Origin of the sequence: Dactylosporangium darangshiense (genome assembly GCF_039537565.1) — a bacterium.
GTDB classification, from domain to species: domain Bacteria; phylum Actinomycetota; class Actinomycetes; order Mycobacteriales; family Micromonosporaceae; genus Dactylosporangium; species Dactylosporangium darangshiense.
The window spans coordinates 170,659-227,558 of sequence record NZ_BAABAT010000012.1; the positions used below are offsets into that span (position 1 = coordinate 170,659).

Consider the following 56,900-nt stretch of genomic DNA (forward strand, 5'->3'; position numbering starts at 1 on the left):
GCTCGCCGTCGGGGTAGGGCTCGGTGGTGAGCAGGAGGCAGAGCGCGAGCCGGTCGTCGGCGCGGTTCGCGTAGAGGTCGCGGTAGGCGCGGAAGATCTCGCGGGCCCGCTCGAACGGCCAGGCGATGACGCCGCCCACGACCGTCTTCGGCAGCGGGTTGAGCCGGTACGTCAGGCTCGTCACCACCCCGAACCCGGCCCCGCCGGCGCCGCGCAGGGCCCAGAACAGGTCCGGGTGCTCGGTCTCGCTCGCGCGCAGCAGCCGTCCGTCGGCGTCGACCATCTCGGCGGCGAGCAGGTGGTCGCAGCCGAGGCCGAACGTGCGCCCGAGCGGGCCGTAGCCGCCGCCGAGCGTGTAGCCGGCGTTGCTCACCGTCGGGCACTCGCCGCCGGGCCCGGCCAGCCCGTACTCCAGCCCGTCGGGCCCGGTGAAGGAGTGCTCCGCGTAGGTCACCCGGTCGACGTCGCGCCAGCCGATGCCGGGGCCGACTGTTGCGGTACCGCTGGCCGGATCGAACACGACGTCGCGCATGCCGCCGACGTCGACGACGACGCCACCCTCCACAAGGGACAGCCCGCTGGCGTGGTGCCCGCCGCCGCGCACCGACAGCGGCAGCTCCTGCTCGCGGGCGAACCGGATCGCCGCGGCCACGTCGCCGGCGTCGGCGCAGCGCGCGATGAGCGCCGGCCGGGTGCGCACGCGGGTGTTGAACAGCACGCGCGCGCCCTCGTAGTCGGGGTCGTAGGGGGTGATCAGCGAGCCGCGGAAGGACGACGAAAGCGCCGAAAGGTCAAGCCGCACCGGCTGATCTTGTCACCGCCATGGGTCGACGGCAAGCGCCGCTCACCGGCCTTCCGGCCGGTCTTCCGGTCGGTCTTCTGGTTGGACGGCGAGCGCCGTTCACCGGTCTTGTTGTTGGACGGTGAGCGCCTGGAACTCGGTCACGAGCCGCCGCAGTCGTACCACCACCGGGCGCTCGCCCAGCCGGCTTTCCACGACGCCGAGCACCCCGCGGTAGTTCCACAGCAGCTCATCGGCACTGCGCACCGAGCGTTCGAACAGCGAGGGCCCGAACCGGTGCAGGTCGTCCACAAGGGACTGCAGGCTGCACACCTTGTCGGCGGCGATGACCAGCAGCGACTCGGCGCCGGCCTCGGTGCTCATCCGCCCGAGGTGCTCGCGCTTGCGCTCCAACCAGGTCAGCTGCCGCCGCTGCACGGAGTCGGCGTCGGTGCAGTCGTGCACGATGCGGTACACGTCCTCGCCGAACGCGTCGCGCAGCGCCCCGCGCCCGGTCGGCTGGTCCTCGAGCACGTCGTGCAGCAGCGCCCCGATCGCGGCCGTCTCGCCGCCGCCCTCCTCGAGCACGATCGCGCACGTCGCCAGCAGGTGCGACACGTAGGGCGTGCCGGTGTTGTGCCTGGTCTGCGCGCCGTGCTGCCGCGCCGCGAACGCGAGCGCCTCCTCGAACCGCGGCGACAGCACGTTGCCTCGCGCCTCCTCGTGGCTCTTCAGGCGATCATGGCCGCTATGTCCTCGAGCTGGCGCACCACCTCGGCGCGGTCGAGGCGGCGCCCGAGCTGCAGCCCGCCCCGCGGCGGTGGCTCGTCGGGCCGGTAGTACACCCGTGACCGGAGCCGTTCCCGCGGCCCGCGCAGCACCAGTGTGGCGCACGCCTGCCGCCGGTCGGTGACGGCCTGGTGCACGATCGTGGACGTTGTGACGTACTGCCCTTGCAGGGGCGCCCGCTCGACGACGCGCATCGGGTCGAGCGCGACGGTTCCGGAATAGGCGACATGGGCGATGCGCCCGCCCGCGTAGGGCCGGTAGCTGAACCGCCGCCAGTTCGCGGCCCGGCCTTCGCCCTCCTCGAGCTCGACGAAGTGCTGCCGCCCGCCGAGCAGCACCGAGCGGAACGGAAACCGATGATCGTGCGGCCGCGACACGTGCTCCCCGCCGAGCGGGCCCGCCGGCCAGTAGTGCAGCGTGAGCCGGCTCCCGTCCGGGTACTCCGCCGCCACGATCTTGGTGAACCCGTTGACGTGCCGGTAGGGCATGCCCGCAGGCAGCCGCCCGGCCCGCACGTCCGCGGCCAGCCGGTCGATGACTCCACCGATGTCAAGGCGTTGCAGGAGCAGCGTGTCAGGCACGGCGCGTCCTTCGGATGTCTGTTGGAGCTACATATACATCCTGCGCCCGACACCCACGGTTGCGGGGTATGACACCCGGATGAACGTGATCCCGTCGTTCGGCTACGAACGGGCGCGCCGCGTGAACCGCTCGGCGGCGTCGAGCACCCTCTTGACGGTGTCCTCGGTGGCCTCGCGCAGCATCCGCGCCGGCGACCGCCCCGCCATCCCGGCCGCCCCGACCTCGCGCAGCCACCCGGCCGCGGCCCCGAGCCGGTTGGCCCGCGCGAACGCGTCGGCGACCTCGACGGCCCCGCGCAGCCTCCCACCCATCTCCGCGACCCGCCCGCGGTCGGCCCGCCAGCGGTGGAACTCGGTCACGGATGCGGCGCCGGCGATGTAGGCGGTCAGGTCTTCGCCCAGGAGCGCCACGCAGCGGTCGATGCCGCTCGTCGACAGGACCCCCACGCTCATACCGCAAACGCTACCTGTCGGCGGCCACCCCGGCGACCCACCGAACGTGCCGAAGCCATCACGCCCCCTCTTTACACCCACCGCACACTTTCCGACAAGTCGGGCGCTCCGCGCCACGACTTGTCGGATTTATCCCCTGTCAGGCGAAAAAACAGCGCCACGGGGGGCTACGGCAGGTAGAACGCTGAGATGTCCTCGGCCAGCAGGTCCAGGACGGGGGCGCCGCTGTCCAGTGCTGCCGCGAAAGCCGCCCAAGAGTCCAACCGGTAGCCGCCCGCCTCCGGGAAGTCCGACCCCGTCAGGTACCGGGGCATCAGGAAGGCGTTCTGGACCAGCCAGTGGACGTAGCCGCCCTCCTCGCCCCACCCGGGCAGGGAACGCGTCGACGTCAGGTAGGCGCGCAGCTCCGCCGGGCTCGTCCAGCGGACCATGCGGGACTCGTTGGTGAGGTGCTTGATGTACGGGTTGTAGAGCAGCGTGCCGCCCAGGCCGAAGTGCTCGCGGAACTGCTCCCACAGCAGGCGCTCGTCGCTGCCGGCGTAGGCCATCACCTCGGCCGCCGGCTCGGTCTCCAGCAGGTGGTGCAGGTAGGACCAGGTGGTCAGCGGGGTGAGCAGGCGGTTGGCGTCCTTGCTCAGCAACGTCTGCACGATCGCGCCGGCGTTGCGCTCCATGTCGTGCAGGGCGAGGTGCGGGACGACCTTGATCGCGGCCAGGACGCTGTACAGCGACGGGTTGCGCTCGCCGTAGAAGATGCGCGCCACGGACCACGGGTCGGTCGGGCGCAGCAGGGACTCCGCGCTGCGGGCCGGCGCGTTGGCCACGTAGTCCTGCAGGGAGACCACCTGCGGGTCGGCGGACGGGTGGACGCGGCGCATCCAGCGGCGCAGGTCGTCGGCGAAGGCGGCGGCCAGCTCGTCGCGGCCGGTGACGCCGAAGTCGTCGAGGCAGATGATGACGCGCACGCTGCGGGCGGAGAGGGCGGCCGCGGTGAGGGACTGCACGGCGTTGATGAGTGAGGCGCGGGCGCGCAGGCGGACCGGCCAGAAGAGCACGCGCGGGCGCTGCGGCTCGCCGGCCCAGTCCACGCCCCAGCCGTAGCGGCGCTCCAGCTGGCGCAGCAGGGGGAGTACACCTTCCGGGGCGGTGTTGCCGGGCTGCGAGAACAGCTCGCGCTCCCATTCGAGGTGCCGCACGCGCCGTCGGGGGTCGACCCGCGGGCCGGCGGCGGGGACCTCGAGGCGGTCGGCGAGGGCGGTGAACAGGCGGTCGCCGTCGATGTCGGTGAAGAAGGTGACGAGGCCCTCGAGGCGCTCGGGCAGGCGCAGCGGGGCGGCGTCGTGCAGCGCCCACAGCACGCGGACCGGGCGGGACGCGCCGACCGCGCGCAGGGCGCCGGTGACGACGTCGTCCCAGCCGCTGTACCCCACGACGAGCACCACGTCGCCCCCGATGAGCTCGGCGAGGGCCCGCGAGGTGGTCTCGGGCGCGGTGGCGTCCGGCGCCGGGTCGTGCAGCAGCGGCGAGCGCGTCTCCTCGCTCACCGGGCGCCAGAAGCCGTGGAGGTGGAACACCTGCACCGCGCCCTCGCCCTCGGGGCGGCGGTCGGGCCGGCCGTCGGGGGTGACCGGGATGCTGACCGCCTGGCGGCCGGTGTGGCGGACCGCGACCTCGAAGAGCGGGTCGAAGTTCGTGGTGAGCAGGCCGTTGCCGAACTCGTCGGGGCGCCCGGCGAGCAGGCGGCCGACGGCGCGTACCCCGGCCGGCAGCTCCCACCAGTCCAGGCTGTTCTCGACGCGTTCGCCGAGGCGCAGGTCGACCCGCTGCCAGATGCCGTGCGTGGCGAGCGGGGACGAGGCCAGGTCCGGCGCCCGGTAGCCGGCCAGGACCGCCTGCTGCGCCACGACGTCGAACTCGCCGGGGGAGCGGCGGGCGGTGAAGACGCGCCGGTACGCGAGGTACACCTCGATGGGCAGCGCGTGCGGCCCGAGGGCGGCGCGGGCCTGGTGCAGCGCCTGGGTGAGCTCCCCGTCGTCGCCGAGCCCGGCCGCGTAGCGCTCCGCGAGCTCGATCAGCTCGTCGAGGCCGGGCACGGCCGGCATGGTCATCCCGGCGCCGAGGATGAGGGTGACCGTCCCGCCGTGCCGGATGGCGGAGACGATCTCGTCGATGAGGCGGCCCTCCACCTAGTCTCCTTCCGCCCGGGCGTGCAGGGTGGTCCACAGGTCGCGCGGGCGGCTGGACAGCGCCTCGCGCTCCGGTGCGTCGCTGAGCAGCAGCAGGCCGCCGTCGATGTCGGCCTCGAGCTGGTCGGGGCCCCAGCCGATGTACCCGGAGAACAGCCGCAGCCCGGCGATCACCGGGGCCAGCGGCGCGGGGTCGGCGGACAGGGCGATCACGCCGAGCCGGTCGCGCACGGCGCGGAAGCGCAGCGGCGGCTCGACGTCGGGGCGCAGCCGGGCGACGGCGATGAAGCCCTCGTACCGGCTCAGCGGACCCGCGTCGAACAGCACCGCCGGCGTGGTCAGCAGCCGCCGCCAGCCCTGCGGGATGTCGGCCGGCAGCGGGTCGGCGGTGGGCCGGTTGATCCGCACGCCGACGGCGCCGCGGCCGCGCTCGTGGCGCAGGATGAGCACCGCGGCCTGGCGCAGGTCGCGGTCCTCGACGGCGGCGGTGGCGACCACGATCCGCCCGACGAGGTCGCGGTGGTGGCGGGCGGCGTTGTGCACCAGCGGCAGTTCGTCGCCGGCGGAGCGCAGCTCGGGCAGCTCGAAGCCGCGCTCGCGCAGCCGCAGCGTGACCTCCCGCCAGACGGTGCGCACGTCGAGCACGGCGGGCGCGTCCGGCTTGCCGCCGCGCAGCACGCGCAGCAGCTCGCCGGTGAACGCTGTGTAGGGCTCGCCGGGCGGGGCCTGCGCGGTGCGGTTGCGCGGCGCCGAGACGAGCAGGCAGGTCTCGTCGGTGCCGGCCTGGTCGGCGACGGCCTGGGTGCCGGACTCGCCGGCGGCGAGGTGGCCGGCGGCGCGCCCGGCGTAGCAGCAATCGAGGATCACCAGCCGGCGGCGGGCCCGGCTGCCGGCCACCGCCCGGCGGATGTGTTCGAAGGGCAGACCGGCCTCATACGGTACCGCGGGATCCGTGTCCCGCAGCCCCAGCACCAGGCTGCCGTCGACCGGGTCGACCAGGCCGTGCCCGGCGTAGTAGACGACGAGCATCCCCTCCGGCGCCGTCTCGTCGGCGGCGCGCCGCAGCACCCGGCTGACCTCCCGGGAGTCGTCGGGGTCGGCCAGCACCGCGCAGTGCTCCGGCGCCAGCCCCCACAGGCTCGGGTCCTGCAGGACACCGGCGAGCCCGTTGAGATTGCGGGTGATCGCCGGTACCTCGGGCAGCGACGCATACCGCGATCCGCCCACGAGCACCGCCCGCGACGCGCGCGGGTCCGACAGGTCCGGCACCGCTCAGCCGTCGAGCGCGCGCGCCGCGGCGGCGACGGCGGCCGGGTCGGACGACTCGATGCGCACCGACACGCCGTCGGGGTCGATCCGGGTCAGCACGACCGCCGGGGCGACGGGCCGGGTGCGCCGCCAGTTGGACACGGCCAGCAGCAGCTGCCCGACCGACAGCCCGGTGCCGAGCACCAGGCTGATGATCTCGACGGCGGCGCCCAGCTCGCCGGGGCTCGGCGTGGCGGTGGACAGCCCGATCTCCGACTGCACGACATCGGGCTCGCCAACCAGCCAGCGCTGCAGGCTGAGCAGGGTGTCGACGTCGGGGGCCGCAGCGTCGCCGACGGCTTCGAGGTGGATCTGCAGCTGCACTGGTCAAACCCCGGGTGAGGAGGGAGCGGACTTCGAACCCTATCGAACCCGCGCACCTCCTGTCACCCGGCGCTCACTCGAAGCTCAATCGATGCTCACTGGCAGCTCATCCGAACAGCTTCTTGCCCGCCTTCCGGGCCCGCTTGCTGGTCGCCGGCAGCTCGGCCAGGGCCTGCCGGCCGTGCTCGTCGGTGCGGGCGTGCAGCAGCCCGTACGTGAACGCGTTCTCGCCGGCCTCGTGCGCGCCCGCCGCGTAGCCGAGCAGCAGGTCGCAGGTGACGAGGGCGTCCTGGTGCGCGCCGAGCACGTCCTGCAGGGCGGTGAGCCGCTCGGTGAGGCGCTCCGCGCGGGCGCTCTTCTTCAGCGGGGTGACCAGCTCGACGGCGTAGCGGGCCCGCTTGTACGCCTTGCGCGCCTCGTGCAGCCGCTCGTCGGTGCGCTTGCCCGGCTTGCGCTTGCGGGCGTCGGCGAGGCGGGCGTCGGCGCGCTCGAGGGCCTTGCGGGCGCGGCGCGTGAGCCGGCGGCTCGGGATGTTGTCGGGCTGCGCGGCCCGGTACACCAGCGCGTCGATGTCGTTGAGCAGCGTGGTGTACCGCTCGCTGTTGAGGCCCTCGGTGAGCTCGGCCCGCGCCGCGGCGGCACGCTGCCCGAGCAGCGTGGTGATCCGCGCCGCGACCGGCCCGACGACGAGGGCCGGCGGCTCGGCGGCGATCAGGCCGGCGAGGCGCTCGGCCATGACGTCGCAGTCGCGGACCGCGCCGAGCAGCCTGGTGACCCACCTGACCTCGTCGTGCAGCGCGCCGACGTTGCCGGACAGCACGGGCGCGAACGAGCGCAGGGTCGAGCGCAGGCGGCGGGTCGCCACGCGCATCTTGTGCACCGCCTCGGCGTCGCCGTCGCGCACCTGGGGGTCTTGCTCGATGAGCGCGTTGCGCTGGGCGGCGAGGTAGGCGGCGAGCGCCTTGCGGGCCTTGGAGCCGCGCAGCCGCAGGCCCGTGGGCGTGGGGTAGTCCTCGCCGAGCGCCTGTGCGAGCTTCGAGGGGCTGCTGGCCGGGCGGGCGCCGGCCCTGCGCAGCACGCGGTCGAGGCGGGCGAGGGCGCCGTCGGCGCCGTCGACGAGCTCGATCTCCAGCTCGTGCCACTCGCGTGCGGACCCGCCGCGGCGCAGCGACTCGGTGCTGACCAGGTCGTCGGCGAGCAGGGCGACGGTGCGCCCGTCGGCGCTGCGCAGCGCCCGCTCGACGCGGTGGGTGCGGATGCGGGCCACGGGGGTGAGTGCCTCGCCGCGGGACAGCGCGCGGATCTGGTCGGTCACCGCGGGCGGCGGGGTGCGGCGGCCGGTCGCCGGGATCTGCAGCTCGCTGCGCTCTCCCGCGCTGGGGCGCTTGAGGTGCCATCCGGCGTCGTGCCCGCCGCTGCGGCGGCGCAGGGTGACGCGGCCGCGGGCCAGGTGCAGGCCCTCCGTGTCGTAGTAGACGGCGTCGAGCCGTTGGTCGTCGGGCTCGCCGATGGTGGCGACCCCGCCGATCCCGGTCAGGTCCGGCAGCGCGAAGCCGTCCGGGACCTCGTATTTGCGTTCCACCTCAAGCTTTCCGGCCATGGATGCCATTCTCGCAGTGAACCGGCCGTCAAGCGAAGATGAACATGGGATAAACAGAGGGTGCACCAAGACCTGTTGTTGCTGCTCGACCTCCACCTGGCCGAGCTCACCGCTCTCCGCCACGTTCTGGCCGCGCCGCGCCCCGTCCATCCGGGTGAGCGCCGGGCGGCGGCCGAGCAGACACTGCGATCGGCGCAGCGGTACCTGCAGGAGGTGGGCGAGCTGATGGACCCTCCGCCCGTGCTGACGGCGCTGCGATCCGGGTCACCCCCACCGGTTATCGGGTGAGCGAGGCCACGGGCCGTAATCTTGCCACGTGGGGGTCGTCAGGCAGCGGGTGCGCTTCGCGATCCGGCTGCTGCGCGACTGGCGGCTCACGGTCGCCTGGGCCAAGTCGCTGCTGCGCTCGGGCCTGACCAGCTTCGTCGTCCTCGCCGTCACGTTCTGGCTGCTGCCGGGCGTGCGGGCCAGCGGAGGGCCGGCCGCCCTGGTCGAGCTCACGATCCTGCTCGCCCTCGTCGGCACCCTGATGCGCCTGGCGCTGCTGGGCATCGCGGTCGTCGTCGGCGGCATCGGCGTGCTCGCCCTCGGCGTCGTCATCCAGGCCGTCGTCATGTTCACCGCGCTGCGCCTTGCCAAGGGCGTCAGCGTCGACACGTTCGCCGACGCCTGGATCGCCAGCTGGCTCGCCGCCGCCCTCGCCGCGCTGGTGAACTGGCTCGCCGACGCCGGGAGCGAGGACGTGTTCCTCGGCCAGGCGCTGCGGCAGATGGCGCGCCAGCACCGCGGCACGCCGGCGACCGAGCCCGGCGTGCTCATCGTCCAGCTCGACGGCCTCTCCGCGCCGCTGCTGTCCTGGGCGGTGAAGGCCGGCAACCTGCCCAACCTCGGCAAGTGGGTGCGCACCGGCACGCACGCGATGGTCCCCTGGCACACCGGCCTGCCGGCCACGACCCCGGCGAGCCAGGCGGGCATCCTGCACGGCGACTTCTCGCAGATTCCCGCCTTCCGCTGGTACGAGAAGGACGCCGGCCGCCTCGTGGTCACCAACCGGCCACGGGACGCGGCCGACGTCGAGGCCCGCATCTCCACCGGCCGCGGCCTGCTGGCCGACGACGGCGTCAGCATCAGCAACGTCTTCTCCGGCGATGCGCCGACCAGCCTGCTCACCTTCAGCAATGCGGCCCTGCCCGGGCGGTCCGCCCGCGGCTACCTGGCGTTCGTGGCCAGCCCCTACGGCTTTGCGCGCGCGGTCGTGCTCTCGATCGGCGAGATGCTCAAGGAGATCCAGCAGGGCCGCCGGCAGCGGTTCCGCAACGTGTACCCCAGGGTGCCCCGCACGGCCGCGTACGTCGCGCTGCGCGCCGTCACCAACGTGCTCCTGCGCGACCTCAACGTCTCGCTGATCGCCGAGCAGATGAGCCGCGGCGCCCCCGTGATCTTCTGCGACTTCGTCGACTACGACGAGGTCGCGCACCACGCCGGCCCGCTGCGCCCGGAGGCGATGCAGACCCTGGAGGGCCTCGACCGGGTCCTGGGCACCCTGCACCGGCTCGCCCGGGTGGCCGGGCGCGACTACCGCATCGTCGTGCTCTCCGACCACGGCCAGAGCCAGGGCGCCACGTTCAGCCAGCGCCACGGCGTGACCCTGGAGCGGCTCATCGGCGACCTCGCCGGCGACGGGCACGAGCCGGCCACCGGCGGCCCGGACGAGGAGGACTGGGGCCGCGCCAACACCCTGCTCGCCGGGGTGTCGCACCAGACCCGCTCGTGCGGCCCGGTCACGGAGCGCCCGCGCGGGAAGGTGGTCACGGTCGCCTCCGGCAACCTCGCGATGCTGTACCTCACCGAGGTGCCCGGCCGCGCCGACCTCGACACCGTCGAGGCGCTGCGCCCCGGCCTCGTCGGCGGCCTGGCCAAGCACCCCGGCATCGGCCTGGTCGTGGCCGGCACCGCCGACGGCCCGCTCGCGATCGGCCCGTCCGGCCGGCACCGGCTGCGCGACGGGACCGTCGAGGGTGACGACCCGCTGCTGCCGTACGGCCCGAGGGCCGCCGACGACCTGCTCGCGCACCAGGCGATGACACACGTCGGCGACCTGGTCGTGCTCAGCCGGGTCGACCCCGGCACCGACGAGGTCGCCGCCTTCGAGGAGCTCGTCGGCTCGCACGGCGGCATCGGCGGCTGGCAGAGCGAGGCCGTGCTGGTCCACCCCGCCGACTGGCCGGTGCTCACGCCCGAGCCGCGCGGCCCGGTCGCCGTGCACCGCCAGCTCGTCGCCTGGCTCGACGACCTGGGGCTGCGCGCGCCGATGCCGGTGCCGCCGCCGCGCGACGAGGACGCTCCCTTGTCCGCCAGAGTTCGAGGTGTTTGAATCAGTCGAACTCTCGATCCCTTATCCCGCAAGGAGCCGACGACATGGCAGCTGACGCGTTACGGCCCTGGAACTGGGAGGACCCGCAGGAGCTCGCTGCGACGGTCGACCTGTTCACCGAGGACCTTGCCCGCGTCGAGAAGCTGTCGCCGGAGCTGAGCGCGGCCGTGCTGGACCGCTCGCACTTCGACCGGCTGGGGCTCAACGGCATCGAGTTCGCCGCGTTCAAGACCGCGCACCCGCGGGCCCTGGGCACCGACCTCGTCTCGCTGACCGCGGCGGACGGCTCGCGTACCGAAGCGGGGCACGTCTACCGCGTCGACGACGCCGCCTACTTCGCCGAGATGGACATCACCGGGCCGCTGCCGGTGGCCGACGCGACCGTCGACTGGGTCTACGCCGAGCACCTCGTCGAGCACGTGACGCTGCGGGCCGGCATCGCCTGGCTCACGGAGGTGCGCCGCATCCTGCGCCCCGGCGGCGTGGTCCGGCTCACCACGCCCGACCTGCGCGTCTACGCCGAGAGCTACGTCAACGGCGACGGCTTCTTCGGCAAGCACCGCCGCCGCATGAACCGTGCCCTGACCGGGGTCGCGCCCGCGATGCCCGCGCGCGGGGCGTTCATGTTCAATCAGCTCTTCTACGTGTACGGCCACCGCTGGCTCTACGACGAGACCGAGCTGCGCCACGCGCTGACGTCGGCGGGCTTCGCCGAGGACGCGATCACGGTGCGCTCCTTCCGCGAGGGCGCCATCCCGGACGTCGCCGACCTCGACCAGGTGCTCCGCAACGACGAGACCATTTATGTGGAGGCATCGGCCTGACCGTAAGCGCCCGCAGGGCTACGGCCTGACGTCGGCGTTGGGCTCGGCCACCCGGGACTGACGGCGGCGCTCCACCCAGCCGGCGACCTGACCGGCTCCGAGGACGATCAGGATCGCGCAGACCACGCCCTGCCACGGCTGCGGGAAAACGTTGCGGCTGAGCAGGCCGATCGCGGAGTACGTGGTCGCCCACAGCGCGCAGGCGGCGATGTTGGACACGATGAACGTCCGCCACGACAGCCCCACGATCGCCGCCGTGAGCAGCACCGGGATCCGCCCGCCGGGCACCAGCCGGGACACCAGCAGCGCCGTCACGGGCCGCCGGTGCAGCCGCTCGCGCACCGTCCCGGCGAGCCGCCACGGCTGGCGCAGCAGCCGCAGCCGCCGGGTCAGCGCCTCGCCGCCGGCCCGGCAGATGGCGAACGTGACGGCGTCGCCGATGTACGCGCCGAGCCCGCCCACCGCCACCACCACCGGCAGCGCGACGGGGCTGTAGTGCGCGGCCAGCACCGCCGTCGCGCTCACCGCCGCGCCGGTGGGCAGCACCGGCACCGTCGAGCCGACCGCCACCACCCCGAACATGACCGCCAGGGCGGCCACCAACCCCCCGAAGGTGACGATCACGAAACGGTCAGACTCTCGCCGGGCGCGAGCACGCGCACGTCGGTCGCGGGTGCCGTGGTGCGGGTGTGCGCCGCGAACTCGTCGCCGGGCCGGGTGAACCGGTCCGGCCGGACCCGCCAGCAGCCGATCGGCCACAGGGTGCCCCAGTGGATCGGCACCGCCTGCGCCGGGCCGGCCAGGCGCATCGCCTCGGCCGCGCCGGCCGGGTCGAGGTGGCCGGGGCCGAGCGTCCAGCCCCAGCCCCAGACGGGCACCAGCGCCAGGTCGACCGGGCCGATCTCCTTCATCTCGTCGAACAGCCCGGTGTCGCCGCCGAACCACGCCGACCGGTCGCCGGTGACCACATAGCCGAGCGCCACCGCGCGGATGCGCGACTTGGGTGTCCGGCCGCCGTCGTGCGCGGCCGGCACCGCCCTTACCGTCACGTCGCCGACCGCGGTCTCCTGCCCGGCCCGCAGCTCCGTGAAGTCACGCTCGCCTAGCCGGGAGCGCAGGAACGACGCGGCGCCGTGCGGCACGATCAGCCGGGTGGAGCGCGGCAGCGCCCGCAGCGACGGCAGGTCGCAGTGGTCGGAGTGCAGGTGCGACACGACGACCGCGTCCGGGACGTGCGACAGCACCGGCCTGGGTCCGCGCCGCCGGTACAGGTGGGCCAGCCGGTTGCGCAGCACCGGATCGGTCAGGATCGTGACGCCGCGGTCGCGGATCGCCACGGTCGCGTGCCCCCACCAGGTGACTTCCATGCAGCCATCTTGCCCCGCGGCGGGCGCGGGCGGCATACGGGCCGTCAGAAGGTGCGGATCCGCGGGTCCACGGCGGCCTCGACGACGAAGTCCTCCATCTCCTGCAGCAGCCGCCGCGCGTCCGCCGCCGGCAGGTACGCGGTGTCGACCTCCATGGTGATCTGGATCACGTCGGGCAGCTCGTCGATGTTGACCATGAGCTTCTCGTTGAAGAAGACCATCGGCGTCTCGCGGACGAACTCGGTCTCCGCCCGGGCGGCCCGGATCGCCGCCTCGTCCGGCGGGTTCTGCGGCGGCCGCAGCCCGGTGCGCCGCTCGTTGTAGAACACGGCCAGGTCCATCGGCTCGCCGCGCTCCTTGCCGATGCGGTCGATGAGCGCCAGGCGCGTGTCGGGGTCGTAGTAGGCGTACTTCGACGCGCTCATCGACGCCTGCCGCGCCCGGGCCACCGCCTCGGCGGCGCTCACCCCGGCGGCGTCGAAGACGACCAGGCCGTTCTGGGCCAGCGGCGAGACGACCTCGGCCAGGCCCGGCCGGAACCGGTTGCCGACGATCACCTGCGAGGCGAACGGCCCGGTGCGGCCGGTGGCGCGGCCGAAGGCGACGCCGTAGGCGGCCAGCAGCACCGGCCCGGCGTCGATCGACAGCAGCGCGGCGAGGCGCTCGCTCGCCGCGAACAGGGCGGTGGAGCGCCACTGGAACTGGCGGAACCGCTCGCCTTCGGGCTCGGCGTAGCCGGCGAAGCGCTGCGGCTCGATCGCGCGCAGCTGCGTCTCCCAGTACCGCATCGCGTTGTCGGTCGTGCGGCCGCCCGCGCGCTGCGCCTCGGCGACCTCGAAGTGCCCCGCCGCGGGCGCCGGGCCGAGGGTGTCACGCTGCGCGAGATCGCGGATCATGATGCCGAGGCCGCCGCCGTCCGCGGCGATGTGGCAGACCATGACGACCACGTGGGTGACGGCGCCACCGGCGCGCACGACGGCCATCCTGATGGGCCATTCGCGGGTGTACTCGAAGTTGCGCGCCTTCCAGCCCGCGTGCACGTCGGCGGCGAGGGCCGCGGCGTCCTCGGCGGACGGGGCGTCGTGCACCTCCAGGAAGGCCTCGCCCTCGGCGAAGACCTCCTGCGTCGTGGCGCCGCCGGGCGCGATGCGCAGCAGGGTGCGCATCGCCGGGTACCGGCTCATGAAGAAGCGCAGCTCCTGCGCGAAATCCTCGACGGTGCGCCCGTCGGCGACCGGCACCACGCCGCCCATGCTCATCGACGTGTTGACCTCGATCATGGCCCGCCACACCTGCTGCTGGCCCCAGGTCAGTCCGCCGGTGCCGGCGCCGTCGCCCGCGAAGGGCACGCTGATGCGTTCCATGGCAAAGGATCGTGGACCGACACATCGACAAAGGCAAGAAGACGAATGGCTCATGCCGAGTGCTGGACGGCCATACCGGCGAGTTCGGGCACCGCCGGTGTGCGAGCATTGAGTCATGATCGACAGAATCGAGCCCGCCGTCCGCTCGTGACGGCCCTCTTCGAGCACGCGCTGCTCCTGCACCGGCAGCACCCCGACGGCCCCCTGCCCCGCGACGGGGAGCCTTACCCGGACCAGGCGCGCCGCGGCCGGTCGCCGTCGTCGGATCGGGACCGACGGCGCGACGGCGCCGATGCCGCCGCCATCCTCGACGCCCACTTCGCCCGCCCCGACGCGCCGCCGAGCGATCTCGCCGCCGCGTTCGACGACGTCTACGTCCCGATCCACCGCAACGACCACATCGCCGCCGCCGCGCTGCGTGCCGACCGCGAGCGCGTGCGCCGGACGGGCCGCTGGCTGGTGCGGCACGGCACGCACCGCAACGCCGTCGTCGTCGGCCTCGGCCTGCTCGCCACGAACTGGGACGACGGCGACGTCCCGCTGATCCAGACGATCGGCCTGCTCTCGGACACCTTCGGTGCGCTGGCCGCCGAGGCGCTCCAGCGCCGCCGCCATGGCGCGCAGGCGCTGGTGTGGCTGGCCGAGCGGGTCGCCGGCTGGGGGAGGGTCTACGTCGTCGAGGCGCTCTGCCGCCGCGGCTCCACCGAGGCGCGCGAATGGCTGCTGCGGCATGCGTGCGACGGCGACTACCTCAACGGCTACTTCGCCGGCGAGGTCGCCACCGTCACCCACCTGCACGCGGCGATCCTGGCCCCGGACGCCGACGACGACCTCGTCGACCACACCGGCCGCCTCCTGCTGGTCATGACCTACTGCGGTGGCATGGGCATGACGCTGCAGACCTACCCGCCCGCGCTCGCCGTCCTTGCCGCGCACGCCGGCCACCTGGCCCGTCAGGCGCCGACGGCGCCGCGCCACCGGACGGCCGGCGCCATCGCCGAGAACCTGGCGAAGCACGACCGGTGGAACGACATCGTGCGCCGGTACCGTGCCGTGCTCGACCGGCCGGAATGGGAGATTCGCGCATAACCGAAATGTCGGATATGTCCGTCGCGGAGCGGCGGACATATCCGCGGACATATCCGGGGCCGTGAACCTCGTGACAGGTGCTGGCAACATGTGGCGCGTGGTGCATGTGCTGGTCGTCGAGGATGACGAGCCGATCGCGGCCTCGCTGCGGCGGGTGCTCGCCTACGAGGGGTACCGGGTCGACGTCGCCGGTGATGGGGGAGCGGCGCTCGAGGCCGTCGACCGCAGCGAGCCCGACGTCGTCGTGCTCGACCGGATGCTGCCGGGGCTCGACGGGATCGCGGTGTGCCGGCGGCTGCGGGCGCGGCCCGGCGGCGGGCCGCTCGTGCTCATGCTCACCGCCCGCGACGCCACCGCCGACCGCATCGCCGGGCTCGACGCCGGCGCGGACGACTACCTCGTCAAGCCGTTCGACTACGACGAGCTGCTCGCCCGGGTGCGGGCCCTGCTGCGCCGCGCCCGGCCGGAGCCGTCCGGGCTGTCCGAGTTCGAGGACCTGGTGCTCGACGCGCGGGCGCACGAGGTGCGCCGCGGCGGGCGGGACATAGCGCTGACCGCGCAGGAGTTCGCGCTGCTCGAGCACTTCCTGCGCCACCCGCGGCAGGTGTTCACCCGCGCGCAGCTGCGCGCCGCGGTGTGGGGGATCGACTTCGACAGTGCCAGCAACGTCGTGGACGTGTACGTCGGCTACCTGCGCGCCAAGCTCGGCGAGCCGCGGCTGCTGCACACCGTCCGCGGCGTCGGCTACATCCTGCGGCGGGCCTGATGTCCATCCGCGCCCGCATCACGCTGTTCGGCCTCGCCGTCGTCACGCCGGTGCTCGGGCTGTTCTGCGCCGCCGTCTTCCTGCTGCTCGCCGCCGGCGCCGGCACCGGGCAGGACACCGCCCTCGCGGCGCGGGCCGACGCCGCCGCCGGGTCGCTCACCGCGCTGCCCGAAGCGTCCGGCGGGCCGGCGCCGGCCGCGGCCGACCTGCGGGTCAGCGACGAGATCGCGATCGTGGTGTACGACGCGGCGGGGCGGCCGCTCTACGCCACCGGGCGGGTCGGCGGCACCGTGCCGCTCGTCGCCCGGGACCGCGACAAGTCGACGGTCGCCGTCGACGGCGTCGCGCTGCGGGTCGCGGTCCGCCCTGCCGCCGGCGGCTACGTCGCGGCGGTGCAGAGCACCCGCAAGGTCCGCTCCGACCGGGCCGGGCTGTTCGTCCTCGTCGCCGTCTACGCGGTGCTGGGCTTCTTCGCCGCGGCCGGCGCCATCTGGCTGGTGAGCCGGCGCGCGCTGCGGCCCCTGCGCGAGCTCACCGCGCTCGTCAACGCGCAGGACCTGAGCCGGCGGCTGCCGCCGGCGCGGGCCGATGACGAGCTGGGGCGGCTGACGGCGGCGTACAACGCCATGATGGACCGCCTCGAGGGCGGCATCGCCGCGCAGCGCCGGTTCGTCGCCGACGCCTCGCACGAGCTGCGCACACCGTTGACGACCGTCCGCAACAACGCCGGGTTCCTGCTGCGCCATCCGGATGCCGACGCCGAGGACCGGGCTGCGGCGGTGCGCGACATCGACGGGGAGAGCGCCCGGATGAGCCGCCTCGTCGAGCAGCTGCTGACCCTCGCCCGCGCCGACGCCGGCCGGCCCCTGGCCACCGCGCCCGTCGACCTCGGCGCGCTGGTCGAGGACGTGTGCCGCCAGGCCGGCGCGCAGCACCCGGGCAAGCGGGTGCACTGCGCGCTCACCCCGGCCCGCCCGGTCGCCGGCGACGCCGACGCGCTCGCGCAGCTGGTGTGGATCCTCGTCGACAACGCCGTCAAGTACTCCCCGCCCGAGGGCAACGTCTGGGTCACCGTCACCCAGCGCGGCGAGCGCACCCAGCTCGCCGTCGCCGACGACGGGCCCGGCATCCCGCCGGGGCAGCAGCAGCGCATCTTCGAGCGCTTCCACCGCGGCGACGAGGCGCGCAGCGGGCGCGGCGCCGGGCTCGGGCTCGCCATCGCGCTGACGATCGCGCGCGAGCACCGGGGCGGGATCGAGGCGGCCAACAACGCCACCGGGGGCGCCTCGTTCGTCGTGGACCTGCCGGCGGTACCGGCGAACTCATCCGCTTCTTAAAAAGGCCTCATTGTCGCCTCACGGCGGCGGCAGACGATGCGGGGCATGGAACGCGTCGCCCGGTCGCTGCTGACGATGCAGGCCGCCCTCGAGCTGACCGCCACGCTCGGGCTGGCGCTGCTCAGCGGCCCGCTGGCCACCATCGGGCCGCTGCTGCACGCCGCCTTCCTGCTCGTGCTCGCGGCGAAGGTGCACCGCCGCTGGGCGCAGTACGCCGTCATCGCCGCCGAGGGCCTCGCGCTGGCCGGCTTCGAGCTGCAGCAGCTGCTCGGCCTGCTGCCCCAGCTGGACGCCACCGTCAACCTCGCCGGCCTGCTCACCACCCTGGCGCTGCCGGCCGTGCTGGCGGTGCTGGCCGTGCGGCTGCTGGTGCATCGATGAGCGACTTCTGGCTCGGCATCGCGCCCGAGCACCGCATCCCCCTCGCGGCGGCCCTGTTCGCACCGCTGCTGCTGTGGCAGCTGCGCCGGGCTCTCGCCGGGCACGGTCGCGTCATGCAAGCCGAGCCGGCCGCCCGCTGGGCCGTGCAGCTGCTCGCCCCGGTCGCCGTCTACCACGCGCTGCTCAACCCCCTCGCCCTCGCCGGGGCGATCGCGGCCGGCTGGGTCGCCGTCCGCGCCGCCGCCGGCCGCCGCTGGCGGCTGCGGGCCGCGCTCGTCGCCGGGGCGCTGCTCGGGTTCGCCATCGTGGACACCGACCAGGCGGCGATGGCGGTGGCCCTGCTCGAGCTGGCGGTGCTCGCCCTGGCCGCGCCGCGGACCGTCAACGTCGCGGTCACCGTCGTCTTCGGCGCCGTGACCTGGATCGGCGGCTTCGTCCGGCACGACCACGAGGGCATCGACCGCCTGCAGGCGGGCACGATCCAACGCGGCAGCCCGGTCACGGTCGCCGGCATCGACGGCCCGGCCCTCGCCGAGCGCACCCGCCAGGCCACCCTGCGCTACCGCGACCCGGCGGCGGCCCGCGCCGCCGGCTACGCACCCGCCGGGCGCCCCGAGGGCCTACAGGTCCACTTCGACAACAAACGGAACCAGGCCGACGGGCGCACCCTCGACCCGGAGGCGCCCGAGCAGCTCGTGTACGCCATGCGCGACGGGCGCGCGCTGCTGCTCGGCGTCGTCTACCGGATGCCGGCGGCGGGGCGGCGCGGCCCGGCGCTGCCCGGCTCGAGCGCCCGCTGGCACGCGCACGACATCTGCGTCGGGCTGCTGCCGCCCGGGTTCGGCATCGTCTCGCCCTTCGGCGGCTGCCCCGGCCTCACGGTCGCCGTCACCGCCGCCGAGATGATCCACGTCTGGGTCGTCGACCCGCCCGGCGGGCCCTACGCCGAGCAGCTCAGCGACAAATGGGTTGCCGCCAGACTCTACGGATCCGGATAATCCGAAACCGTGGTACTCCTTCTCGATCTGCAGCGCGCCACCCACGCGACGCTGCACCACCTGACCGCGGCCCTCGCCGATCTGCGGCTGGCCCCCTCCGAGCTCAACGCCCTGGCCAACCTGGCCGACCAGCCCGACGGCGCGGCCACCGTGTCGGCGCTCGGCACGGCGATCGGCGGGCGCCCGACCACCCTCACCGGCATCCTGGACCGCCTCGAGCAGCGCGGCCTGCTCGCCCGCGAGCCGCACGCGAACGACCGGCGCACCGTCGTGGTGCGGCTGACTCCGGACGGGGCCCGCGCCGCGGCCCGGGTCCTCGACGCGATGCGCGAGCTCGAGCGGCACGCCCTGGCCGACCTGCCGCCGGGCGCCGCCGAGGCCGTCGCGGCGGTACTGCACAGGCTCGCGCGATGAGCGGCCTGTTCGAGGACCTCTTCGGCGAGGTTATGGCCGGCGGCGGGCACTTCGGGCACCGCCAGCACGTGCACGTCACCTGGCTGGCCGTGCGGCGGCTGGGCCGCGCCGAGGCGATCGACGTCGTGAGCGACGGCATCCGGCGCACGGCGCGCTATGCGGGTGCGCCCCAGAAGTACCACCACACCATGAGCCGCGCCTGGGTGGAGCCGGTGGCGCTGCGGATGTCGCCCGAGGACGCCGGCTTCGAGGACTTCGCCGCCCGCGCGCCCGAGCTGCTCGACAAGCGCCTGCTGAGCCGCCACTACCGCTCGTCGACGCTCGCCTCCGACGAGGCCAGGGCCGGCTGGGTCGAGCCGGACCTGGCGCCCTTCACGTGAGCAGCGCGCCGACCTGCTTGACGTGGCGCAGCGCCGGCGCCGACTCGAGCCGGTCGACGCCCGGCAGCGGCCCGACCCGGTGCGTCACGTACTCGTATAACCCCGCCATGTCGTGGCAGATCACCGTCGCCACGAGGTTGGTCGCCCCGGTCGTGGCGGCGGCGAACACGACCTCCGGATGCTCGGCCATCGCTCGCCCCACCGCCTCCAGGTGGGCCGGCGCGACGCTGAGCCACAGCAGGAAGCGGGCGTTGTAGCCGAACCACGACGGCTCCACCTCTACGTCGAAGAAGATCGCGCCGATGCCGCGCAGGTGCTCCAGCCGCCGCCGGACCGTCGACTCCGACCAGCCGGTCGCCGCCGCGAGCTGCGGGTAGCCCAGCCGCCCGTCGCGGCTCAGCGCCGCGAGGAGCGGCCGGTCGGAGTCGGCGAGGGCGGGCACGGCGTCCGGGCCGGGCGGCGGCGGGCGCAGCGCCGCGATCTGCTCGCCGCTCAGCCGGGTCATGCGGGTGTCGCCCTCGGCGCCGCCGGCGAACTGGTGCATCAGGCAGTGCGCGCGCACCGACACGACCCGCGGCGTGCGCGGCAGCTTCTGCAGCAGCAGCGCGTCGCGGTCGGCGGTGCCCGGGTTCTGCACCACGCAGGTCACCTCGGTGCCGCCGGAGGCGAGCGTCACCCACGTCGTGTCGGGCCGGCGGGCCAGGGACTCGGCGATCGCCGCCGCCGCGTCCGGGGTGGTCTGCAGGCGGATCATCCACCTGTCGTAGCCGAGGCGGGCGCCGTCGGGCAGCCCGGCCACGCGCAGCCCCGCCTCGGCCCGCAGCCGCCGGTACCGCCGGGCGACCGTCTGGTCGGAGACCCCGAGGACCTCGGCCAGGGTGCTGAACGGCACCCGGCCGTCCAGCCGCAGCCCGTCGACGATGCTCAGGTCCAGCGTGTCGAGTTCCACCACCCAACCGTAGCCGGTGTCGGAATCCTCCATCCCGCCGCCGGCGAGTACCCGGAACCGGGCGCCTGCCCCACATTCGACGGCATGCGCAAATGGTCAGCCCTGATCGCCGTCTCCATCGGCACCTTCATGCTCCTCGTCGACGTCACCATCGTGACCGTCGCCCTGCCCGCCGTGGCCAAGGACCTCTCCGCCACCCTCGGCGGCCTGCAGTGGGTCCTCGACGGCTACGCCCTCGCCCTCGCGGCCGTGCTGCTCGCCTCCGGCGCCCTCGCCGACCGGCACGGCCGGCGCCGCGTCTACCTCGGCGGCACCGTCGTGTTCGCCCTCGCCTCGCTGCTGTGCGCGGCCGCGCCGAACGCCGGCCTGCTCGTCGCCGCCCGCTTCCTGCAGGGCCTCGGCGGCGCGGCGATGCTCGCCACCACGGTGGCGATCCTCAGCGTCGCCTACACCGGCCGGGACCGCGGCGTCGCCTTCGGCGTCTGGGGCGCGGTCAACGGCGCCGCCGCCGCGGCCGGCCCGATCGCCGGCGGCCTGCTCACCGAGCACTTCGGCTGGCGCTGGATCTTCCTGGTCAACCTGCCGGTGAGCCTGCTCGCCCTGTGGTTCACCGCGCGCGGCGTCACCGAGTCGCGCGGCCGCGCCGACGCCCGCCTCGACCTGCCCGGCACCGTCACGTTCACCGTCGCGGCGGCCGCCGTCACCTACGCGCTGATCCGCGGCGGCGATGCCGGCTGGACCGCGCGGGAGACCCTGGCCTCCTTCGCCCTGGCCGCCGTGGCCCTGGTCGCGTTCCTGGCGATCGAGCGGCGCGCGGCACACCCGATGCTGGACCTGCGCCTGTTCGCGAAGCCGTCCTTCTCCGTGCTCATGGCCGCGGCGGTACTCACACAGGCCTCTGCCTTCGCGTACCTGCCGTTCACCACGGTCTGGCTGCAGCAGTTCCTGGGCAAGGGCCCGGTCGACGCGGGGCTGGTCGGCGCCCTGCCCATGTCGGCCGCCGCCTTCGCCGGCGGCGCGTTCGGCGGCCGGTTCCTGCAGCGGGTCGCGCCGCGCTGGACGATCGGCATCGGCATGCTGCTCATCGGCGCCGGCGCCCTGCTGCAGTCCCGGCTCACCCCGGCCAGCGCCGGCGCCGCGCTGATCCCCGGCCTGATCGTGGCCGGCCTCGGCGTCGCCGCGGTCCTGCCGACGATGGCCTCGGCCGCCCTGGCCGCGGTGCCGCACGAGCGCAGCGGCATGGCCGCCGGCGCGGTGAACACGTTCCGCCAGCTGGGCTTCGCCCTCGGCGTGGCCGTCTTCGGCTCGATCTTCGCCGACCGGCTCGGCGGCCACCACGCACCGACCGACGCCGTCAACCACGTGACGGCGGTGGCCGGCTGGGTGGCCCTGGCCGGCGGCGTGCTGGTCCTGCTGCTGGTGCGCACCGGGCGCCCGGCGTGGGAGTCCCGCCCCGCGCAGCCCGAGCCGGCCGGTTACGACAGCGGCAGCCAGGCGAGCACGTCGCGGATCCGGGCGTCCCAGTAGCCCCACTCGTGCTCGCCCGGCGAGAAGTCGGTCGTGACGGGGATGCCGCGGGCCCCGCACTCCTCGGCGAAGCGGACGCCGGAGGAGTACAGCGGGTCCTCGGTGCCGCAGGCGACATACAGCGGCGGTACTGCCTCAGCCTGTCCGAGCAGGTACAACAGGTCGTCGCCGGTGCCGGCGAGCGCGGCCGGGTCGTCGAAGATGCGTTGCCACATCCGGGGGTCCTCGGGGCGGTGGATGTCGGCGACCCGGCTCGCGATGTCCAGCACGCCGGACAGGCTCGCGGCGGCGCCGAAGCGCTCCGGGTGGCGCAATGCGAGCTTGAACGCGCCGTAGCCGCCCATCGACAGCCCGGCCACGAAGGTGCGGGCCGGGTCGTCGGTGAGGCGGAAGAAGCCGCGCGCCACCCGGGGCAGCTCCTCGGCGATGAACGTCCAATATGGACGGCCCCACACCTCGTCGGCGTAGAAGCTGCGGTGCACCTGCGGCATCACCACCGCGAGGCCCAGCTGTGCGGCGTAGCGTTCGATCGCCGTGTACCGCGTCCAGATCGTGTCGTCGTCGCTCAGGCCGTGCAGCAGGTAGAGCACCGGGAAGTCGCCGCCGCCGTCGCGGCCGCTGACGCCGATCTGCCCGGCGGCCGCCTGCGGCAGCAGCACCGTCATCGACGTGCCGAAACCCAGCGCCTCGGAGAAGAAGTCGCAGCGTATGCGCGCCATATGCGGTAGCCCCCGTCCTGTGCCGCGTGGGACGCTACCACCGCCATGGTCGATCACAAACGAGCCAGCCTCGCCCTCGCCGCGCTGTCTGTCTCGACGTTCACGTTCGTCACCACCGAGATCCTGCCCGTCGGCCTGCTCACCCTCATGGCCGACGACCTGCACCGCTCGCGCTCGCAGGTCGGCCTGCTCATGACCGGCTACGCCGTCGTGGTTGTGCTGCTGTCGCTGCCGCTGGCCCGGATCACCCAGCGGGTGCCGCGCCGGCTGCTGCTCGGCGGCACCCTCGGCGTGTTCTCCGCCGCCACGCTCGTCACCGCCCTCGCGCCCGGCTACGGCGTGCTGCTCGGCGCCCGGCTCGTCGTCGGCGCGACCCAGGCCCTGTTCTGGTCGATCGTCGCCACCACCGCCACGTCGATGTTCCCGCCGCAGCGGCGCGGGCGCACCGTGGCCCGCCTGTCGATCGGCGCCGCCGTCGCGCCCGTGCTCGGCGTGCCGCTGGGCACCTGGCTCGGCCAGCAGGCCGGCTGGCGCGCCGCGTTCCTGGTGATGGCCGCCGTCGGGGCCGCCACCTGCGCCGGGCTGGTCGCGTGGCTGCCCGCGCACCGGCCGGGCACGCCGACCGTGATCGTGCGCGGGAGCGCTCCCGACGGCCGGCGGTTCCTGATCCTGGTGCTCTGCACCGCGATCGGCGTGACCGGCGCGATGACCGCGCAGACCTACGTGACGCCGTTCCTGCTCGACGTCACCGGCTTCGCGCCGGACGCGCTCGGCCCGCTGCTGCTCGTTGGCGGCGTCGCCGGGCTCGCCGGCACCGTGGTGGTCGGCCGCTTCCTCGACCGCCACCCCTACCTCGCCCACGCCGTGCCGATGGCCCTGCTGGCCGCGTCCATGCTGGCGATGTACTGGCTCGGCGGCCTTGCCGTGGCCGCCGTCGCCGTCCTGGCCGTGTGCGGCCTGAGCTACAGCGCGATGGCCGCCGCCGTGCAGAACCGGGTGCTCATGCTCGCACCGGGCAGCGCCGACGTCGCCTCCGCGGGCACGAGCTCGGCGTTCAACGTCGGCATCGCCGCCGGGTCGCTGCTCGGCGGCGTGATCATCGACGGGCCGGGCGTGCGCGCCACGGCCCTCGCCGCCGGGCTGCTCACACTCGCCGCGGTCGCGCTCCTGCTCGCCGAGCCCCTCCTGGCCCGCCGCCGCGCCTCCACAGTGGAGAGTGCCGGCGACGGGAATAGTCGGCAAGACGACAGCATCACGGGCAACACCGCACCTCTCTGGCCTATGTGACCCATCGCCAATGGATCGGTTCAAAAAAGAGATCAGGAAAAGGGCTGTCGGATCCGCTACATTCGGGCGCAACGGCTGCGCGGAAATGCCCGGTTCGCAACCGCGAGAATGGTGCCCCACCAGCGAAAACGATCACCTGTCGGCGTTTGCGGGATCGGCCGATGGGATGGTCCGCGCAATCGCCGTTTGAGCCTACGATCAACGCAGCCGGATACGGCGGGGGAACGTCATCGAGCGTGCTGTTCCGAATTGGGCGGGAAGATCGGAGGCCGGGCCGTTGCTGGACACCGCCGTGCCCCGATCGGTGACACCCGGACCCGACGCCGACCGGCGCGGGTCCCGCCCGACCCGCGCCGAGCGCCGCGAACGCCGCCGGCAGGACAAGCGCGACCGCACGCACCGCGCCTACGAGGACTGCAACGAGCTCACCGGGCCGCTGACGATGCCCGCCGCGGCGCACCGCCCCGTCGTCTACCGCAAGGTCGGCGGCCCGTGGCGGCGGGTGATGCTGTCACTGCTCATCGCCGCCAACTTCCTCACCGGGCTGGTGTTCATCGGCTGGCTGCTGCTGCCCGAGCACATCCCCGGCTCGCCGACGCTGGGCGCCGACCCCGGCGACTGGCACGTGATCGTCGCGCGCGTCGCGTTCTGCTTCGTCGTCCTCGTCGAGGGCGTGCGGCTGCTGCAGAACTTCGCGGTCTGGGTCTTCGCGTGGAAGGCCCGTGACCCGGTGCCGATGGTGGTGGAGCCGGGGCTGCGCATCGCGATGCTGACCACGATCGTGCCGGCGAAGGAGCCCATCGACGTCGTCGAGCGCTCGCTGCGCGCGATGCAGCAGGTGCGCTACGACGGCCAGGTCGACGTCTGGATCCTCGACGAGGGCGACGACCCGCGGGTCAAGGCGATGGCCAAGCGGCTCGGCGTGCACCACTTCAGCCGCAAGGGCCGGCCCGAGTTCAACCAGGAGCACGGCGCCTTCCGGGCCAAGACCAAGTCCGGCAACCACAACGCCTGGCGGGCCACCCACGAGCACGTCTACGACGTCGTCGCGCAGATGGACCCCGACCACGTGCCGCTGCCGAGCTTCCTCGAGCGCACCCTGGGCTACTTCCGCGACCCCGACGTCGCCTTCGTCGTGGCGCCGCAGGTGTACGGCAACATGTACGACAACTGGGTCGTGCACGGCGCCTCGGTGCAGCAGTACCTCTTCTCCGGCCTGATCGAGCGCGGCGGCAACGGCCTCGACGCGCCGCTGCTCATCGGCACCAACCACCTGTACCGGCCGCTCGCCTGGGCGCTCATCGACGGCTACCAGGACTCGATCATCGAGGACCACCTCACGAGCATGGTCGTCATGGGCGCCAAGAACCCGCTCACCGACCGGCGGTGGAAGGGCGTCTACACCCCCGACGTCATCGCGGTCGGCGAGGGCCCGACGAGCTGGACGGACTACTTCAACCAGCAGAAGCGGTGGGCGTACGGCGTGTGGGAGATCCTGCTGCGCCGCTCCCGGCCGCACCTCAAGCGCCTCGGCGCCGCGCAGCGGCTGTGCTACGGCCTCGTGCAGTCCTACTACCCGAGCGTCGCGCTGTCGGCGGTGTCCGGGGTCGTGGCCACCGGGACGTACCTCACCCTCGGCATCAACGCCGCCGACATCCGCTGGCCCGTCTGGCTCGCGCTGTGGTCGGCGAGCATGGGCACCTGGGCGCTGCTGTGGCTGTGGCTGCGCCGGTTCAACCTGGCCCGCCACGAGCGCAGGGAGATCGGCGTGCACGGCATGCTGCTCGCGCTCTTCGCGGTGCCCGTCTACGCCGCCGCCGGCATCGCCGCGCTGCTGCGCCGGCCCCTGGCCTACGCGGTGACCGCGAAGGGGCGGCTGCGCAGCGTCGACGGGCCCAGGACGTTCCGGACGCACGCCGTCTGGGCCTTCGTCGGCGCGGCGCTGCTCGGCACGAGCTTCGTCCTGGGGTACGACTCGATCGCCCTTCGCTTCTGGGCCTCGCTGAGCGTTGCCGTCGGCTCGGTCCCGCCGCTCATCGCGTTCGCGGCGTGGCTGCGCGACCGCAAGGCCGTGCAGCCGGAGGAGGACCCGGTGACGGCCGGCCTGGTCGTGACGATCCGGGCCACAGTCTCCAGCGCCTTCGCCATCGAGGACCTGCCGACCGTGCACGGGTTCCCGGCGGTGCCGCACGCCGGCTTCCCGCTGCCGCACCAGGCGCAGGCGCAGGGGAGCCCCGCGTGATCACGCTGCCGCGGATCATGTTCGCCGCGCTGCTCGTCATCGGCGGGTACGTCTTCTTCCTCGCGCCCCGCGTCGACGCCTACACCAGCACGAGCGCCCAGTGGCAGGAGAAGCTCGTCGAGCCGCGGCCGACGTTCACGCTCGAGCCGCCGGTGCCCGGCCGCCGCCCGCAGGTGTTCCCCGACCCGGGCACCGCGTTCTTCGGCATCTTCACCGAGAAGGGCCCGGGCGACCTGACCGACTACAACGGGTTCGTCCAGGCGGCCGGCAAGAACCCGCAGGTGATGATGTTCGCCTCCGGCTGGGGCGCGCAGAAGCACTTCGACCGGCAGCCCTTCGACCGGATCGCGAACCGGGGCATGCTGCCGATGCTCGGCTGGGAGCCGTGGGACTACCGCGCGGAGTCCAAGACCGACAAGGACCGGGGCACGCAGCCGCAGTACCGGCTCTCGCGGATCGCCGACGGCGCCTTCGACTCCTACCTCAGCGAGTGGGCCAAGGGGATCAAGGACCTCGCCTACCCGGTGGCGATCCGCTTCGCGCACGAGATGAACGGCTACTGGTACCCCTGGTGCGAGTCCGCCAACGGCAACCAGCGCGGCGACTACGTGGCCGCCTGGCGGCACGTGCACGACCTGTTCGAGCGGATCGGCGCGACCAACGTCATCTGGGTCTGGAGCCCGAACGTCGTCTACGAGAACGCTACGCCCCTGTCGCAGCTGTATCCCGGCGACGACTACGTCGACTGGGTCGGGCTGTCCGGCTACTACGGCACCGCGGGCATGGAGACGTACCAGAGCTTCGAGCAGATCTACCGTCCCACGCTCGCCGAGCTCAAGACGCTCAGCAAGCGCCCGATCGTGGTGACCGAGACGGCGGCGACGGACGCGCAGGGGCGCAAGGCCGAGTGGATCACCGACTTCCTGCGCACGCTGCAGAAGCACCCGGAGATCATCGGCTTCCTGTGGTACGAGTCGGTCAAGGAGACGGACTGGCGCATCGCCGCCTCCCAGTCCGCGTCGGCCGCGTTCGCGCAGGGCGTCGCGCAGCCCTACTACGGCGCGCGATGGTCGCCGGACATGGTTCCCCGCACCACCCTGCCGTCCTCGGCCTCGGCCTCGGCCTCCGCCACCGCCACCGCCTCGGCGTCGGCGACGCCCTCTGCGTCGGCCTCCCGATCGAACTAGTGCCGCCGTCATACGGGCGCACTACCATTGCCGCCGCGCGGCTTTCTGCAATCACCTTGAGGAGCACAAATGGGCAGGTCGTCGTGGTGAGCCCGGCGCCCGGCGGCTTCGTCGTCGGCATCGACCTCGGCACGTCGAACACGGTCGCCGTGATCCGCTCGCCCGACGGGCGGCGCCGGCCGGTGCTGTTCGACGGCGCGCCGCTCATGCCGTCCGCGGTCTTCCTGCAGGACAACGGGCAGCTCGCGGTCGGTCGCGACGCGATCCGGCTCGCGCAGCTCGACCCGGGCCGCTACGAGCCCAACCCGAAGCGGCGCATCGACGAGCCGATGGTGCTGCTCGGCAACGCCGAGATCCCGACCGTGCACATGCTGGCCGCGATCCTGCGGGCCGCCGCCGTCGGCGTCGCCGAGATCACCCGCTTCGCCCCGCCGGTCGTGCTCACCTACCCGGCCTCCTGGGGCCAGACCCGCCGCCGCACGCTCTACGACGCCGCGATCGCCGCCGGCTGGCAGCAGGTCGAGATGATCCCGGAGCCGGTGGCCGCCGCGCGGTACTTCATCAGCGCCCTCAACCACCCGCTGCCCCGCGGCGAGGCGATGGTGGTCTACGACTTCGGCGGCGGCACGATCGACATCGCCGTGGTCCGCAACGAGCCGCAGGGCTTCGTGGTGATCGGCTCCGGCGGCCTCGAGGACGTCGGCGGCCTCGACCTCGACGCGACGCTCGTCGAGCTGCTCGGCGGCGTGCTGCAGACCACCGAGCCCGAGGTGTGGCGGCGGCTGCAGGACCCGCGCACCGCGCAGGACCGCCGCGACCGCCGGATGTTCTGGGAGGACATCCGCGGCGCCAAGGAGATGCTCTCGCGCACCACGGTCGCGCCGGTCAGCGTGCCGGGCGTCGAGGCCGCGATGCACCTGACCCGCGAGGAGCTCGAGAACAAGATCGGCCCGATGATCGCGCGGACCGTCACCGAGACGGCCCGGGTGGTGCGCGAGTCCGGCCTGCAGGCCAGCGGCCTGGCCGGCATCATGCTCGTCGGCGGCTCGTCCCGCGTGCCGCTGGTCGCCCGGATGCTGCACCGCGAGCTGCAGGTCGTGCCGACGGTGCTGGAGCAGCCGGAGCTGCCGGTCGCCGAGGGCGCCGTGGTACACCCGGCGGAGCTGACCACCGACGGCCGTTTCGGCGTCGCCACCGGCTCGGCCGCGGTCGGCGTGCCCGTTCCCAAGCCCCCGGTGATCACCGGCCCGCCGCCGTTGCAGACCTACGGCACCGAGTCGATGCCCGTCTCCGGAGTACCCGCGCCGGTCTCCGGCGTGCCGGCGGTCATGCCCGTCTCCGGCATGCCGATGTCCGGCGCCGGTGCGGGCGCCGCGCCCGTCTCCGCCATCCCGGGCGGCGGCGTCGGCGCGGTGGCGTCCGTGCCGGTCTCACCGGCCGGGTTCGCCGCGGCGGCCGCGCCGGCGGACGTCGACACCCGCCCGGGCACGCGGCCGGAGGAGTCGGCCACGGGCGGCGGAAGCCGCCGCGGCGCGCTCATCGCCGGCTTCGCCGTGGTCCTGCTGCTGCTCGTCGGCGGCGCGTGGGCGCTCAAGTCCTACAACAGCAACGACGACCAGCAGGCCGGCGGCGGCCCGTCCTCCTCCGCGTCGGCGGTCACCCCGATCGGGAAATGGGAGGCGCTGCCGGACGTCCCGGCGCCGGTCGGCTTCGAGGCCGCCGGCGCCGCCGTGGTCGACGGCAAGCTGTACGTGATCGGCGGCTACACCGCCGTCGAGCCGCGCAAGCAGGTCAAGTCGGTGTATGTGTACGACATCGCGAAAAAGACCTGGTCGGACGGCCCCGACCTGCCGGCGCCGGCCAGCCACATGGCCGTGGTCGTCGACGGCAAGGGCGACATCTGGGTGATGGGCGGCTGGGTCACCGGCGGCGGTAGCGACAGCGTCTGGAAGCTGCCCAACGGCACGAAGGTGTGGCAGGAGGGGCCGAAGCTGCCGCAGGGCCGGGTCGGCGGCACCGCGGTCAACGACAGCGACGGCATCGTGTTCGCCGGCGGCACCAATCCGGACCACGACGCCACCGACACCATCTGGGCGCTCGGCGACACGGGATGGAAGGAGATCGGCCGTCTCTCCGACCGGCGGGAGAAGCTGGCCTCGGCCAGCGACGGCGCCGGCACGGTCTGGTTCATCGGCGGAGTGCAGCAGACCGACGGCAACAAGGCCAAGGACACCATCGACATCATCCAGCACCACAACAAGTACGTCGACGGCAACCTCAGGCTCGACCACCCGCGCGAGGCCCCGTCGGCGGTGAACCTGGAAGGCATCGGCCTGTGCGTGTTCGGCGGCCACGATGGCGGCACCGTCTACGGCTGGTGGTGCAAGAACTCGGCGAAGACGGCGCTGCTGCCGAAGCAGCCGGTGCCCCGCTCGGGCATGGCGGTCGCGGTCAGCGGCGGCGTCGTCTACGCGGTCGGCGGCTACGACACCGCCAACAACGTCAACGGCACGAAGACGGTCGAGGCGTTCAAGTACACGCGCGACTGACGACGATCACGGGCGCCCGGGGCGGCTCAGAGCTTGCCGGATACGAGCCGCACCCGGTGGCCCAGGCGGCGCCCGACGCCGCCGACGAAGTCCTCGCGCAGCGGCGGCCAGTTCCAGAACGTCAGGCCGAGGTGCGCGAACGCCCAGGCCCCGCCCTCCCACTCCCAGTCGTTGATGCCGATGACCCGGCCGCAGGAGGTGCAGTCGGCGTCCCCGGCGGCCGGCCACGCATCGATCGCGCCGAGGAACGCCCGCCCGAGCGGTTCGCCGAAGGACTCGACGGCGCCGCTGTGCGGGCAGCCGACCTCGTCGCCGGCGCCCTGGCCCGGGTCGACCACCCGCTGCCCCGACCAGACGTGCAGCCCGTTGGTGTGCAGCTCCAGCAGGCCGTGGTCGGGCCCGTGGAACGCGTCGGCGTAGCGCGGGCCCGGCGGGTGGCCCAGGTCGGCGCTGAGCACGCAGCCGGTGCGCTCGGCCCGCACGATGCCCTCGGCCACGAGCCGGCCCAGCAGGTCCTCCGCCAGGCCGGGCGCCTCCGGCCCGGTGGCGTCGAGGTCCGCGATCACCTGAAACCCGTCGCCCACGCCCGGAGCGTACCGATCGGCACTTGGCCCAATGAAACGGCCGCGAATTGGAACTTCCGAGGGCCAAGCGCCGGGGCTTGAATGGTTGGCGTGACGACCGTCGTAGACATGTGGTTCGACCCGAAGTGCCCCTGGGCCTGGAACGCCTCCCGCTGGCTGCTGGAGGTCGAGGCGGTGCGGCCCGTCGAGACCCGGTTCCACGTGATGAGCCTGTGGCTGCTCAACCGGGACCGCGAGGGCCTCGAGGCGTGGTACCGCGAATGGCTCGACGACACCCTCGGCCCGGTCCGCGTGCTGATCGCCGCCGAGCAGAAGTACGGCCCGGCCGTGCTGCGCGAGCTGTACACCGCCCTCGGCGACCGCATCCACCACGAGCGGATGCCGATCGGGCCGGGGCTCTACCGCGCCGCGCTGTCCTCGCTCGGCCTGGCCGAGGACCTCGCCGACGCCGCCGGCACCGACGCCCACGACGAGGCGTTGCTGGCCAGCCACCGCGCCGGCCTCGACCCGGTCGGCGAGGACCTCGGCACCCCGGCGATCCACATCGACGGCGCGGCGTTCTTCGGCCCCGTCGTGACCCCGGTGCCGCGCGGCGAGGCCGCCGGCCGGCTCTACGACGGCATGGTGCTGATGGTGAGCACGCCCGGCTTCTTCGAGCTCAAGCGCGGCAACCGCACCTCACCCCGCGTCGACTAGCGTGTACGAGCGGACCCGGGTGGTGCTGCGCAGCTCGAAGCCGAGCGCCTCGTAGAGGCGGATCGCGCTCGTGTTCGTCGCCGCGGAGTGCAGGAACGCCCGCTCGCCGCGGGCCCGCACGCCGTGCACGACGGCCCGGACCAGGCGGGAGGCCAGGCCCCGGCCGCGGTAGGCCGGGTCGGTGCACACCGCGCTGACCTCGGTCCAGCCCGGCGGGCGGGTGCGCTCGCCCGCCATCGCGATCAGCGCGCCCTCGTGCCGCAGGCCCAGATAGGTGCCCGTCTCGATCGTGCGGGGGCGAAACGGCCCGGGGTCGGTGCGCGCGACCAGGTCGAGCATCTCGGGCATGTCGGCCGGGGTGAGCACCACCGCCTCGGGGTCCGGCCCGGCCTCGATCGACGCCTCGGCGAGCTGGACGATGCCCAGCTCGAAGGTGACCCGCCAGCCCGGCGGGGGCGGCGCGACCTCGCCGAACAGGGTCACCGGCGCGCGGGGGCCGGCGAGCTTGGCCAGGTCGGGCCAGACCGCGGACCCGGCGCCGGGCGCGACGGCGTAGAAGGGCGCCACGTCGGGGTGGAAGCGGGCGGCGTGGCCGGTGATCTCGGCGAGGTCGCGCTGCGCGTGGTGCAGTGCCGCCCAGATCGGGGCGTCGAGCACATGATCGGCTGCCATCCCGACGAATCCTGCCACAATCGCGGGATGGAGCATGACGGGTTTGTCGTACGCCCGGTCGGCCGGGTCGAGTCGGCGCTCACCGACCGGGCCGACGCGCCGCGGCAGGGTGACGAGGGCGCGCCGGAGGCGTGGATCGTGTTCGAGGAGCGGGTCGCGCCGGCCCTGGCCGACCTGCGGCCGGGCGATCAGGTCCTGTTGCTGACCTGGCTGCACCGCGCCGACCGCGAGGTGCTCGCGGTGCACCCGCGCGGCGACCGCAGCCGGCCCGAGACCGGCGTGTTCAGCACCCGGGCGCCGGACCGGCCCAACCCGATCGGCCTGCACCGGGCCGGGATCCTGGCGGTCGACGGGCTGCGCGTGCGGGTCGGCGGCCTCGAGGCGATCCACGGCACCCCGGTCCTGGACGTCAAGCCCGTGCTCGGCGCGGTCGACGAGCGCTGAAAATCCTGCAACGGACCTGCAAACGCCAGGCATTGACTTCGATCTCTTCGCGATGGGACGTTGTGCTTAGGAATGCGCTTTCCTGGTCGAAATCCCCGTCGACAAGGAGCACAACGTCCATGCACACCCCGAATCGCGGCCGCCGCATCCGGCGGCTCGCCGGCACGGGCGGCGCCGCCACGCTGCTCGTTGCCGCCTCGATTGCCCTGCTCACCCCGGACGCCTTGGCCGCGACGCTGTTCAGCGCCGACTTCGAGTCCGGCAGCACCAGCGACTGGTCCAAGTCCGGCGGCACGTGGAGCGTCGTCACCGACGGCTCCAAGGCCTTCGACCAGGCCGACCCGGGCACCGACCGGGCCCGCGAGTTCGCCGGCTCGACGAGCTGGACGAACTACACGGTGCAGGCCCGCGTGAAGGCGACCTCGTTCGGGGCCTCCGACAGCGTGGTGGCCCTGGCCGCGCGGGCCAGCGGCGCGACGAAGATGTACCGGCTGGCCCTGACCAGCGGGGCGGTGCGCCTGCAGTACATGAACGGCAGCAGCGTCACCGACATCGCCACGCTGTCGCGCAGCGTCGCCACCGGCACGTGGTACACCCTGCGCCTCACGGTCAGCGGCTCCACCATCTCCGGCTCGGTCGACGGCACCAGCGTCGGCTCGGTCACCAGCACGGCGATCACGGCCGGGCGGATCGGCCTGTTCACCGGCTACGCCGGCGGCCGCTTCGACGACGTGACCGTCACCGACTCGAGCACCACCCCGCCGACGACCACCCCGCCCGTCACGACGACCCCGCCGGTCACCACCACCCCGCCGAACAACCCGCCCACCACGGGCCTGGTCGGCTGGGCCACCCAGGGCGGCGGCACCACCGGCGGCGCGGGCGGTTCCACCGTCACCGTGACCAGCTACGCCGACCTCGTCACCCAGGCGAAGTCGACCGCCACCCAGACCATCCGGGTCAGCGGCCTGTTCAGCTGCAGCGACGACGTGCGGGTCGCGGCGAACAAGACGATCCTCGGCGTGGGCTCCGGCTCCGGCCTGGTCGGCTGCGGCATCAACATCCGCGACGTCAGCAACGTCATCGTGCGCAACATGAACATTTCGAAGGTCCTCGCCGGCAACGGCAACGGCGACGCCATCCACATCGACGGCGCCACCCGCCTGTGGCTCGACCACAACGACCTGTCCAGCGACACCAGCCACGGCACCGACTACTACGACGGCCTGCTGGACATCACGCACGGTGCCGACTACATCACCGTGTCCTGGAACCGCATCCACGACCACATCAAGTGCTCGCTGGTCGGCCACAGCGACTCGAACTCGTCCGAGGACACCGGGCACCTGCGGGTCACCTATCACCACAACCTGTTCAGCAACTGCGCCGAGCGCAACCCGCGGGTGCGCTTCGCCAACCCGGTGCACGTGTTCAACAACTACTACGTGCAGACCCAGTCCTTCGGCTACAGCTACGGCATCGCCACCACCATGGGCGCCGGGGTGCTCGTCGAGGGCAACTACTTCGAGAACATGCCCGAGCCGACCCACCTGCAGGAGGGCGACTCCGACCCGGGCAACCTCGTGGCGCGCAACAACACGACGGTGAACTCGGGCCCGATCCTGACCAGCGGCAGCGTGGCGAGCATCCCCTACTCGTACTCCCTGGAGAGCTCCGCCAACGTCAAGTCCAGCGTCACCGCGGGCGCCGGCACCGGCAAGATCTGATCTGCAGGGCCGGCGGGCACGCGTTCGCCGGCCCCGCCTAATTCCTATATAGTCCATCGGGTGAGTAGTGATAATCCCGTCTACCACTGGTTCCTGCCCACCGGCGGCGACGACCAGGCCGTCGGCGCCGGCAGCCACGGCGGCATCATCGGCGCGGCCGACACCGCCGCCCTCCCGCGCTCGGCCACGCACCGCGAGCCGACGCTGGACTACCTCGGGGAGATCGCGGCCGCCGCCGACCGGCTCGGCTACGCCGGCGTGCTGACCCCGACCGGCGTGCACTGCGAGGACGCCTGGCTCACCACCGCCGCGCTGATCGCCGGCACCCGGCGGCTCAAGTTCCTCGTCGCCTTCCGCCCGGGGCTCATCGCGCCCGTGCTCGCCGCGCAGATGGCCGCCACCTTCCAGCGCCTGTCCGGCGGCCGGCTGCTGCTCAACGTCGTCATCGGCTCCAGCGCGCGGGAGCAGCGCGGTTACGGCGACCCGCTCGACCACGACGCCCGCTACGAGCGGGCCGGCGAGTTCCTCGACGTGGTCCGCGCCGCCTGGCGGGGCGAGCCGTTCGACCACGCCGGCGCGCACTACACCGTCGAGGGCGGCCTGCTGCGGGAGCCGCCGCAGACGGTTCCCACGGTGTACCTCGGCGGCTCCTCCGCGGCGGCGGTCCGCCTCGCCGCGCGGCACGCCGACGTCTTCCTGACCTGGGGCGAGCCCGTCGAGCAGGTCGCCGAGAAGATCGCCAAGGTCCGCGTCGAGGCCGAGACGCACGGCCGGTCGCTGCGCTTCGGCATCCGGCTGCACGTGATCACCCGCGACACCGCGGACCGGGCCTGGGACGACGCCGAGCGGCTCATCGCCGGTCTGGACGACGCGACGGTACGCCAGCGCCAGGAGAGCCTGCGCGCGCTGGAGTCCGAAGGGCAGCGGCGGATGCTCGACCTGCACGGCGGCGACCGGGACCGGCTGGTCGTGGCCCCCAACCTGTGGGCCGGCATCGGGCTGGTCCGCGGCGGCGCCGGCACGGCCCTCGTCGGCAGTCACGCGGAGGTGGCGGCGCGCATCGAGGAGTACCGTGCGGCGGGCATCTCCGAGTTCATCCTGTCCGGCTATCCGCACCTGGAGGAGGCGCACGCCTTCGCCGAGGGCGTCATGCACCGCCCGGTGTGATCGCGGCCGCGCCGTCGCCGACGACCGTGAACGCCGCCCAGTGCCATTGCGGTGCGCCGGCGTCGCGCGCGGAGCGCATCGCGCGGCGCAGGGCCTCGGCGACCGGGGCGCCCTCCCGCAGGTGCCGGTGCAGCTCGATCATGAGGTCGGCGGTGGCCTCGTCGTCGACCGGCCAGAGCGACACGACGACGGCCCGCACCCCGGCGCGCAGGAACGCCCGGGCCAGGCCCAGGCTGCCTTCGTGCGTGCCGCGGCCCCACCCGGTGCGGCAGGCGCTGAGCACCACGATCCGGCAGCGGCCGAGGTCCAGCGCCGCGACGTCGTCGGCGCGCAGGTACCCGTCGTCGGCGCCCTCGGGGCTCAGGCACAGCGCGCCCGGCGTGACGCCGTCGTCGGAGCCGTAGAGCCCGTGCGTGGCGAAGTGGGCCAGGTCGCACGCGCCGATGCGGGCCAGGACCGCGGCCCGGGTCGCCGCCGCGCCGACCAGCGGCTCCCCGCCGCCGGCGATGCTGCGCACCTCCCGCTCGGCGTGCGCGAGGGGTGCCAGGGCCGGGACCGGGAACCCGGGCGAGATCGGCGCGGTGGGCGGCGCCGGGTTGCCCACGAGCAGCAGGTCCAGCGGCGGCGCCGCGGCATCGCCGGCTTCGCTGTCTTCGCCGGCTTCGCTGTCTTCGCCGGCTTCGCTGTCTTCGCCGGCTTCGCTGTCTTCGCCGGCCTCGCTGTCTTCGCTGTCTTCGCTGTCGAGCTCGGCGAAGACGGCGATGGCGGGCGCGACCGCGATGGGGAAACGGTCCGTGAGCCGCTCGCCTTCGCGCAGCCGCAGGGCCGCGAACGGGACGCGGTCGAGGTCGCCGTCGGGCACCACCACGAGCCGGCCCGCGGTGCTGGCGAGCAATGCCGCCCGGACCGGTTCGATCAGCAGGCGCGACAGCAGCGCGGCGTCGCGGGCGTCGACGGCGCCGCCGAGGTCGGGCCCGACGACGATCTCGCGGCGCAGGCCGAGGAACGGGTCCGGTCCGGGCTCGCCGGCGGCGACGTCGCCGAGGACGTCCAGGCCGGTGTAGCCGTGCGCGATCCCGGCCGCGTCGACGAGCCAGGCATGCACGCCGGCGACGACGTCGCCGGCGGCCTGCGCGAGGGGCGGCACCGCGCTGTACACGAGGAACGCCACCCCGCGCGCCCGGGCGAGGTCCACCGCCGCCGCCGCGGTGAACGACTCGGCGAGCGGGTTTGCCGCCGCGTCCGGGCCGAGCCGGCGGCGCAGCTGCCGCAGCAGGCCGCGGCCGCGCGCCCGCTCCGCCGCCTCCAGGCCGCCCTCGGCGTCGCCCGCGGTGAGCCGGCACAGCTGCAGCACGCGGTACACCCGGGACTGCTTCTCCAGGACGTCGACGTAGTGCCGCTCGTCGGTGACGTCGCGGCGGACGGACTCCCAGTCCTCGACGGCGCCTTGCAGTACCGTCTCCGCGTCCGCAACGGCGCCGTCGAGCAGGGCGAGGCTCGCGAGGTTCAACCGCGCGGCGCCGCGGGCGTCGAGGTCGCCGGTGTCCTGCAGCCGCACCGCCCGCCGCGCCCAGGCCTTCGCCCGTGGCAGCCTGCCCGCGCGCGCGTCGAGCGCGGCGAGGCTGTTGGCGGCCCGCCCGGCGAGGTGGCGGGTGCCGCGCTCGAGGTGCTCGCGGTAGACGGCCCGGATCTCCCCGACGCCCGCTCGAGCTCGCCGTTGTCGGCGAGGGCCAGGCCCAGCGCCATCCGCGCCTGCAGGTACTGCTCCCGCCGCCCGTACCGCCGGCACAGCGCGGCCGCCCGCTGCGCGAGCCCGACGGCGCCGTCCGCGTCGCCGACGGCGCGACGGACCGACGCGGCGGCCGCGAGGGTGCCGATGCGCACCTTGTCGGCCCACGCCGGGTCGGCGATGGTGTCGATCACGGCGAGCGCCTCGTCGAGCTGGAGGCGGGCGGCGGCGTACTGCTCCAGCCCGCCGAGGGCCACCGCGTGGTCGGTCAGCGCCGCGGCGAGGATCTCCGGCGGCGCGCCGGCCCGGGCGATCTGCACGCAGCGGTGCATCACACCGGCCGTCTCCACCGGCCGGCCCTGCCGCAGCAGCGCCTGGGCGAGCACCCCGTAGGCCCGGCCGAGCTCGAGCGGCCCGCCGAGCGCCTCGGCCGCCGCGACCGCCTCGCGGGCCGCCGCCCCGGCCTCGGCGATCCGGTCGAGCCAGTACAGCGCGTCGGCGAGCAGCGCCTGCGCCAGCAGCCCGTCGTCGCGGACCAGCGGCGTGTCCCACCGCGGCCACGGCGGCAGCAGCGCCAGGGCCCGGCGGCTCGCGTCGAGCTGGGCCGGCCGGTTCTCCAGCATGGACATCTGCCGCCCGGCCCGGCTCCACAGCGAGCCGGCGAGGATCGGGTCAGCGTCCTGCCAGAGCTCTCCGGCCTCGGCGAAGCCGTCGTAGGCCGCCTGCCACCGCCCGGCGGCCTCCGCTGCCTCGGCCCGGCGGCGCGCCAGCATCGCCCGCATCGCGTCCCAGGGCGTCGGCATGCCTACGAGTTACGGACCTGTGCCTCGCACGCGGCCTCGACACTCGGCCAGTCGGCGCCGAACCGCGACGGCGACGCGGACTCCAGCGGCACGTTCTTGCGCACCACGTCGCCGAAGAAGTCCAGCATCTTCGGCTCGCCGTACTTCTTGGCGAGGCAGCTGATGGCGATCAGGGCGATGCCGTACCGCGCGTCGATCTCCTCGTCCGAGGCGTTCTCCGGCGGCGGGCCCATCGTGATCTTGCCGTTCCAGCCCTTCTTGACGAACTTGCGCACGTCGGGCAGGCGGCCGCGCATCGTCGTGCCGTCGCGGTCGGAGATGTAGTCGGCGATGCCCTCGGTCATCCACCAGTCCTTGGCGGTGCCGTAGTCCTCGCCGACGGTCACGACGTGGCCGAACTCGTGGGTCAGCAGGACCTGCAGCCACTGCTGGGTGGCGTCGGCCGACTGCATGACGATGCCGCGCGGTCCGGTCGAGTAGCCGTCGTAGGACGCCCCGATGTCGCCGTTGTCCCACCACGACGTCCACTCGCTCGCGCCGGCGATGTACACGATGTACCACTTCGGCGCCGGGTCCCAGTGCGCGTACCTGTCGGCGACGTCCGCGGCGGCGTCGGCCTTGGTCACCACCCGCTGCAGCTTGCTCGCGTTGGCCGCGGACCCGGCGACGATGACCCGCCGCCCGACCGAGGTCTGCAGTGCGGAGGCGTCCCACGGCTCGGAGGTCTGCTCGTACTTCGCGACCGTCGCCTTGTCGCCGGCGATCGTCCACGACGTCTGCACCACCTGCGGGAACAGCACCGTGCAGCCCTGCCCGAAGCAGTAGTCCCAGCGCACCAGCACCGACCACGTGCCGTCGGTGTTCTGCTCGGGCTTGTCGACCAGCGTCGGCTTCCACGTCTGCACGCCCATCGCGCGCAGCGAGCCGAAGCGGCGGTTGAACCCGTCCTGCAGGCCGGCGCCGATGCCGGCCGAGTAGCCGGCCTGGTCGCCGGCGAGCAGCGCCTTGGACTGCTGCTGCAGCGCGCCCAGGATCTTGTCGGAGATCGAGTCGCCCTTGGGCGCCTCGCCGTTGGCGGCGGCGCCGGAGCGGCCCGCGAGGGGGTGGCCGGCGCCGGCGAGGGCGTTCGGCCCGCGGGCGCCGATCGAGGCGATGAACACGGCGAGCGCGATCACGATCACGGTGCCGAGGACGGACGCGGAGATCACCAGCCCGCGGCGGCGCGGCTTCGGCGGCACGGGCGGCGGATAGGCGGGAGCCCCGTACTGATACGGCGACGGCGGCGCCGAGAACGGCGGGGGTACGTACATCTCCGGCCCGCGCTGCTGCGGGATCACCACGGCGGCCGTTGCCGCCGGTTCCGTGGCCGTCGGTTCTTCCGTCACGGCCAGGGCAGGACCGGGCTCGGCCGGCACCGTCGGCTCCTGCGAGCCGGGCGCGGCCGGGCCTGGCGCCGTCGGCTCGTGCGAGCCGGGCGCGGCCGCGCCGGCCGCCGGCTCCGAATCGTCCCCGTGAATCACGCAGGCACCGTACTGGATACGAGCCGCGCTCGGGAATCGGTGTACCGGCCAGCGCGACCGTCGGTTACCGGACGTGATGCGAGTCATATGAGCAGCCGACGGTCCGCGGTCGAGGGGCCTCGCCCCGTAGCGTCTGGTCATGGTCGACGACATCGAGGGGCTCATTTTCGACTTCGACGGCCTGCTCATGCAGACCGAGACCACGCTGCTGGAATGCTGGCGGACGGAGTGGGCGCACCACGGGTTGCGCCTGGACGAGACGACCTTCTTCGCCGACCACGGCGGCGACACGTCCGAGCAGCACTACGCCGACCTCGCGGCGGCCGTCGGCCCCGCGTACGACCGCGCGGCGAGCCACGCCCGCCGCCTCGCGCACCGCGACCTGCTGCACCAGACTCTCGACCTGGCGCCCGGCATGCGCGCATGGCTCGACGAGGCCGCCGGGCTGGGGCTGCCACTGGCCGTGGCCAGCAGCTCGCCCCGCCACTGGGTGCACGGCCACCTGAACCGCCGCGGCGAGCTGGACCGCTTCGCCGTGCGGGCCTGCGGCGACGAGGTGACCGGCCACAAGCCGGACCCGTCGGTCTACCTGCTCGCGCTGACCCGCCTCGGCATTCCCGCCGCGCGCGCGGTGGCCTTCGAGGACACCCCGCACGGCGTGGCCGCGGCGAAGGCGGCGGGGCTGCGGTGCGTGGCGATCCCCAACCCCTACACCGACCCCACCCGCTTCGGCGCCGCCGACCTCGTCCTGCGCTCGGCCCTGGACGCTCCCCTCGCCGCCGTGCTGCGGTCCGTGGCGTCATCGGTGCGCTCCCAGGTCTGAAACGCGCGTCGATAGGATGCCGCGATGCCCTTCCGGTTCGCGGTGGACCTCGGCACGTCCAACACGGTCGCGGTCGTCGACCGGGGTGACGGCACGCCCCGTCCGCTGCTGTTCGACGGCAACCCCCTGCTGCCTTCCGCGGTCTTCGCCGACGCCGGCGGAGCGCTGCTCGTCGGCCGCGACGCCGAGCGGCACATGATGACCGACGCCGCGCGGTTCGAGCCCAACCCGAAGGGCCGCATCGACGACGGCGCCATCCTGCTCGGCGACCGCGAGGTGCCGGTCGCGCAGCTGCTCGCCGCCGTGCTGCGCCGGGCCGCGTCGGAGGCGGCGCAGACCGGCGTGCCGGTGGCCGGCGCGACCGTGCTCACCTGCCCCGTCGACTGGGGCAACACCCGCCGCGCGGTCCTGCTCGACGCCGCCGCCCAGGCCGGGCTCGGCCGGGTCGCGCTGCTCGACGAGCCGGTCTCCGCCGCCACGTACTGCGTGCGCGCCCTCGGCGGCCGCCTCGCACCGGGCAGGTGCGCCGCGGTCTTCGACTTCGGCGGCGGCACCCTGGACGTCACCGTCGTGGAGGCCGCGCCCGCCCCCGCCGGCCCGGCCGGCCTGCGCGTCCTGGCCACCGGCGGCCTGGCCGACCTCGGCGGCACCGACATCGACGCGGCGCTCGTCGGCCACCTCGGCCACCTGGTCGCCGCCGCCTCCCCGGAGCTCTGGCGGCGGCTGTCCGCGCCGCAGACCCCGGCGGAGTTCCGCGATCGGCGCACGTTCTGGTCCGAGGTACGCCAGGCCAAGGAGATGCTGTCCCGCGCCGCTTCGGCCCCGATCCACGTGCCCGGCAGCGACCGGGCGACGCACCTGACCCGTGAGGAGCTCGACCGCATCGCCGGCCCGCTGGTCGACCGCGCCGTCGACGAGACCCGCCGGGTGCTGGAGCGATCCGGCGTCACGCCTGCGCGCCTGGACGCGATCGTGCTCGTCGGCGGGTCGAGCCGCCTGCCGCTGGTGGCGAGCCGCCTGCACGCCCGTTTCGGCCTGGCACCGGTCGTGCCGGAGCAGCCGGAGCTCCCGGTCGCCTTCGGCGCGCTCCTGCTCGCCAACGGCTCCTCCCCGCCGCCTCCCGTCGCGTCGTCACCTGCCCCAGCGACCTCGTCGATCTCGATGCCCGTGCCGGCGCCGGTGAGCGGATATCCGGCCCCTCCGGTGAGTGGCTACCCGTCCACTCCGGTGAGTGGCTACCCGTCCGCTCCGGTGAGCGGGTATCCGGGCACTCCGGACGGCGGTAATCCGGCCGCTCCCGTCAGTGCCTTTCCCGTGGCGCCGGTGAGCCCTACCCCGCCGCCTTTGCCGCCCGAGCGACGCCCGCGGCCGTCCGTGATCATCGGGCCGGGAGTGACGATTCAGGGCAACGTCGCCGTGTACGGGGATGCGGATCTCATGCCCCCCGACGACGATGACGAGCCACGCGCGGGCGGGTCCGGGGAGCCGGAGGCGCCGCACCGGGAGCCGCGGCGGCGCCGGTCGGGCGGGGTGCTGCGGCGGCTGCGGTTCCTGGCGCTGCCGCTGGTGCCGTGGGTGCTCATCATGGCGCTCACGCCGTGGGGGCGCGGGCTGTTCAACGACGGCAAGGCCAAGGTCGAGAGCCGGTTCGGGGGCGGGCCGGCGCCGAGCGCGGCGGCGTCCACGCCCGCCGGGAGCCCGTCCGCCTCGCCGGCGCGCTCGGCCGGCGGGCCCGCGACGCTGCTCCTGCAACCGCCGAGCGGCAAGGCGGGCGCCGCCGTGAAGCTGACCGCGGCCGGGTTCGACCGGGGGGAGAAGGTGCAGGTGAAGGCGGACTCCAAGGTGCTCACCACGCTCGTCGCCGATGAACAGGGCGCGGTTGAGCAGAGCATGGCGGTGGCTCCGGCCGGTACCAAACCCGGAAAGTTCGTCATCGTCCAGCTCACCGGCGGTTCCAGCAGGCGCTCGGCCACGGCGCAGTATCGGGTTGCGAATTAGTCTGCGCGGCGATAATCTCTGCGAAGACTAATTCTTCGAAGGGGAGCGCCGCCATGTGGGAGTACGAGCACGCCGTGGACACCGCCGCCACCGCGCCGGCGGTCTGGGCCGTCTGGTCCGACGTCATGACCTGGCCGGCCTGGAACGCGGGCGTCGAGAAGGTCGACATCGACGGGCCGTTCGCGCCGGGGACGCGGTTCAGGATGACCCCGCCGGGGGAGGAGGCGATCGAGATGCGGCTGGCGGATGTGGTACCACACGAGCTGTTCACCGACGTCATGGACGCCGGCGACTTCGTGGTCACGACGGTGCACCGCCTGCAGCCGAACCCGGCCGGAGGCACCCGCGTGGTGTACCGCACGGAGATCACCGGCCCGGCCGCCGCCGAGGTCGGACCGCAGCTCGGCCCCGCGATCACCGCCGACTTCCCCGAGGTCCTGGCGGCCCTGGTCCGCCACGCCGAGGCGTCCGAACGGAAGGACTGATCACGTTGGCGATGCAGCCCGAGGAGAGCCCCGGCTTCCTGCTCTGGCACGTGACCCTGCGCTGGCAGCGCGACATCGCCGCCGCGCTGGCCCCGCTGGACCTGACGCACGTGCAGTTCGTCCTGCTGGCCAGCGCCTGGTGGCTCAACCGCGCGGGCGAGGCCCCGCGCCAGCACGCCCTGGCGGCCCACGCCGGCACGGACGTGAAGATGACGTCGCAGGTGCTGCAGAAGCTCGAGGACAAGGGCCTCATCGAACGCGAGGTCGACCCCTCCGACACCCGGGCCAAGCTGCTGCGCGTGACCCCGCGCGGCGCCGAGCTGGCCGAGCAGGCGGTCGCGGTCGTCGAGTCCGCGGACGCCGCCTTCTTCGCGGCCACTCCGGACGCGAAGACGCTCCTCCGCCTGCTCCGCCCGCTGGCCGCCCGCTGACGCACCGGCCGCGGTTCGTGCGGGGACGTCGCCTTGCCCCGGCGGTCGGTTCGGGGCCAGGCGTCGCCTTGCCCCGGCCGTCGGTTCGGGGCCACGCGTCGCCTTGCCCCGGCCGTTTGGTTCGGGGCCGCCGCGGGCTCCGAACGCGACGGCGGGCCGGGTTGCGGAGTGGCGCTACCGTCGATCGAGGCGGCCCGGCACGAACGGCGGACGATGTCGGGCGATGCGCCGATGGCATCCGCGATCGATGTACGGTTCGGTCTGGACATGTGGCAGTGTGGGGTTTGCGGCACGAGCAACGCCGGCGACGGCGGTGCCTGCACGAGTTGCGGCGCCGTCCGCCCGACGCAGAGCCCGGCCGCGGCTGGCTACACGTCGTGGCCGCCGGCCCCTTCCGATCCCGCCGCCGGCACACCTCCCACGCCGTTGGACCCGGCGTGGCCCGCGTCGGGCCAGCCTCCCTCGCCGTCGGGCCCGGCGTGGCCCCCATCTGGCCAGCCTCCCGCGCCCTCGGCGCCGGCGTGGCCCGCATCCGCGCCGGCCGATGAGTTCGGCTCGTGGTCCCCGCCCGCCGCGTCCGCCGACCCCGCCTGGTCGCAGAACCCGGACCCGGCCCCCGGCGGCAGCGTCGCCTGGCCGGTCGGCGCCGCCGAAGCGGCACAGCCGCCGGCCGGGGGAGCGGGCACCGTTCCGGTGAACCCATTTGCACCCGCCGGGCAGCCGGCCCCGGCGCCGTGGCAGGCATCCGGACCGCCCGCGCAGGTGCCGCAGCAGCAATGGCCCGTCTCCGGCACCTCGAACGCCGCACCACCCCAGGGCGCCCAGCAATGGCCCCCCGCGGCGGCCCCCGATCCCGCAACGCCGATGGCCGGCCAGTGGCCACCGTCGACGCAGCAGTGGCCGCCCGCGGCCGCGCCCGACGCGGCGGGCGTTGCGCAGCAGTGGCCGGGCCCGGGGGCGCCGGCCGGGGTGACGGCGCCGGCGTGGGGCATGCCGCCCACGTCCGGTGCGGCCGTCGGGTCCGCCGTGGCGCCGGCGCCGTGGCAGACCGACGCTGCCGCCCCGGTCCTCGAGGCCGGTCCGCGCCGCCCCATCTGGATCTTCCCCGCAGTGGTGGCCCTCGTGCTGCTGATGTCCGGCGGGACCGTCGCCTTCGTCCTGCGCGACCGCTGGCTCCCCGGCGGCACCGCCTCGCCGACCACCGGCCCGACGGCCCCGACCGGCGCACCGGCCACCACCGGCGACGACACCCGCCCGACCGCCACCGCCACCACGCAGGCGGTCCCGACGGCCACGACGCCCGCGGCGCCGACGCTGCCGGCGTCCGTCGGCACCGTACGCCTCGACCCCAGCCTCGACCCCGTCCAGGCCCCCGCCGTCGCCGCGGTCTTCGACACGTACTTCTCCGCCGTCAACTCCCGCAACGCGGGCGCCGCCCTGGCCGTCATGGACCCGAGCGGCTCGATCAACCAGAACGACTCGAGCGCCGTCCGGCGCTTCAGCGACGGCATCAGCACGAGCACGGACGACGACATCCTGCTGCTCACGCTCGGACCGGACTCGTCGGGCAAGGGCCTGCTGCAGGCGCGGGTCACGTTCCGCAGCCGCCAGGACCCGGGCAAGGGCCCGAAGGGCCGCGAGTCGGAAACGTGCACGCGCTGGGACGTCACGTACTCGATCACCAAGCCCGGCGGCGGCGACTACCGCATCTGGGGCAGCACCAGCGCCGGCAACCGCCCCTGCTGAGCACCGCACGGGCCGGCCCGGCAACGCACATCCCGGCCCCACGTGCCGCGCGCATCTCAGGCGCCGCGGGCAGCGGTCGCCGCCCGCAACCAGATCCAGGCGCCTCAGGCGGTGACGGCGGCGATTGGTCCGGGGTGGCGCGGCGCGAGTGGACCTTCCGCGGCGCGGGCGCCCGGCGCGATGCTGGCCGCGTGCGTTTCCGACACCGCGACGAGATCTGGCGCGATTTTCCCGATTTGGTACCCGCAGTGCTCTTTCTGGACGGCATCACGCCCGACGCCGACGTGAGCCGCAGCGTCGCGGTCCACACCGCGACCGCGCTCGACCGGCTCGGCCGCGGCGGGGAGAGCGGCATGCCCGAGATCCAGGCGTGGCGGCGGGCGTTCGCGGCGCAGGGGATACGACCCACGCAGTACCGGTGCGCCTCGGAGTCGCTGCTGCGCCGCCTGCGCCGCGAGGGTGCCCTGCCGGCGCTGCACCCGCTGGTCGACGTATGCAACGCGATCTCGGTCGCGTACGCCGTCCCGGTGGCCGCCATCGACATCGACCGCGTATCCGGCGGGCTCGAGGTCGGCTACGCATCCGGCACCGAGACGTACGTGACCTTTGCCGGCGACGTCGAGCACCCCGACCCGCGCGAGGTGATCTTCGCCGACGCCGGCGGGTACGCGCACGCCCGGCGCTGGACCAACCGGCAGAGCGGGCGGTCCGCGATCCGGACCGGGACCACGCGGGCGCTGATCGTCGCGGAGGGCCTGCACGAGACCGCCGGCGCCGACGTGGCCAAGCTGCTCGACGCCCTCGCCGAGGCACTGCGCGAGGCGTGGGGCGTCGCGCCGGCCACCGCGATCCTGACGGCGGACCGCCCCGCCTTCGACACGGCGGGCTGACGCGGGCCGCGGCGGTCGACGCGGGCCACTACCATCGCCCGGGTGCTGGAGACGACGAGAGCGGTCCGGGCCGCCGCGGTGGTGACGGCCGTCGTGGCGCTCGCGGTGGCGTTCGGCATCCGGGCGGTGGCGGGCGGTCACCTCAACAGCAACGGCGTGCTGCAGCAGGACTCCGGCACCGCGCTCTACGCATCAGCCGTCTACGCCGGCGTAGTCTTCCTGCGGCCCCGCATGAGGCCGCTGCTCGCGGGGGCCTGGGCGCTCGGGTTCTGCTGGGCGATCGAGGCCTTCCAGCTCACGGGCGTGCCGCGCAGGCTCTCGGAGTACCACATCCTCCTGCGTTTGATCTTCGGCAACGCCTTCGACTGGACCGATGTCCGGTGGTATCCGGCCGGGATCGTGCCCCTGGTCGTCGCCCACCTCGCGATCAGGTCGCGTAGACGGCCCCGGTCCACAGCAGCGCCACGATGATGCCGCCGAGCGCGACGCGGTAGTACACGAACGCGGCGAAGGTGTGGCCGGCCACGAACTTCAGCAGCCAGGCGATGCTGACGTACGCCACGGCGAAGCTGATGACCGTGCCCACGGCGGTCGGCACCCAGCCGACCGTCTCGGCGATCTCGCTCGAGCGCTGCACGCCCTCGAGCACGCCGGCCGCGGCGAGCGCCGGGATGCCCAGGAAGAACGACAGCCGCGTCGCGGTCACCCGGTCGAGGTTGCGCAGCAGGCCGGCGCTGATCGTCGCGCCCGAGCGGGACACGCCCGGCACCAGCGCGATGCACTGGGCCAGGCCGATGATGAGCGAGTCCTTCCAGGTCACATCGGCCTCGCCGCGCTTCTGCCGCCCGCTGTACTCGGCGTAGACCATCACCAGGCTCCACACCACCAGGCCGCCCGCCACGAACCACAGGCTGCGCAGCGCGCCCTCGATGAGGTCCTTGGCGAGGAGGCCGACGACGGCGATGGGTATCGAACCGATGATGACGTTGACCGCCATCGTCCAGTCTGCATGCCGTCGGCCCTCGGCGCTGCGCAGCCCGCGGAACAGGCCGGTGACGAACCGGATGATGTCGCTGCGGAAGTAGATCACCGCCGCGAGGATCGCGCCGACCTGGATGACCGCCGTGAACGCCGTGACACCCTTGTCGTCGATCGGGATGCCCATCAGCTTCTCGGTGATGGTCAGGTGCCCGGTCGAGGAGACGGGGAGGAACTCGGTGACGCCCTCCACGATGCCCAGCACGATCGCTTCCCAGATCTGCAACGCGTTTCCTCCTTGCCGCGGCCGGATGCGCCGCAGGCGAACATACCGGACGCGGCTGAGAATTACCCCGGCGGCGCGGCGTCGCGGTGGTGCCGGTTGGCGTGGCCCTTCTCCAACTCGGCCCGCAGCTCCGCCAGGTGCTCGGTGTCCTCGGGCAGCTCGAGGCGGTCCAGCAGCTCCAGCGCCGGGGCGATCTCCAGCGAGCCGTACACGTCGTGGTAGCTGTACAGCACGCCGCCGAACACCGCCGGGCGCAGCTTCGGGATCTCCATCGCCGCCGTGTACACCGGGTACTTCAGCGTCCACGGCACCGGCCCGCTGACCTTGAGCACCGCCGCCGCCCGGCGCAGCACACCGTCGCTCGCCTCGGCCAGCGCCGGCACGTCCCGGCCGAGGGTCTCGGCGAACGCGCGCTCCACCGTGGAGATGTCCTCGAACCAGTCCACCCAGAGCGAGTAGAGCACTGCCTCGCTCGGTACCGCCTGCTCGAGATGGTCGCGGACGGCCTGCCAGTGCGTCGCCCAGATCGCGTCGTCGTTCGCCGCGTTGACGAACCAGCGCAGCTCGACGGTCACCCAGTAGGTGTTGAGCAGTTCGAGCAGGCCGAGCCCGACCTCCAGCTTGTCGGCGTCGGCCAGCTCCGCGTCGCCGCGGATCTCCGGCATGATCTCGCGGGCGGCGTCGTCGGGGTCACCTTCCGTGGACAGGTCATGCGCGGCCAGCCACTGCCGGGTGCGTTCACTTCGTGCGGTCTCCACGATCGACAAGTATCGCCGGTCCTCAGATTTTGCGCGCGTCCGCCGATGGTGCCGATCACGAGCGGCACATTCGTCGTGGTGTACGCCGCCCCGCGGGCTGGGGCGGCGGTAGTAACGCGCGCGGTCGCCGAGCCGCTTCTGCCCTAATGTGAGCGCTATGGCGGGTACGGTGATCGCGGGGCGGTACCGACTGCAGACGGTGCTCGGCCGCGGTGGCATGGCCAACGTCTGGCGGGCGGTCGACGAACGTCTCGGCCGGCCCGTCGCGGTCAAGCTGCTCCCCGGCGACGCCGGCGCCACCGATCCGGCTGCGTTGCGGCGCTTCGAGCAGGAGGCACACGCCGCCGCCCGGCTCAGCCATCCGAACATCGTCACCGTGCACGATGTCGGCCGCGAGCAGGACGTGGCGTATCTGGTGATGGAGCTCGTCGACGGCACCAGCCTGGCCGAGCACCTCGGCCGGGGCGCGCTGTCCGCGGGCCGGGCCGTGGCGATCGCTGCGCAGGTCTGCGACGCGCTCGACGCGGCGCACCGCGCGGGCGTGATCCACCGGGACATCAAACCGGCCAACATCCTCCTCGCCGGCAACGGCACGGTGAAGGTCTGCGACTTCGGCATCGCCCGGTTCACCCATCAGCAGCAGACCGGCCTGACGGCCACGCACACGGTGATCGGCACCAGCGCCTTCATGGCCCCCGAACAGGCCGCCGGCGGGCCGGTCGACGCCCGCACCGACCTGTACGCGCTCGGGTGCGTGCTGTACGCCATGCTGACCGGCGGGCCGCCGTTCACCGGGGACAACCCGATGGCCGTGCTCCACCGGCACCTGCACGAGCCACCCGCGCCGCCACGGACGCTGCGCCTCGATGTGCCGGCCGACCTGGACCGGCTCGTCGTCGACCTGCTCGCCAAGAACCCCGCGGACCGCCCGCCCACCGCCGGCGATGTCCGCGACCGGCTCGGCGCCGCCCGGAGCGACCCGGCCGGTCAGCAGCCACAGCGTGTACGCGCCTCTGCCGGCGTGGTAGCACCGACCCAGACCCTGCAGGTCCTCGACGAGTTCGGTGCACCCGATGTGCCCCAGCGGCGGCGCCCGACCGTCGGACCGGCCGTGGCCGTCGCCGTCGCGACGGTTGTCGTCGCCGCGTTGGTCACTGCGGCGTACCTGGCGTCCCGGCACACCACCACCGACGCCGGCCCGCCCGCCTCCACGTCGGCCGGTGCCGCCGCGACCGCGACCGCAACCCGCAGTTCCCCGGCCGCGGCTCCAACCAACCCGGTCGCCGGACTGCGCGAGACCATCGAGCAGCAGGCCGGCGCCGGCGAGCTCGACCCCGACACCGCGCGGGACCTCACCGACAAGCTCGACGAGTTCGAGCGAGAGCTCGCCCGCAACCGCGGAAGCAAGAAAGCGGCCCAAAAGCTCGCCGACCTGGGCGACAAGCTCGACGAGGCGCGCAAGGACGGCAAGATCACCAACGTCGGGTACCAGGCCGTTCGCGCCAGCCTCGACCTGCTTGCCGGCACGCTGCCACCGGTCGGCGACAACCAGGGCAACGACTAGAGCGAACGGGCGGCACCGTCACAGCGCATGCACGCCGACCGGGAGCGGGCCCTGCGACACGTGGTCGAGCAGCGTGGCGCGCATCGCCTGCGCCGCGTGCGGCAGGACCGCCTCGCGGCGCTGCGCCAGGGCGATCGTGCGGTGTACCCCCGGAGCCACCAACGGCGCCGCGTGCAGCAGCGGGCGGTTCACCAGCGCCATGCTCGGCACCAGCGCGACGCCCAGGCCGGCCTCGACGAAGGCGAGTACCGCATCCATCTCGCCGCCCTCGACGGCGTAGCGGGGCGTGAAACCGGCGCGCCGGCACGCCTCCAGGGTGGTGTCGCGCAGGTCGTAGCCGGTGCGGAACATGACGAGCGGCGTGTCGCGCAGCTCGGCCAGCGCGATGCGCGCCGACAGGGGCGCCACCGACGCGACCACCAGGCTCTCGCGCAGCAGCGGCACGGTCTCGAGGGCCGGGTCGGTGCCGCGCGCGGGCTCGACGATCAGCGCCAGGTCCAGCCCGTGCGCGACCAGCTCGGCGACCAGGTCCTGCGAGCCGCCCTCGTCGACGTGCAGCTCGATGTCCGGGTGGCGTTCGTGGAAGTCGCGCAACACCAGGGGTACCAGTGACGTGCAGAGACTCGGCGTCGCGCCGAGGCGCACCCGGCCGCGGCGCAGGCCGACCACCTCCTGGACCGCGTCGCGCGCGGTGTCGGTCTCGCCGACGATGCGGCGGGCCAGGGGCAGCAGCGTCTCGCCGGCGGTGGTGAGGACCACGGCGCCGCGGGAGCGGTCGAACAGCGGGGCGCCGAGCGCGGCTTCGAGGGTGTGAATTTGTTTACTCAGTGTCGGTTGACTCACACCCAGTCGCTCCGCCGCCCGAGTGAAATGTCGTAGTTCGGCGACGGTTACGAAGTATCGGAGCTGCTGCAGCTGCACCTTCATAGCTTATGTCTATTGCCCCTGCGGGCTTCATGCATTGGACGAATCGTCGGCGGGCGGCTTAGCGTCGGCGGAGTGGCGGTAATGACGGCAGAACGGACGAGTCCGGCTATTCGGCAGAAAAAGGCCTCGTCCGTCGCCCTGAAGATGCTCATGGCGGGGACCGGCATCCTGCTGGTGCTGTTCCTGTTCGCGCACATGGCCGGCAACCTGAAGATCTTCGTCGGGGCGTCGGCGTTCGACCACTACGCGCACTGGCTGCGCGACATCGGCGCGCCGGTGCTGCCGCACACCTGGTACCTGTGGATCCAGCGCGGCGGCCTGACGCTCGCCGTGCTCGGGCACATCTTCGCCGCCGTGGTGCTCGCCCGCCGGGCCCGCGCCGCCCGCCCGGTCCGCTATGCGCACCGGCCGAAGGTGCAGGGCAGCTACGCGGCGCGCACCATGCGCTGGGGCGGCGTCATCATCCTGCTGTTCGTCGTGTTCCACATCCTGGACCTCACGACCGGGACCGTGAACCCGGTCGGCGACAAGCAGCACCCCTACGCCAACGTGGTTGCCGACTTCGCGCCCGGGCGCTGGTACGTGACGCTGTTCTACGCCCTCGCGATCGTCGCGATCGGCTTCCACCTGCGCCACGGGATCTTCTCCGCGCTGCGCACCCTCGGCCAGCAGAGCCCGCGCGGGGAGCGGGTCGCCCGCGCCGCGGCCCTCGGGCTGTCGCTCGTGCTGGTCGTCGGCTACCTCTGCGTGCCGTTCGCGGTACTCACCGGATTGGTGAAGTGACATGACGTACTGGATCGAAGGGGACCCGGTCGCGGACTCCGCCGCGCCGGACGGGCCCATCGAGACGCGCTGGGAGCGGCGGCAGTTCTCCGCCAAGCTCGTCAACCCGGCCAACAAGCGCAAGCTGACCGTCATCGTGGTCGGCACGGGCCTGGCCGGCGGCTCCGCGGCGGCGACCCTGGCCGAGGCCGGGTACAAGGTCCGCTCGTACTGCTACCAGGACAGCCCCCGCCGCGCGCACTCGATCGCGGCGCAGGGCGGGATCAACGCCGCCAAGAACTACCGCAACGACGGCGACTCCGTGTACCGGCTCTTCTACGACACGGTGAAGGGCGGCGACTTCCGGGCCCGCGAGTCCAACGTGTACCGCCTGGCCCAGGTGTCCGTGAACATCATCGACCAGTGCGTGGCGCAGGGCGTGCCCTTCGCCCGCGAGTACGGCGGCCTGCTCGACAACCGCTCGTTCGGCGGCACGCAGGTGTCGCGCACCTTCTACGCCCGCGGCCAGACGGGCCAGCAGCTGCTGCTCGGCGCGTACCAGGCCCTGGAGCGCCAGATCGCCGCCGGCAACGTGGAGATGAACGCCCGCCACGAGATGCTCGAGCTCATCGTGGTCGAGGGCCGGGCCCGCGGCATCGTCGTGCGCGACCTCGTCACCGGCGAGATCACCACCGACCTCGCCGACGCCGTGGTGCTCGCCTCCGGCGGGTACGGCAACGTGTTCTTCCTGTCCACCAACGCCAAGGGCTGCAACGTCACCGCGTCGTGGCGGGCGCACCGGCAGGGCGCGCTGTTCGCCAACCCCTGCTACACGCAGATCCACCCGACGTGCATCCCCGAGTCGGGCACGCACCAGAGCAAGCTCACGCTCATGAGCGAGTCGCTGCGCAACGACGGCCGGGTGTGGGTGCCGGTGCGGGCCGGCGACGACCGCGCACCGGCCGACATCCCCGAGGACGAGCGCGACTACTACCTCGAGCGGATCTATCCGTCGTTCGGCAACCTGGTACCGCGGGACATCGCCTCCCGCGCCGCCAAGAACGTCTGCGACGAGGGTCGCGGCGTCGGCCCCGGCGGGCTCGGGGTCTACCTCGACTTCGCCGACGCGATCGCGCGCCTGGGCCGCCCGGCCGTCGAGGCCAAGTACGGCAACCTCTTCGAGATGTACGAGCGGATCACCGGCGACGACCCGTACCTCACGCCGATGCGCATCTACCCCGCCGTGCACTACACGATGGGCGGCCTGTGGGTCGACTACGACCTGCAGTCCAACGTCCCGGGCCTGTTCGTCGTCGGCGAGGCCAACTTCTCCGACCACGGCGCCAACCGCCTCGGCGCGTCCGCGCTCATGCAGGGCCTCGCCGACGGGTACTTCGTGCTGCCCAACACCATCAACGACTACCTGGCGGCCGGCCCGTTCCCGGCGGTCGCCGAGTCGCACGAGGCCGTCGCCGGCGCGCGGGCCGCGGTCGAGGAGCGCATCGCGAAGCTGCTGTCGGTCGACGGCGACCGGACCGTCGACTCCTTCCACCGCGAGCTCGGCCACATCATGTGGGAGTACTGCGGCATGGAGCGCACCGAGTCGGGCCTGACGAAGGCCCTGAGTCTGGTGCGGGCGCTGCGCGAAGAGTTCTGGAACCGGGTCAAGGTGCCCGGCACGGGCGAGGAGCTCAACCAGAACCTGGAGCGCGCCGGCCGCGTCGCCGACTTCTTCGAGCTGGCCGAGCTCATGTGCGTCGACGCGCTGCACCGCGCCGAGTCGTGCGGCGGGCACTTCCGCGCCGAGAGCCAGACCCCCGACGGCGAGGCGCTGCGCCACGACGACGAGTTCTCCTACGTCGCGGCCTGGGAGTTCGCCGGTACCGGTGAGCCGCCCGTCCTGCACAAGGAAGCGCTCGAGTTCGAATACGTCCACCCGACCCAGCGGAGCTACAAGTAGATGGACATCAAGCTGCGCGTGTGGCGCCAGTCCGGCCCGGACGTCAAGGGCCACATGGTGACGTACGAGGTGCAGGACATCTCCCCGGACGCCTCGTTCCTGGAGATGCTCGACGTGCTCAACGAGCGGCTGATCCTGGCCGGCGACGAGCCGATCGCCTTCGACCACGACTGCCGCGAGGGCATCTGCGGCATGTGTGGAATGATGATCAACGGGGTGGCGCACGGCCCGTTGAAGGCGACCACCACCTGCCAGCTGCACATGCGCCACTTCAAGGACGGCGACACGATCGACGTCGAGCCGTGGCGCGCGGCGGCGTTCCCGGTCGTGCGCGACCTCGTCGTCGACCGCGGCGCCTTCGACTCGATCATCCAGGCGGGCGGCTACATCACCGCCCCGACGGGCGCGGCGCCGGACGCCCACGCCACCCCGGTGCCCAAGGCCGACGCCGACGCCGCGTTCGAGGCCGCCACCTGCATCGGCTGCGGCGCCTGCGTGGCCGCCTGCCCGAACGGCTCGGCGATGCTCTTCACCGCGGCGAAGGTCGGCCACCTCGGCCTGCTCCCGCAGGGCCAGCCCGAGCGCGAGTCCCGGGTCCTCGGCATGATCGCCGCGCACGACGAGGCCGGCTTCGGCGGCTGCACCAACACCGGCGAGTGCACCACGGTGTGCCCCAAGGGCATCCCGCTCACCCTGATCGGAAGACTGAACAGCGACTACCGCAAGGCGTCGACCGGCCGCCGAGGATAAAGTACCGACTCATGCATCTGTCGGAGCTCGCCGGGCGGCGGGTGGCCGTGTGGGGCACGGGCCGGGAGGGCATCGCCGCCATCGAGGCGATCGCACCGAACGGCCCGGCCTCCCTCGTCGTCGTGCAGGACAAGACCACGTTCCTGGCCACCAAGTGGGAGGGCCGCCTCGCGCAGCTCGCCCCGTTGCACGAGGGCGAGGCCCTGGCCGGCGCCCTCGAGGGCATCGACGTGCTCGTGCGCTCACCCATCGTGGGCGAGTCGAACCCGTGGATTCAGCAGCTGCGCCACCGGGGCGTTGCCATCACCGGTGGTACCGCCCTGTGGATGGCCGATCACGCCAAGCACACGATCGGCGTCACCGGCAGCAAGGGCAAGAGCACGACCACAACCTTGATCTCGCACCTGCTCGCCTCGACGGGCCGCCCGAACCAGCTCGGCGGCAACATCGGCGTCGCCGTGCTGGCCCTCCCGCCGGCCGAGCGCTACGTGCTCGAGCTGTCCATGTACCAGTGCGCCGACCTGCAGGACTCCCCACGCATCACCGTCGTCACCAGCCTGTTCGAGGAGCACCTCGACTGGACGCGCGACGGCCTGCCCGCGCAGTACTACGCGCACAAGCTCAACATCGCCGAGCACGACCCCGAGGCGGTCGTCTACAACGCCACCGACCCGACCCTGGCCGCGGAGCTGGCCGCCCGCCCCGGCCTGCCGCTGATCCCCGCCGCCACGCCCGAGTCCTTCCACGTCGTGGACGGCTGGGTCGTCCTCGCCGGCGAGCGCCTATTCCCGCGCGACGCGTTCCCTCTCCGCGGTACCCACAACGCCGGCAACCTCTGCGTGGCCCTCGCCGCCGTGCAGGCCTACGGCGTCGACGTGGCCGCAGAGCGCGCGGAGGTGGAGGCGGCGCTGCGCTCCTACACCCCGCTGCCGCACCGCCTCACCCCGATCCCGGACCCGTCGGGCGTCGAGTTCGTCAACGACTCGCTCTCCACCGCCCCGCAGACCACGGTCCACGCCATCGAGGCCTACGCGGGCCGCCCGCTGGCCGTCCTCGTCGGCGGCCAGAACCGGGGCATCGACTACACCCCGCTGCGCGACTACCTGCGCGACCGCGCGGTCGAGCTCACCCTGATCGCCATCCCCGACAGCGGCGAACACATCCTCGACGTGGTCGGCCCTCTACCCGGCGTGACCCGGTTGGTGGCCACCGACCTCCCGGATGCGGTCCGCCGCGCCCGGGACCTGGTCCCGCCCGGCGGCGTGGTCCTCCTGTCGCCGGCGGCCCCCAGCTACGGCCGCTACGACAACTACGAGGCCCGCGCGAAGGCCTTCATCGAGGCGATCGAGGCCACCCGCCCCTAGCTCGTTCCACTCGTTTCGATTGGCCGGCTCGTTTCTAACGGCCAGCTTTGTCCGATGGCCGTCCTTGTTGTCGTGGCCGCCTTGGTCAATGGCCGGGCTTGTTGTAGCGGCCGGCTTGGTCAATGGCCGGCTCGTTCTGGTGGCTGGCTTGGTCAGTGGCCCGGCGTGTTTTTTGCTGACGGGTTTTAGTGGCCGGCCTCCAGGTGCGAGTCGGCCGGCAGCCAGGACGCCTCGGCCAGCGCCCGCCCGGCCGCGTCGGCGTAGGTCGCCGCGGCCAGCCAGGCCTGCGCGAACGCCGTGCCGTCATCGGCCGCGAGCCGACCGAACGCGTCCCGCGGCCGGTCCGCGGCCGCGCCGACGAGCCCGTCGAGCAGGGCCGCCCCCGTCTCCAGCCGCGCGTTGCGCATCCGCCCCGCGTCGCTGGACCCGCGGCCGTTCGGAAACGTGAGCATGACCCGCCCCCCGGACACGGCCCGCTCGATCTGCACGGCCAGCCGATGCAGCGCCGGATTGCTCACGACCGGCCTCCACCCGTCGTCGCTCTCCTGCACACTGCCGCCCGGTTCGTTGCTCTCCCACCCGTCGCGGTTCTCCTGCTCGTCAAGGTTCTTCTGCTTGTCGCGGGTTTCTCGCTCGTCGCGGTTCTCCGGCTCGCTGCGGTTCTCCGGCTCGTCCTGCGTCTCCGCGGGCGTCTCGTCGTGCCGGTCCGCTGCGGGTCCCGGCTGGGGCAGATGGCTGCGATGGAGCCGATCGAACGCGAGGTCCACATGGCCCCCGCCCGCCGCCGGCAGATGCCACCCGTCGCCATCGGCGGACGGCGGCGCGACCGCGATGGGCAGCACGGTGCCCGGCCGCCCCGGATCGGGCCGCGCGATGACGAGGAGCTCGAGCCCTTCGGCCCGGCCGAGTATGCGCAGGTTCTCGCGGTACCCGAGCGCGGGATGATCTACCGCGACCCGCATGACCAGCGGCATCCCGTCGGCGCCGCGGGCCAGCACCGCGTCACCGTCGGTGCCGAGCACCGTCACCCGCAGGAACAGCAGGTCCGAGCCGGCGCCCCGCTCGGCGACGGGCACCGCCAGGCCCTCGAACGCCCGGTGCACCTGCGCCGCGACCGGCTCCGCCCACAGTCCCGAGAGCGGCTCCTCGTGCCACGCGGCTCCGGACGCGGTGACGGCCTTGACCCCGCGCCCCGCCCCGAGCTGCCGGCTCCCGGCCGCCGTCGCCCCCGTCACCACGAGCCCCGCCCGGGTCAGCCCACGGTGCGTCAGCGCCGTCTCACCCATCGCGATGGTGGCCCCGCCGGCCCGCGCTGCCCGCCGCGCGTCGCCCGGCATGACGTCCGCGATCATCCAGAGCCGCCCGCCACGATCCGCCGCGTACGTCACGACCCCCGCATGCCCGGTCCCCGCCAGCACCGCGGTCGTGCAGAGCCCGTACAGCCGCAGGCTCCCCTCGAGGTGATACTGCCGCCGCGCGGCCCCCAGCAGCCCCTCCGCAACGGCACCGTCGCCCGTCGCCCTGCGCAGCCGGTGCGTGACCATCAGCAGCTCGCGCAGCGCTTGGCTCAGATCGGCGAGCCGGTAGTGCGCGTCTCCCGCCCGTGCCGCCTGCAACAGCGTGGCCACGACGCGGGCCGCGGCCGCCGCCCGGTACACCTTGCACGCCTGCGCCTCGTGTGCCGCCCGCAGCAGCGCCGCCCTCGCGACGGCCCCCGACCCGGTCACCCCGTCGGAGAGCACCGCCACCGAGGCCCGCCACAGTTGGTTGACGGCCGCGATCTGCTGCGTCGTGAGCACCACCGCGCCGTCCTCGGGCACCGCCTGCACCTCGGCGGCTTCTCCCTGATTGCCCGCACGAGTCGCGCCCGATCCGGAGGCGTCCGCATCGGCCGGGCCCGCGGTCGCTTCACCCGCTTCCTCGGCGACGGCCGCTACCTCGTCGCCGTCGTGGACCGGGGCGAGCGACAGGATCGACGCGCGGTGCAGGCAGTTCGGCGCGAGCAGGCAGGTGCAGGCGACCGACTCGGGACTGCGCACGACGCCGCCGGTCACCGTCAG

53 protein-coding genes (2 of these 53 only partly in view) are annotated in these 56,900 nt (G+C 73.7%); 31 read left to right on the plus strand and 22 right to left on the minus strand.

The window, feature by feature from the left end:
• From ABD901_RS23450 to ABD901_RS23485, 8 genes are all read right to left on the minus strand, one after another.
• A protein-coding gene (locus ABD901_RS23450; protein ID WP_345129266.1) for an FAD-binding oxidoreductase crosses the window boundary here: on the minus strand, positions 1-802 show its 5' portion. Its footprint begins 599 nt before the window's first position; 802 of the gene's 1,401 nt are visible here — the first part of the coding sequence; the start codon lies at positions 800-802; its stop codon lies off the left edge, out of view.
• 99 nt (positions 803-901) lie between these two features.
• The gene (locus ABD901_RS23455; RefSeq protein WP_345129267.1) at positions 902-1,486 is read right to left on the minus strand and encodes an HD domain-containing protein; all 585 of its coding nucleotides are present in this window, start codon (positions 1,484-1,486) and stop codon (positions 902-904) included.
• Positions 1,487-1,512: 26 nt separating this feature from the next.
• Complete coding sequence (locus ABD901_RS23460) at positions 1,513-2,151, minus strand: hypothetical protein (RefSeq protein WP_345129268.1); 639 nt, start codon at positions 2,149-2,151, stop codon at positions 1,513-1,515.
• A 102-nt stretch (positions 2,152-2,253) separates the two neighbouring features.
• Positions 2,254-2,604, minus strand: coding sequence for a hypothetical protein (locus ABD901_RS23465; protein WP_345129269.1), 351 nt, complete (start codon positions 2,602-2,604; stop codon positions 2,254-2,256).
• Between the two features lie 167 nt (positions 2,605-2,771).
• Complete coding sequence (locus ABD901_RS23470) at positions 2,772-4,790, minus strand: SIR2 family protein (RefSeq protein WP_345129270.1); 2,019 nt, start codon at positions 4,788-4,790, stop codon at positions 2,772-2,774.
• Positions 4,791-6,059, minus strand: a complete 1,269-nt coding sequence (locus ABD901_RS23475; RefSeq protein ID WP_345129271.1) for a YqgE/AlgH family protein — start codon at positions 6,057-6,059, stop codon at positions 4,791-4,793.
• Positions 6,060-6,062: 3 nt separating this feature from the next.
• Positions 6,063-6,422: an effector-associated constant component EACC1 gene (locus ABD901_RS23480; protein ID WP_345129272.1), complete on the minus strand. Its 360-nt coding sequence runs from the start codon at positions 6,420-6,422 to the stop codon at positions 6,063-6,065.
• Positions 6,423-6,528: 106 nt separating this feature from the next.
• A complete protein-coding gene (locus ABD901_RS23485; protein ID WP_345129273.1) occupies positions 6,529-8,022 on the minus strand; it encodes a CYTH and CHAD domain-containing protein in 1,494 nt (497 codons plus the stop codon).
• A 60-nt stretch (positions 8,023-8,082) separates the two neighbouring features.
• Between ABD901_RS23485 and ABD901_RS23490 the strand changes: the two genes are divergently transcribed.
• Genes ABD901_RS23490 through ABD901_RS23500 form a run of 3 tightly spaced genes read left to right on the plus strand, consistent with a single transcriptional unit; the run spans position 8,083 to position 11,220 of the window.
• Complete coding sequence (locus ABD901_RS23490; RefSeq protein WP_345129274.1) at positions 8,083-8,310, plus strand: hypothetical protein; 228 nt, start codon at positions 8,083-8,085, stop codon at positions 8,308-8,310.
• Between the two features lie 28 nt (positions 8,311-8,338).
• Positions 8,339-10,396 (plus strand): phage holin family protein, encoded by a 2,058-nt coding sequence (locus tag ABD901_RS23495; RefSeq protein ID WP_345129275.1) that lies wholly within the window; start codon positions 8,339-8,341, stop codon positions 10,394-10,396.
• A gap of 44 nt (positions 10,397-10,440) precedes the next feature.
• On the plus strand, positions 10,441-11,220 hold the full coding sequence (locus ABD901_RS23500; RefSeq protein WP_345129276.1) for a class I SAM-dependent methyltransferase: 780 nt from the start codon (positions 10,441-10,443) through the stop codon (positions 11,218-11,220).
• Positions 11,221-11,238: 18 nt separating this feature from the next.
• On the opposite strand, the gene ABD901_RS23505 is transcribed toward ABD901_RS23500, so the two are convergent.
• Genes ABD901_RS23505 through ABD901_RS23515 form a run of 3 tightly spaced genes read right to left on the minus strand, consistent with a single transcriptional unit; the run spans position 11,239 to position 13,951 of the window.
• On the minus strand, positions 11,239-11,844 hold the full coding sequence (locus ABD901_RS23505) for a DedA family protein (RefSeq protein WP_345129277.1): 606 nt from the start codon (positions 11,842-11,844) through the stop codon (positions 11,239-11,241).
• Positions 11,841-12,587, minus strand: a complete 747-nt coding sequence (locus ABD901_RS23510) for an MBL fold metallo-hydrolase (protein WP_345129278.1) — start codon at positions 12,585-12,587, stop codon at positions 11,841-11,843. The genes ABD901_RS23505 and ABD901_RS23510 overlap by 4 nt, the downstream gene beginning before the upstream one ends.
• Before the next feature lie 44 nt (positions 12,588-12,631).
• Positions 12,632-13,951, minus strand: a complete 1,320-nt coding sequence (locus ABD901_RS23515; protein WP_345129279.1) for a condensation domain-containing protein — start codon at positions 13,949-13,951, stop codon at positions 12,632-12,634.
• Between the two features lie 147 nt (positions 13,952-14,098).
• Here ABD901_RS23515 and ABD901_RS23520 point away from each other — a divergent pair, with 147 nt between their 5' ends.
• The 7 genes from ABD901_RS23520 (at position 14,099) to ABD901_RS23550 (ending at position 19,316) form a co-directional block, all read left to right on the plus strand.
• Positions 14,099-15,040, plus strand: a complete 942-nt coding sequence (locus ABD901_RS23520) for a hypothetical protein (RefSeq protein ID WP_345129280.1) — start codon at positions 14,099-14,101, stop codon at positions 15,038-15,040.
• Positions 15,041-15,137: 97 nt separating this feature from the next.
• A complete protein-coding gene (locus ABD901_RS23525; protein ID WP_380135584.1) occupies positions 15,138-15,806 on the plus strand; it encodes a response regulator transcription factor in 669 nt (222 codons plus the stop codon).
• Positions 15,806-17,143: a sensor histidine kinase gene (locus tag ABD901_RS23530; RefSeq protein ID WP_345129281.1), complete on the plus strand. Its 1,338-nt coding sequence runs from the start codon at positions 15,806-15,808 to the stop codon at positions 17,141-17,143. The genes ABD901_RS23525 and ABD901_RS23530 overlap by 1 nt, the downstream gene beginning before the upstream one ends.
• A gap of 45 nt (positions 17,144-17,188) precedes the next feature.
• Entirely contained in the window at positions 17,189-17,524 is a 336-nt protein-coding gene (locus ABD901_RS23535) for a hypothetical protein (protein WP_345129282.1), read from the plus strand.
• Positions 17,521-18,522 carry a hypothetical protein gene (locus tag ABD901_RS23540; protein WP_345129283.1) on the plus strand — a complete coding sequence of 334 codons (1,002 nt, stop codon included), beginning with the start codon at positions 17,521-17,523 and terminating at the stop codon, positions 18,520-18,522. Before ABD901_RS23535 ends, ABD901_RS23540 begins: the two co-directional genes overlap by 4 nt.
• A 9-nt stretch (positions 18,523-18,531) precedes the next feature.
• A complete protein-coding gene (locus ABD901_RS23545) occupies positions 18,532-18,936 on the plus strand; it encodes a MarR family winged helix-turn-helix transcriptional regulator (protein ID WP_345129284.1) in 405 nt (134 codons plus the stop codon).
• On the plus strand, positions 18,933-19,316 hold the full coding sequence (locus tag ABD901_RS23550; RefSeq protein ID WP_345129285.1) for a hypothetical protein: 384 nt from the start codon (positions 18,933-18,935) through the stop codon (positions 19,314-19,316). Before ABD901_RS23545 ends, ABD901_RS23550 begins: the two co-directional genes overlap by 4 nt.
• Here the strand turns inward: ABD901_RS23550 and ABD901_RS23555 are convergent.
• Positions 19,309-20,265 carry an Lrp/AsnC family transcriptional regulator gene (locus ABD901_RS23555; RefSeq protein ID WP_345129286.1) on the minus strand — a complete coding sequence of 319 codons (957 nt, stop codon included), beginning with the start codon at positions 20,263-20,265 and terminating at the stop codon, positions 19,309-19,311. The genes ABD901_RS23550 and ABD901_RS23555 overlap by 8 nt on opposite strands.
• An 84-nt stretch (positions 20,266-20,349) precedes the next feature.
• On the opposite strand from ABD901_RS23555, the gene ABD901_RS23560 reads away from it, so the two are divergent.
• The gene (locus tag ABD901_RS23560; RefSeq protein ID WP_345129287.1) at positions 20,350-21,792 is read left to right on the plus strand and encodes an MFS transporter; all 1,443 of its coding nucleotides are present in this window, start codon (positions 20,350-20,352) and stop codon (positions 21,790-21,792) included.
• On the opposite strand, the gene ABD901_RS23565 is transcribed toward ABD901_RS23560, so the two are convergent.
• A complete protein-coding gene (locus tag ABD901_RS23565) occupies positions 21,741-22,511 on the minus strand; it encodes an alpha/beta hydrolase (RefSeq protein ID WP_345129288.1) in 771 nt (256 codons plus the stop codon). The two genes, ABD901_RS23560 and ABD901_RS23565, sit on opposite strands and share 52 nt — an antisense overlap.
• Before the next feature lie 45 nt (positions 22,512-22,556).
• On the opposite strand from ABD901_RS23565, the gene ABD901_RS23570 reads away from it, so the two are divergent.
• The 4 genes from ABD901_RS23570 (at position 22,557) to ABD901_RS23585 (ending at position 29,776) form a co-directional block, all read left to right on the plus strand.
• On the plus strand, positions 22,557-23,798 hold the full coding sequence (locus ABD901_RS23570; RefSeq protein WP_345129289.1) for an MFS transporter: 1,242 nt from the start codon (positions 22,557-22,559) through the stop codon (positions 23,796-23,798).
• A 292-nt stretch (positions 23,799-24,090) separates the two neighbouring features.
• On the plus strand, positions 24,091-26,040 hold the full coding sequence (locus ABD901_RS23575; RefSeq protein WP_345129290.1) for a glycosyltransferase family 2 protein: 1,950 nt from the start codon (positions 24,091-24,093) through the stop codon (positions 26,038-26,040).
• A complete protein-coding gene (locus tag ABD901_RS23580) occupies positions 26,037-27,227 on the plus strand; it encodes a glycoside hydrolase family 26 protein (protein WP_345129291.1) in 1,191 nt (396 codons plus the stop codon). Before ABD901_RS23575 ends, ABD901_RS23580 begins: the two co-directional genes overlap by 4 nt.
• 56 nt (positions 27,228-27,283) lie before the next feature.
• Positions 27,284-29,776, plus strand: a complete 2,493-nt coding sequence (locus ABD901_RS23585) for an Hsp70 family protein (protein ID WP_345129292.1) — start codon at positions 27,284-27,286, stop codon at positions 29,774-29,776.
• A gap of 26 nt (positions 29,777-29,802) precedes the next feature.
• Here the strand turns inward: ABD901_RS23585 and ABD901_RS23590 are convergent, their stop codons facing one another.
• Positions 29,803-30,360: a hypothetical protein gene (locus tag ABD901_RS23590; protein ID WP_345129293.1), complete on the minus strand. Its 558-nt coding sequence runs from the start codon at positions 30,358-30,360 to the stop codon at positions 29,803-29,805.
• Positions 30,361-30,441: 81 nt separating this feature from the next.
• On the opposite strand from ABD901_RS23590, the gene ABD901_RS23595 reads away from it, so the two are divergent.
• Positions 30,442-31,056: a mycothiol-dependent nitroreductase Rv2466c family protein gene (locus ABD901_RS23595; protein WP_345129294.1), complete on the plus strand. Its 615-nt coding sequence runs from the start codon at positions 30,442-30,444 to the stop codon at positions 31,054-31,056.
• On the opposite strand, the gene ABD901_RS23600 is transcribed toward ABD901_RS23595, so the two are convergent.
• Positions 31,039-31,728, minus strand: a complete 690-nt coding sequence (locus tag ABD901_RS23600; RefSeq protein WP_345129295.1) for a GNAT family N-acetyltransferase — start codon at positions 31,726-31,728, stop codon at positions 31,039-31,041. The genes ABD901_RS23595 and ABD901_RS23600 overlap by 18 nt on opposite strands.
• Positions 31,729-31,755: 27 nt before the next feature.
• Here ABD901_RS23600 and tsaA point away from each other — a divergent pair, with 27 nt between their 5' ends.
• From tsaA to ABD901_RS23615, 3 genes are all read left to right on the plus strand, one after another.
• Complete coding sequence (tsaA, locus tag ABD901_RS23605; protein WP_345129296.1) at positions 31,756-32,172, plus strand: tRNA (N6-threonylcarbamoyladenosine(37)-N6)-methyltransferase TrmO; 417 nt, start codon at positions 31,756-31,758, stop codon at positions 32,170-32,172.
• Between the two features lie 119 nt (positions 32,173-32,291).
• Positions 32,292-33,899 carry a pectate lyase family protein gene (locus tag ABD901_RS23610; RefSeq protein ID WP_345129297.1) on the plus strand — a complete coding sequence of 536 codons (1,608 nt, stop codon included), beginning with the start codon at positions 32,292-32,294 and terminating at the stop codon, positions 33,897-33,899.
• A 60-nt stretch (positions 33,900-33,959) separates the two neighbouring features.
• Positions 33,960-35,066, plus strand: a complete 1,107-nt coding sequence (locus ABD901_RS23615) for an LLM class flavin-dependent oxidoreductase (RefSeq protein ID WP_345129298.1) — start codon at positions 33,960-33,962, stop codon at positions 35,064-35,066.
• On the opposite strand, the gene ABD901_RS23620 is transcribed toward ABD901_RS23615, so the two are convergent.
• Genes ABD901_RS23620 through ABD901_RS23630 form a run of 3 tightly spaced genes read right to left on the minus strand, consistent with a single transcriptional unit; the run spans position 35,047 to position 39,118 of the window.
• Positions 35,047-36,624 (minus strand): CHAT domain-containing protein, encoded by a 1,578-nt coding sequence (locus ABD901_RS23620; protein ID WP_345129299.1) that lies wholly within the window; start codon positions 36,622-36,624, stop codon positions 35,047-35,049. The two genes, ABD901_RS23615 and ABD901_RS23620, sit on opposite strands and share 20 nt — an antisense overlap.
• Positions 36,573-37,598: a hypothetical protein gene (locus ABD901_RS23625; RefSeq protein ID WP_345129300.1), complete on the minus strand. Its 1,026-nt coding sequence runs from the start codon at positions 37,596-37,598 to the stop codon at positions 36,573-36,575. Before ABD901_RS23625 ends, ABD901_RS23620 begins: the two co-directional genes overlap by 52 nt.
• Positions 37,599-37,600: 2 nt before the next feature.
• On the minus strand, positions 37,601-39,118 hold the full coding sequence (locus tag ABD901_RS23630) for a hypothetical protein (RefSeq protein ID WP_345129301.1): 1,518 nt from the start codon (positions 39,116-39,118) through the stop codon (positions 37,601-37,603).
• A 139-nt stretch (positions 39,119-39,257) separates the two neighbouring features.
• On the opposite strand from ABD901_RS23630, the gene ABD901_RS23635 reads away from it, so the two are divergent.
• The 7 genes from ABD901_RS23635 to ABD901_RS23665 all read left to right on the plus strand — a co-directional run bounded on the left by ABD901_RS23635 (position 39,258) and on the right by ABD901_RS23665 (position 45,962).
• Positions 39,258-39,941, plus strand: coding sequence for an HAD family hydrolase (locus ABD901_RS23635; protein WP_345129302.1), 684 nt, complete (start codon positions 39,258-39,260; stop codon positions 39,939-39,941).
• Between the two features lie 24 nt (positions 39,942-39,965).
• On the plus strand, positions 39,966-41,939 hold the full coding sequence (locus ABD901_RS23640) for an Hsp70 family protein (protein WP_345129303.1): 1,974 nt from the start codon (positions 39,966-39,968) through the stop codon (positions 41,937-41,939).
• 53 nt (positions 41,940-41,992) lie between these two features.
• Positions 41,993-42,424 carry an SRPBCC family protein gene (locus tag ABD901_RS23645; protein ID WP_345129304.1) on the plus strand — a complete coding sequence of 144 codons (432 nt, stop codon included), beginning with the start codon at positions 41,993-41,995 and terminating at the stop codon, positions 42,422-42,424.
• An 11-nt stretch (positions 42,425-42,435) separates the two neighbouring features.
• A complete protein-coding gene (locus ABD901_RS23650; protein ID WP_345129358.1) occupies positions 42,436-42,855 on the plus strand; it encodes a MarR family winged helix-turn-helix transcriptional regulator in 420 nt (139 codons plus the stop codon).
• A 693-nt stretch (positions 42,856-43,548) separates the two neighbouring features.
• The gene (locus ABD901_RS23655; protein WP_345129305.1) at positions 43,549-44,601 is read left to right on the plus strand and encodes a hypothetical protein; all 1,053 of its coding nucleotides are present in this window, start codon (positions 43,549-43,551) and stop codon (positions 44,599-44,601) included.
• A 191-nt stretch (positions 44,602-44,792) separates the two neighbouring features.
• The gene (locus tag ABD901_RS23660) at positions 44,793-45,491 is read left to right on the plus strand and encodes a B3/B4 domain-containing protein (RefSeq protein ID WP_345129306.1); all 699 of its coding nucleotides are present in this window, start codon (positions 44,793-44,795) and stop codon (positions 45,489-45,491) included.
• Positions 45,492-45,533: 42 nt separating this feature from the next.
• Entirely contained in the window at positions 45,534-45,962 is a 429-nt protein-coding gene (locus tag ABD901_RS23665) for a ribosomal maturation YjgA family protein (protein WP_345129307.1), read from the plus strand.
• Here ABD901_RS23665 and ABD901_RS23670 read toward each other — a convergent pair.
• Both ABD901_RS23670 and ABD901_RS23675 read right to left on the minus strand, forming a co-directional pair.
• Complete coding sequence (locus ABD901_RS23670; RefSeq protein WP_345129308.1) at positions 45,919-46,755, minus strand: undecaprenyl-diphosphate phosphatase; 837 nt, start codon at positions 46,753-46,755, stop codon at positions 45,919-45,921. The two genes, ABD901_RS23665 and ABD901_RS23670, sit on opposite strands and share 44 nt — an antisense overlap.
• A 62-nt stretch (positions 46,756-46,817) precedes the next feature.
• Positions 46,818-47,513: a hypothetical protein gene (locus tag ABD901_RS23675; RefSeq protein WP_345129309.1), complete on the minus strand. Its 696-nt coding sequence runs from the start codon at positions 47,511-47,513 to the stop codon at positions 46,818-46,820.
• A gap of 157 nt (positions 47,514-47,670) precedes the next feature.
• Here ABD901_RS23675 and ABD901_RS23680 point away from each other — a divergent pair, with 157 nt between their 5' ends.
• Entirely contained in the window at positions 47,671-49,077 is a 1,407-nt protein-coding gene (locus tag ABD901_RS23680) for a protein kinase domain-containing protein (protein WP_345129310.1), read from the plus strand.
• Positions 49,078-49,095: 18 nt separating this feature from the next.
• On the opposite strand, the gene ABD901_RS23685 is transcribed toward ABD901_RS23680, so the two are convergent.
• Positions 49,096-50,004, minus strand: a complete 909-nt coding sequence (locus tag ABD901_RS23685; RefSeq protein ID WP_345129311.1) for a LysR family transcriptional regulator — start codon at positions 50,002-50,004, stop codon at positions 49,096-49,098.
• 81 nt (positions 50,005-50,085) lie between these two features.
• Here ABD901_RS23685 and ABD901_RS23690 point away from each other — a divergent pair, with 81 nt between their 5' ends.
• Genes ABD901_RS23690 through murD form a run of 4 tightly spaced genes read left to right on the plus strand, consistent with a single transcriptional unit; the run spans position 50,086 to position 54,840 of the window.
• A complete protein-coding gene (locus tag ABD901_RS23690; protein ID WP_345129312.1) occupies positions 50,086-50,787 on the plus strand; it encodes a succinate dehydrogenase cytochrome b subunit in 702 nt (233 codons plus the stop codon).
• 1 nt (position 50,788) lies between these two features.
• Complete coding sequence (locus ABD901_RS23695; RefSeq protein ID WP_345129313.1) at positions 50,789-52,726, plus strand: fumarate reductase/succinate dehydrogenase flavoprotein subunit; 1,938 nt, start codon at positions 50,789-50,791, stop codon at positions 52,724-52,726.
• Complete coding sequence (locus ABD901_RS23700) at positions 52,727-53,476, plus strand: succinate dehydrogenase/fumarate reductase iron-sulfur subunit (RefSeq protein WP_345129314.1); 750 nt, start codon at positions 52,727-52,729, stop codon at positions 53,474-53,476.
• Between the two features lie 11 nt (positions 53,477-53,487).
• Entirely contained in the window at positions 53,488-54,840 is a 1,353-nt protein-coding gene (murD, locus tag ABD901_RS23705; RefSeq protein WP_345129315.1) for a UDP-N-acetylmuramoyl-L-alanine--D-glutamate ligase, read from the plus strand.
• 185 nt (positions 54,841-55,025) lie between these two features.
• On the opposite strand, the gene ABD901_RS23710 is transcribed toward murD, so the two are convergent.
• Positions 55,026-56,900, minus strand: the 3' portion of a protein-coding gene (locus ABD901_RS23710) for a hypothetical protein (RefSeq protein WP_345129316.1). 174 nt of this gene lie beyond the right edge of the window; the window shows 1,875 of its 2,049 coding nt (coding positions 175-2,049); its start codon lies beyond the right edge, outside the window; its stop codon occupies positions 55,026-55,028.

Bases quoted from the DNA above. Each gene is read 5' to 3' on its own strand.
- tsaA (WP_345129296.1), top strand. From the start codon at position 31,756: ATGGAGCATGACGGGTTTGTCGTACGCCCGGTCGGCCGGGTCGAGTCG.
- ABD901_RS23640 (WP_345129303.1), top strand. From the start codon at position 39,966: ATGCCCTTCCGGTTCGCGGTGGACCTCGGCACGTCCAACACGGTCGCG.
- ABD901_RS23650 (WP_345129358.1), top strand. From the start codon at position 42,436: ATGCAGCCCGAGGAGAGCCCCGGCTTCCTGCTCTGGCACGTGACCCTG.
- ABD901_RS23685 (WP_345129311.1), bottom strand. From the start codon at position 50,004: ATGAAGGTGCAGCTGCAGCAGCTCCGATACTTCGTAACCGTCGCCGAA.
- ABD901_RS23680 (WP_345129310.1), top strand. From the start codon at position 47,671: ATGGCGGGTACGGTGATCGCGGGGCGGTACCGACTGCAGACGGTGCTC.
- ABD901_RS23570 (WP_345129289.1), top strand. From the start codon at position 22,557: ATGGTCGATCACAAACGAGCCAGCCTCGCCCTCGCCGCGCTGTCTGTC.
- ABD901_RS23510 (WP_345129278.1), bottom strand. From the start codon at position 12,587: ATGGAAGTCACCTGGTGGGGGCACGCGACCGTGGCGATCCGCGACCGC.
- ABD901_RS23560 (WP_345129287.1), top strand. From the start codon at position 20,350: ATGCGCAAATGGTCAGCCCTGATCGCCGTCTCCATCGGCACCTTCATG.
- ABD901_RS23550 (WP_345129285.1), top strand. From the start codon at position 18,933: ATGAGCGGCCTGTTCGAGGACCTCTTCGGCGAGGTTATGGCCGGCGGC.
- ABD901_RS23535 (WP_345129282.1), top strand. From the start codon at position 17,189: ATGGAACGCGTCGCCCGGTCGCTGCTGACGATGCAGGCCGCCCTCGAG.
- ABD901_RS23540 (WP_345129283.1), top strand. From the start codon at position 17,521: ATGAGCGACTTCTGGCTCGGCATCGCGCCCGAGCACCGCATCCCCCTC.
- ABD901_RS23485 (WP_345129273.1), bottom strand. From the start codon at position 8,022: ATGGCCGGAAAGCTTGAGGTGGAACGCAAATACGAGGTCCCGGACGGC.
- ABD901_RS23530 (WP_345129281.1), top strand. From the start codon at position 15,806: ATGTCCATCCGCGCCCGCATCACGCTGTTCGGCCTCGCCGTCGTCACG.
- ABD901_RS23690 (WP_345129312.1), top strand. From the start codon at position 50,086: ATGACGGCAGAACGGACGAGTCCGGCTATTCGGCAGAAAAAGGCCTCG.
- ABD901_RS23625 (WP_345129300.1), bottom strand. From the start codon at position 37,598: ATGCCGACGCCCTGGGACGCGATGCGGGCGATGCTGGCGCGCCGCCGG.
- ABD901_RS23595 (WP_345129294.1), top strand. From the start codon at position 30,442: ATGGTTGGCGTGACGACCGTCGTAGACATGTGGTTCGACCCGAAGTGC.
- ABD901_RS23515 (WP_345129279.1), bottom strand. From the start codon at position 13,951: ATGGAACGCATCAGCGTGCCCTTCGCGGGCGACGGCGCCGGCACCGGC.
- ABD901_RS23635 (WP_345129302.1), top strand. From the start codon at position 39,258: ATGGTCGACGACATCGAGGGGCTCATTTTCGACTTCGACGGCCTGCTC.
- murD (WP_345129315.1), top strand. From the start codon at position 53,488: ATGCATCTGTCGGAGCTCGCCGGGCGGCGGGTGGCCGTGTGGGGCACG.
- ABD901_RS23700 (WP_345129314.1), top strand. From the start codon at position 52,727: ATGGACATCAAGCTGCGCGTGTGGCGCCAGTCCGGCCCGGACGTCAAG.
- ABD901_RS23695 (WP_345129313.1), top strand. From the start codon at position 50,789: ATGACGTACTGGATCGAAGGGGACCCGGTCGCGGACTCCGCCGCGCCG.
- ABD901_RS23465 (WP_345129269.1), bottom strand. From the start codon at position 2,604: ATGAGCGTGGGGGTCCTGTCGACGAGCGGCATCGACCGCTGCGTGGCG.
- ABD901_RS23610 (WP_345129297.1), top strand. From the start codon at position 32,292: ATGCACACCCCGAATCGCGGCCGCCGCATCCGGCGGCTCGCCGGCACG.
- ABD901_RS23500 (WP_345129276.1), top strand. From the start codon at position 10,441: ATGGCAGCTGACGCGTTACGGCCCTGGAACTGGGAGGACCCGCAGGAG.
- ABD901_RS23645 (WP_345129304.1), top strand. From the start codon at position 41,993: ATGTGGGAGTACGAGCACGCCGTGGACACCGCCGCCACCGCGCCGGCG.
- ABD901_RS23565 (WP_345129288.1), bottom strand. From the start codon at position 22,511: ATGGCGCGCATACGCTGCGACTTCTTCTCCGAGGCGCTGGGTTTCGGC.
- ABD901_RS23600 (WP_345129295.1), bottom strand. From the start codon at position 31,728: ATGGCAGCCGATCATGTGCTCGACGCCCCGATCTGGGCGGCACTGCAC.